This is a genomic window from Arthrobacter sp. 260, assembly GCF_013116745.1.
Classification (GTDB): domain Bacteria; phylum Actinomycetota; class Actinomycetes; order Actinomycetales; family Micrococcaceae; genus Arthrobacter_D.
In genome coordinates, this window is sequence record NZ_JABFOE010000011.1 from 57,672 (window position 1) to 114,010 (window position 56,339).

Sequence of the window (56,339 nt, forward strand, 5' to 3'; positions counted from 1 at the left end):
ATTCGCGGCGAAGGGCCATCAGGCCGGGCATCTCATGCTCGGCCAGGCGGATCTGGTGGCGTCCCGCCTCGGCGAGGGAGAGGTCGGCAACTTTGAAATCGAAGGTCATGGTTTAGCGCATTCCTGTTCGTTGGTGCTGCTGAAGGGACTAGTGTGCTGGGGGCCCATCGTGCTCGTCGGAGCCAGCCGCGGTCGCGGCCACAAGTAGTTCGGGGCGGAGGAGCACAGGGATGCCTTCGTCGATGCTGTATCGCACCGGGCTTCCTGTGCTGTCGGGCTCCGAGGAGACAAGGAACTCCCCCTCGTGGACCAGGGTTGAGCCGGTGACGGGGCAGCGGAGCACAGCGAGCAGATCAGGGGATATGGAGCTCATGGCTCAAGACTATCGCGGGCGCGGGTTGCGCGGATAACGTGGACCCTCGAACCCGCGCGGGGACAGCGGGAGGCACAGGTCTGGCCGAACCGCTGGGCTACTGCTCCCGGAGGATCCGCAGGTGACCGCGCCGGACGCCGGAGACATTGGCGGGTGGTTCCAGCGTGCCCTTGTTGCCCCGTACGGCTGGACCCGCCTCGGGACTCCGATCGGTGGCAGCTTCCCGTACAGCGTCGACGAGTGCCAGCAGGTCATCGGGGTGGGGCTCGGCGCGGGCCGAGGGCAGCGCCAGCCTGACGACTTCCCAGCCACGTGGCACGGTGAGGGTTTCGGCGTGGGTGGCGCACAAATCGTAACAATGCGGTTCCGCGTAGGTGGCCAGCGGGCCTAACACTGCGGTGGAATCGGCATACACGAAGGTCAGCGTTGCGACTGCGGCATGCTGGCAGGCTGAGCGTGAACAAGTTCGAAGGGATCCCACGACTGTTGAGCCTACCGGCTAACCCCATCCGCGGCGGGGATCTGGGGCGGTCCCGCGCGCCGTCCGGGCACCGGCCCTTGCATTGGGGGCCAATGGGTTTACAGTCATTACATGCGGGACAGTTCTACATTCTCGGTACGGCTGAACGACCCTGACGACGCCGCGCGGCCGGGCCCGTCAGGTCCGGGTTTCAGCCGTCGTCGCCGTAACCGGCATGGCCGTGGCCTGCGCGGGCAGCTGATTCCGCCGCATCTCCCCGGCGCCCGCAGCAGGGCTGAACGGTTCGATGAATGGGTGATGGAATCGGCCCAGCGGCTGGAACGGCTCTGGGGTGAGCGGATCCTCGACTTGCAGATGGTAGTGCAGGACATTCCAGCCAATCTTGAGTCGATGACCGCCCAGTCGCTTCGCGGGCTACTCGGTACGTCGATTCCCGGAGCCGCGAACCGGCCCCCCACCATCATCGTGTACCGTCACCCGGTTGAACTCGCCGCCGGCGGCTTCATCGCGCCGAATGAACTGGTCCACGACGTGGTGGTTGAACAGACCGCCGAACTGTTGGGGATGACACCCGAAGCCGTCGACCCCGCCTACGGGCGGTCCAAGGCCTGACCGGCGCGACAGGTTTGCCAGTCAGTACCCCAGGTTGACCGCCACGTTTGGCTGACCGCCGCTGCCGGGTGGAAGCGACGTCACCGAGATGCCCGGTTCACTGTCGATCTGGTGCACCTGCGCCCCGTACACCGGGTCACCTGAGGCCGCGATCAGGACGGCCACCACATCATCACCGAGATCGGCTGCCGTCACCGTAACTGTGGTCCCGCCGGCGACGCTAACTGTCTGTTCCTCCAGCAGGGTGCCGTCCTCGGCGACGGGAGTGAGCTGCACTTCCGACCGGCCCGTGGGTGCACCGAAGGTCAGGGCGGCACGGGAGCCCGCGGGGAACACCGCTACCTGGGTGCTACCGAGCCGTGCTCCCGACGGCGCGAACCCAAAGTCGACCGGCTCCTCAGCCCCGGTGCCACGGCTGACGCGCGCTGCCGCTGAAATGAGCACATCCGCTGTGACCTCGACCGTGTAGTCACCTGCCGGGATATTGTCCAGGGCCACGCTGGTCACGGCGCCCGCCGTTGCGGTGATGACGCCGCCGTCGGGAAGTTCCACTTCGCCGCCAGCACCGTACACCCTGACGTTCACCACGGCGTCGGTGCTGCCGGGCACCACTACCTGCAGGCCAGGTGCGGCAGTTTCGTAGCCGTCCTGGTCAGTAATCTCATTGGCAATGTCCTCGTCCTGGATTCGTACCCCCGAAATCACCTGGGTGCCGGCAGCTGGCGCGGCAGCCTGCAGCAGCTCTACACCACCGGGAGTCAGCTCACGCAGCAGGCTCTGCTGGATGTGTCCAACCACCCGGCCGCCGTCGCTGAGGACGCGGACCGCCAGTTGGTCCTGGCCCGCGGCCAGGCCTGCTAGCACGATTGACTCGGTGGCTCCGGGCGCTATCAGCAACCCTCTACTGCCACCGGCCTCGATCGGCCCAGCTGACCCGTAGAGCTCAAGGTCGACGGTTGCCGGGGTTCCGGACGGGTTCGACAGATTCAGGACGGCGGTGGCGCCCACAGTGGTAGACGCGCCGACTATCCAGAAATCGCTGCGGGGTGCGGTGCAGTGGGACAGCGCGAGCCCACCCAGGTCGCCGTCCGTGGCGCGGTAGCTCAGGACCGCGCCGGCGGTGGCCGGAAGGTCACCCACGGGTTGGACTGAAAGGACGCTCACCCCGTCGACCGCCTGGTCCGCGAGCACCCCGGCCGTCCGGTTGGTCAGCCCGTTCTCATCGGTGACCGCTTCCGGGACCGGGTCCTCGCCTGACTCGCCTGACTCTCCGCTGGCGATGGTCGCGAGCGGTTCCTGCTCTCCGAGTGCTGTGAGGTCGCTGCCGGGAAGGACCGACCCGAGGCTGCTGAGCACCAGGGCGCTCACCGCGCTGCGGGCCGTCTCGGACTCCGGGCTGAACTCCGGGTCGGCAAGGGCGGCGTCGCTGGCGATCAGGCGCGGCGGTCCCGGGCAGACCCCGGTGTACTCCCCCGCGGGCACCTCGGCGACCGGGATGGGGAACTGGGCTGCGGCGCCGGTGGGCTCCAGCCCGGAGATTCCGATCACCAGGGCGCCACAGGCTCCGACCAGGATCAGTGAGGCACCGATCCCCGCTCCACGGCGCAACGCACCCGGGTGTCGCCGCCCGGATCGAGAGCGCCCGGATCGGGAGCCCCCGGATCGAGAGCGGCCAGATCGAGGGCGAATGGCTGGCTCTGAACCGGCCACAGGGTCGGCGGCGTCAGCCGTCACAGGACGGTTCACTGCAGTGTCAGGGTCATGGTGGGCACCCGGTTCGGTCATGACCGCCCCCGGGCGGTGAGGATTGATGTGTCGTTGGCTGGCCGCTCCCCGGCGGACCCGGTGGATGAAGCAGCGACAGTGGACCGGGCCGGCTCGGCTGGTGAATCAGCGGGCTGGTCGTCGGGTGCGGTGGCATCGGCCCCGGCTGGCTGCGGCACCACGGTGGCTGGCGTTCCGCGCCGGCCCGGATACGTCCTGACGAAGCGGGGGCGTGACGGCATCGGGATGGCCAGCAGCACGGTGAGGCCGATGATGACGGCAGTCCCGATGCCTGCCCAGGGTTCCCACGCCGTGACATAGGTGACTTCCAGCCGGCCGCCGTCGGCGGGCAACTCGAACTCCTGGGACCATTCAGTGGTCCGCGGCGTGAGGGCGACGCCGTCGAGGGTGGCCCGCCAGCCAGCGTCGGAGCGTTCGGCCAGCACGAGCGACCGCTGGTCATCGCCCGCGGGGATGATGGTTGAGACGGAGGTAGGTCCGGAGTCAACCACCTCGACAGTGGTTCCCTCGGCATCAATGATGCGCACCCGCGCCCCGGCAGTGTTCTCCAGGCTGGTGGTGTCAGCTGTGGTGACAGCACCGTCCGAACCGGTGCCGGGTACCACCCGCCACAACCATCCCGAGTTGGTGTTACCGACCGCGACGAGGCCCGGCACTGCGTCAATCTGTCCGGCGAGGACTTCAGCAGCCGTATCCGACTGCTGCAGCACAATGAATCCGACACCCAACTGGCTCAGCTCCTGGCGGGGATCGTAACCGGTGCCGGCCACGATCACGGCGACGGTGCTCCGGATCGCAGCAGTTGCTTCATCGTCAGCACGCAACTCAGCCGATCCCAGCGGACCATAGAGTCCACGGGCCGAGTAGATCTGTGAAAGCTGGTCAAGGGTGGTGCCGCCACTGCGCATCAGGGCGGCGCTGACGTTGTTGCTGCCGTCAACGTTCAGCACCAGGGACTTGGTGCGCTCGGCGCTGTTCCCGCGGTCGGCGGCCGTCGCGGGAAGGGTGCGCTCGGCGCTGGGCGCGAGGAGAAGGTCAGCACCGAACCGGGTGCCGGCGTTCGCCGACGGCTCGAGGTTGTCATTGGTCAGGCTATCGGTGGCCAGGCTATCGGTCGACGCGGTGTCGCCCGACAGGGCGACGGCGGTGGTCTCGACGGGCGTCGGGATAGCCCAGAGGCCAAGACTGACCGCCGGGCCGATTCCGAGTACGACGGCGGCAGCTACCAAGGCGGGACCGGTGCGTCGGCGCGGCGCGGAGGCGTCAGCACGTGCCTTGCGGGCGATCCCGGTCTGGTGCGCGGAGAGGGCCTTGTCCGCTCCGACGAGCGCCGCGCCCGCCATGGACAGCATCAGCACCGAGACCAGAGGTCCGGTAAACGGAGTGATCAGCGCCGAGGACCCCTCCGAGACGGCGACAAAGGACAGGGCGGTGGAGAGCAACAGGGCAGCCAGACCGAGGACCCAGAGCCCACGGGCCACAGCAGTGCCACGGCCGGGCAGGAACAGCGCCGCGGCAGCCAGCAGAAGGGTTGGACCGCCGACCAGAAGGGAAGCGGCCAGCGCCCACGGCCCCTCGGGCAGGAAGGGCAGGGCCGCGAGTGCGGCCGTCGGGTCGTAGGCCACCGGGTAGCCGAGCAGCTGCTGCCACAGCGCGGCAGCCTCAAACGGGACGGGGACGCCGGGATCGGCCAGGACGGCCCGCAGCTGGTCGGTGGTCGAGGCGATGAAGGGGACAAAGAGGGCCAGCGCGGGCAGCAGGGACCACCACAGGGTTTTGGCGCGGCGGCGGAGCAGGACGGCAGCGGTGAGGACTCCCACCACGGTCAGGGGGAGCAGCGATGGTGCGGCGGCAGTGATCGCTGCCAGCAGCAGGCCAGCTGTCGCAGCGGCAGTCCAGCTGGGTACCCCGCTGATACCCGGCTTCAGCAGTACTTCGACCGGGCGACGGCGGGCGTACGCGTCGTCGTCCTCAAACGCGATCGCATAGGGGCTCGACGCGGCCGGAGCCACTCCGGGCGCGTGGGGGTGGGATCCCGGCTGCGGTGCGCGCGCTCCGCCGACGGCGCGAATCAGTGCCAGTCCCGCCAGCGGCAGCAACAGGTGCACCAGCAGCGCACCCAGGCGACCACTGCCCACGGCCACCTGGAGCGCCGGCACGGCAGCCCAGAAGAAAGCTGCCCACACGCGCAGCCCCCGGCTCCAGGTCAGGGCTCCGGAAGCGAACCAGGCGGACAGTCCAGCCAGGGGAAGGGCCAACAGCACCAGGGTGACCAGGACGACGTTGCCGTTGCCGAATCCCAGGGCGGCGAGCAGCCACAGCACGTATCCGAACGGGTCGCCGTGACCGGCCATTCCGAAGCCCAACGGGATCCACCAGCTGGACGCGTTGTTCCAGATATCCACCATCGAAGCGGAGACCGGCAGCAGGGCTCCCCCGGCCAGCGCTGGTGCGCCGATGAGCCGGTGGAGGCCTACGAGGGACACGGCCGCTAGCACTACGGTGGCCGCTATGGCACCCACGCCAATCCAGGTGCGCGATGGTGCGGCAAGGGAGCTGAAGTCTTCGGCGGCGTCGCCGGAGGGAATATAGGCGCTCTGCTCGTCGCCAATGACGGCTTCGCTGAGGTGCCCTTCCGCCGAGAAGGCGTCGATCACCGACCGGCGGTGGGACCAGACTTCGCGGCGGGACGTGCGGAGTGCGCGGACGGTGTTGCGCGGCAGTTTCCTGGTCCGCGTGGCGCGGCGGCGGGATCGGAACAGGTCCACTGGTCGCAGGACCGCTGAAACGCTGGCGAAGAGTTGGCTGAACCCATAGCCGGGGTCCTTGGCCAGTAGTCCCAGGACCAGCCGGCCGAATCCGCCGATGACCGCCCCGACCGCCAGGAAGGGGACCTTCCACAGGGTTGAGTGCTTCAGCCGCAGGTAGACCTCGGCCTTGCGGGCTGCACGATGGGCGACCGTGGGATGGGTGCGGGAGCTGGCATGACGGATGACTGCGCTGGGGACCACCACGACGCGGTGTCCGGCGAGCCGGTTCCGCCAGCAGAAGTCGACGTCGTCGCCGGTGCCGGGCAGTGCGGGATCGAATCCCTCCAGGAGCTCCCAGACATCCCGCCGGATCAGCATGCCAGCGGAGTTGACGGCGAACACGTCGCTTCGCGAGTCGTATTGGCCCTGGTCGAGTTCATCGACGTCGATCAGCGTCAGCCGTTCGGCCCACCGGCTGATGGACAGGCCGACGTCTACCAGTTTCCGCCGGTTGCCCCACTCCACCTGCTTTGAGCCGGCGACGGTGACCGAAGGGGCGCGTTCGACGGCCAGGAGCAATTCCTCCAGGGCCTGGGGCTCGGGGGCAGAATCATCGTGAAGGAGCCAGAGCCATTCATGGGCGGCCTCCGATCCTTCAACCGGCGGACGACGTTCCGGCAGTTCAGCGAGACCCACCCGCACTGCCGCTCCAAAGCCAGCACGGGACGGCGCCCCCACCACCGGAGATCCGACCGGCAGTTCCAGCTGCAAAATGGACGCCGAGTCATCAGTTGACCCGGCGTCGACGCCAATCACAAAGTCGGCCGGGTGTTCCTGCGCTCCGAGAGCGGCGAGGGTGGCCGAAAGAAATGCCGAACCGTTGTGGGCGACCACAACGGCCGTGACGCGGGGGTGCTGCAGAATTAGACCGCTCGCTTTCGTAACCGACGGCGCTCGCGCTCGGAAAGCCCACCCCAGATACCGAAGCGCTCATCATTCGCCAGCGCGTATTCGAGGCACTGCGAGCGCACGTTGCAGGCACCGCAGACCTTCTTGGCGTCGCGGGTCGACCCGCCCTTCTCGGGGAAGAACGCCTCGGGGTCGGTCTGTGCGCACAGCGAATCAGCCTGCCAGCCCAACTCCCCCTCGTCGTCGAAATCCTGCCCGATGCCCGGCAGACCGATCCAGACGGCCTGGTCGCTGCGCTCGGCTGCCTGTCGGCTCGGTGCGGGGGCCTCGGCGGGGGTGAGCCGCTGCGGCGCCAGGAGGGCCGAGGGTGATTCGTCATCGAGGTCAGTCAGGTCCTCATGAGCGGTGAGGAAGGCGGTCGCCTGGTCCTCGAGTGAACTGGCGGTGCTCTGCCGGTACCGCTCGGCTGCCTCGGGGTCTGCCGGATCGACAAACCAGTCGCTGGGGACGCCACGTGAGCCGTAGCGCGCCGAAGCCTGTGCCTCAATGGTCGTACGGTCGTGGACCTTCTCTGCCTGTCCCATGTCAGCCCTCCCGGTGTTGCCGTTCCAGCAGCTACTGTGGTGGATTCAGGCACGACTACTGAGCAAAAGGTGTTTGCGAGAGACTGTGCGGCCCAAGTATCCGATGTGCTGGAACTTTCCGATACCTAATTACACGCGTGTAATACGTGTTCAGTCAAGCGCCGGGAGGAATCTTATAGAGTTATTTCCCAGGAACTCGTTCACGCCACGCTGAGAGTTTGTCACTTCCCCTGCGGCGTGTCCCCTGTGACACTGGCAAATCCGCAGCCGGCGGATTCCCGGCCAGAAAAAGAATTCGTACCAGGCACCAGGAAGGCGTCAACCGGTCATGGCAGCATCAACGGCAGTCCCCCACCTCATGCACCAGCTCCGCACGGTCAATCCCTCGGCTCCCCGGCTGATCTGGTACGGCCCCAACAGTGAGCGGATCGAGCTCTCCGGGCGGGTGCTGGACAACTGGGTGGCCAAGACCTCCAACCTGCTGGTCGAGGAACTGGACGCCGTACCCGGGACGCGGGTTAACCTCTTGCTGCCCGGCCACTGGAAGACGCTGGTCTGGGCCCTGGCCTGCTGGCAGGTAGGGGCGGTCCCCGTCGCCAGCGCGGTGACAGCCGACACCGCCGCGGACATCGTGGTCAGCTCTGACGACACGGCGGCGGTGAACTCTCCCTCCCAGCTGCTGGTGCTGGTGGCGCTGGGCGCCCTCGACCTGAAATATCCCGGAACCATCCCTGCCGGTGCCGTTGACTATGCGGCGGAGGTGCGGGGCTACGGCGACGAGTTCCTCGACCTTCCCCCAGCGATCGAGGGTCAGACCGCCATGGAGCTGGCAGATGGCGGGTTGAGCATGCCGGTGCTGTTCGACCGGGCTGCGGCCTGCGGCTGGACGCCGGGCGGGGTGCTCCTGGTCCCTGCCGACCTGCCCCTTGAGACAACCCTCGCTGCGGCGGTGCACTGCTGGACCACCGGCGGCACCCTGATCGTGGCACACGCCAGTGTGGAGCTTTCCGCTGACCTAGTGGCCAGCGAACGGGTCACTGATCGCGTGGGAGCGTAGGTTCGCGCGGCCCAGCATCCAGGTTGTCGACAATTCCCGGTCCCGGTGCGGCGCCGGCCGGTGCATTCACCGGGCCTTCCTCTGCCCTGTCGTCGGGGTGCCCGAACAGCTCCCGGTCGTGGCTGAACGCCGGATCCTCGTCGAGTTCCACGTTGAACACCCAGAAGCGGTAGGCGACGAACCGGAGGACAGTGGCGAGGACCGTTCCCACGATGCCGGCGAAGAACAGGGTCGGGCGATCGGTGATGTCCATCGGGTACTTGGCGATCCACACGCACCCGGCAGCGATCCCCATGCCGATCAGGTTGATGAACACGAACATGGTCAGTTCGCGCGCCGGGTTCGGTTGCCGGCGGTGCCGGAAAGTCCAGTAGCGGTTGGCGATCCAGGCAAACACTGTGGCCACCGACGCTGACACGAAGCGGGCCTTGACCTCGCTATCGGACATCGGGCCGTGGATGAGGTACCAGAAGAGGCCGTTGTCGATGATGAAGGCGACTCCGCCGACTGCGCCAAACTTGGCAACCTCTCGCCAAAACAGGGATGCGAGGCCCCTGATGCGCTCTGCCACTGTGGAAAACATGACCCTCCGCGGTCCGGTTGCATGCTGGTTACCCCATGATCGCGGACGTGCAATCGTGGGGGGTGCTACCACCATGCTGCATGCACAACGGCCAATGAATCATTTTAGCTGCCAAGGTTGGGAGTTTCCTAGAAACCCACCCCACCTGGGCCCTGCATGCCAGTACCGCGCCCGGCAGTGGGTACCCTGAGTACGTGACTTTTCCTGTAATCGGCGTGGTTGGCGGCGGCCAACTAGCGCGCATGATGGCCCCTGCCGCAGTCCAGCTCGGCTTCACCCTGCGCGTCCTGGCCGAAGGCCCCGACGTGTCGGCGGTGGCTGCCGTCGCCTCCTCCACGGTGGGCGACTACCGCAACCTCGAGCAGCTGCGTGCGTTCGCAGCCGGGGTGGATGTGCTGACCTTCGACCACGAGCACGTCCCCGGGGACCTGCTCCGCGCGCTGGAGGCCGACGGCGTGAACGTGCAGCCGCCGTCGTCAGCCCTCGCCCATGCGCAGGACAAGATCGTGATGCGCCGCGCCATCGACCGCCTGGGGCTGCCCAACCCGGAGTGGGACGAGGTGTCTTCGGTGACGGAGCTGTGCGCGTTCGGCGACCGGATCGGCTGGCCGGTGGTCCTGAAGACCCCGCGCGGCGGCTACGACGGCAAGGGAGTCATGATCCTTGACTCTCCTTCCGACACCTCCCGTGCAGCCTCCTGGTTCACGGGAGGCGCCCTGCTCGCCGAAGCGAAGGTGGACTTCAGCCGCGAACTCTCAGCCCTGGTGGCGCGGACCCCGTCGGGTTCATCCCTGGCCTGGCCGGTGGTGCACTCGATCCAGGTGGACGGCGTCTGCGACGAGGTCATCGCGCCCGCAGCCGATCTTCCCGCTGACCTTGCGACGGCGATCGGTGCCGCAGCACTGCGCATTGCCGATGAGCTGGCGGTGACCGGAGTGATGGCCGTCGAACTGTTCCAGACCCCCGGGACCGAGGCAGGGTTCATGGTGAATGAACTGGCCATGCGGCCCCACAACTCGGGCCACTGGACGATGGACGGTGCGGTCACCGGCCAGTTCGAGCAGCACCTTCGGGCAGTCCTGGACCTGCCACTGGGAAGCACCGCGACGCTCGGCGAGGTGACAGTGATGAAGAACTTTCTGGGCGGCAGCAACGTTGACCTCTTTAGTGCCTATCCTGTGGCACTGGCGGCCGAACCCGCCGTGAAGATCCACACCTACGGCAAGGACGTCCGGCCGGGTCGCAAGATTGGCCACGTCAATGCCGTGGCACTGGCCGGCGAAAGCCTCTCCACCGTCCGGGACCGGGCGGAGCGGACCGCAGCTATCCTCAGGGACGGGCTGGACGGTCCAGACATCCGGAAGGAAAACACGTGAACAACCCTCTAGTGGGCCTGGTAATGGGCTCCGATTCGGACTGGCCCGTCATGGAGGCCGCCGCGCAGGCCCTGACCGAATTCTCGGTGCCCTATGAGGTGGACGTGGTGTCCGCGCACCGGATGCCCACCGAAATGATCGCGTACGGGCAGGACGCCCATGACCGTGGCATCCGGGTCATCATCGCTGGTGCCGGCGGCGCCGCCCACCTGCCGGGGATGCTGGCGTCGGTCACCCCCCTGCCAGTGATCGGCGTCCCGGTGCCATTGAAGTTTCTTGACGGAATGGATTCGCTGCTCTCGATCGTCCAGATGCCCGCCGGGGTTCCGGTAGCTACGGTGTCGATCGGCGGCGCCCGCAACGCCGGCCTCCTCGCCGTGCGGATCCTCGCCGCAGGCGAAGGGACCCTGGCCGATCGCCTCCGCGGCGAGCTCATCACTTTCGCTGCCGATCTGCGGCAGACCGCCGTCGACAAAGGCACCGCGCTCCGCGCCCGGGCAGCCGCCCCGGAAGGCAGCGGCGTATGAGCCAGCACCCCGGCACCGAGGGCCACTGGCAGTTGACCGACCCGGTCCGCTACCCCCAGTCCGCCCCGCCCAGGGTCCGCACCAAACGCGCCTTCGTCCTGCTCCTGTTGACCCTGGTGTTGCCTGGCTCCGCGCAGATCGTCGCCGGGAACCGCGCCCTGGGCCGGCGGGCACTGGTGGTGACCTTCTTTGTCTGGCTGGCCGTGGCGGCAGCGATCATCGTCGCCGCAACCAACCGCACCGCTCTGGTGAGCGTGGTGACCCACCAGTGGTGGTCGCTCGTGTTGATCATCGTGCTGCTCGCACTGGCCGTGTCCTGGGCGATTCTGTTCCTGAACACGCTGCGGATCATCAGGCCTCCCCTGCTGGAGCGGTCAATGCGCCCGCTGGTGGCCGGATCGCTGGTGGCCCTGATGGTGGTCACCAGCGGCTCCCTCGCCTACGGTGCCTACCTGCTCAACGTCAGCCGCGGTACCTTCGGCTCGATCTTCCAGGCTGGTCCCGCGTTCGACCCGGTGGATGGCCGCTACAACTTCCTGCTGATGGGCGGCGACGCCGGTGAGGACCGCACCGGCCGCCGGCCGGACAGCATCTCGGTGATCAGCGTGGACACGTCCACCGGTGCCGCCGTCACCTTCAGCATTCCCCGCAACCTGCAGAACGCCCCGTTCACCGAGGATTCCCCGCTCTGGGAGATCTATCCGGACGGGTACAACTGCGGGGATGAGTGCATCATCAACAGCCTTTACCCGGTGGTCGCCCAGGACTACCCCGACCTGTATCCCGATTCCGCCGACCCCGGCGCGGAAGCCATGATGGACGCGGCAGGTGGGGTTCTCGGCATCGAGGTCCAGGCCTACATTCTGGTGGACATGGAGGGCTTCTCCCAGGTGATCGACGCCATGGGCGGCATCACCATCGACGCTGGCGGCTGGGTTCCTATTACGTCCGCCGAGATTCCTGGCACCGACCCGATCCGGCACTACCCTCCCTCAGGGTGGATCGCCCCGGGGGTTCAGACCCTCGACGGGTACCAGGCTCTCTGGTACGCCAGGTCACGGGAGTTCGTCACCGACTATCACCGGATCGCCCGACAGCAGTGCGTACAGCAGGCGATGATCGCCCAACTGGATCCAGCAACAGTGCTGACCCGGTTTGAGGACCTGGCCAGTGCCGGGGCCGAGATCGTCGAAACGGACATCGCCCTGGACCAGTTGGGAAGCTTTGTGGACCTGGCACTGAAAGCCAAGGACCACGAAACCCGGCGCCTCACCATCGGCCCACCCGACTTCGGTACAGCTGCCGACAACTTCGTCACCTACCCTGTCTTCGAGGAGATTCACTCCCGGGTCCAGGAGACCCTCGCCGAAGACGTTTCGGCCTCCGCCGCCGACCTGCCGGTGCCAGGCACGTCCGACGCGCCGGACGTGGCAGCCGTCTTCCAGTCCACCCAGCTGCCGGGCACGGTTCCCGCACAGCTCACGGAGCCCGAGATCACCGAGGAATACCTGCAGCAACTGGCCATCAACGGTGACATTCCCACCCTCAGCACCCTGCTGGACAACAATGGGGAATGCAGCCCCGCCTAACGAAACGAGACCCATGTACCTGCTGGAGAACACCCTGCGGCCCTACGCCTGGGGATCCGAAACGGCAATCGCCGAGCTGCTCGGACGGGTTCCGACAGGTGGACCGGAAGCGGAGCTGTGGATCGGCGCCCACCCGGATTCACCGTCGCGCGTATTGCTCGAGGATGGCACGCAGGAGGATCTTGACCACCTGATCGCCGCAGACCCGGAGCGCGCCCTGGGTGCAGCAACCCGTGAGCACTTCGGCGACCGGCTCCCGTTCCTGCTGAAGGTGCTCGCCGCTGCGGCGCCGCTCTCGCTCCAGGTCCACCCCAGCAGTGAGCAGGCTACAGCAGGGTTTGAGGCAGAAAACGCAGCAGGCGTTCCGGCCGACGCCCCCCACCGCAGCTACCGGGACGGGTTCCACAAACCCGAAATGCTTCTCGCCCTCACCCCCTTCGAGGCGCTGTGCGGGTTCCGCCCGGCTTCGGAGGCGGCCGGCGTGTTTGAGCACCTGGTCAGCGTGATCGAGGACACCGGGGCGAACGTCCCCGCGCTGCTGGCCGACGTCGTCAGCGACCTCCGCCACCCGGATCAGGGTGAGGCACTGCGCGGCGCCTTCACCCGCCTCCTCACCGACGACGGCACACCGCAGGCGGTCGAGGCCGTCACCGCAGCCCTCGCCGAGGCGCCCGGGAAGGACGCCGCGACGGTCAGGGACCTCGCCGCTCACTACCCCAACGACCCCGGGGTGCTGGTCTCCCTGCTCCTGAACCGGGTGTCCCTGAAACCCGGCCAGGCCATTTACCTGCCTGCCGGGAACGTCCACGCCTACCTGAGCGGCCTCGGGATTGAAGTGATGGCTGCATCGGACAATGTCCTGCGCGGCGGTCTCACCCCCAAGCACATCGACGTCCCCGAACTGCTGCGCACCGTCCGGTTCGAAACGGTTAAAGTACCCGCCGTCGAGGTCCGCCACACCCCGCTCGGCCAGGAGGTGTACTGCCCGCCCTTCGAAGAGTTCGCCCTGCAACGCCTCGACCTGCGCACCGGATCCGATTCGATGGCCTCCTCCGACGTGCCGCTGGCCCAGAACGGGCCCGTGCTGGTCCTCGCCGTCTCCGGGAGCATCGTCCTGGACTCACCCCGGGGCGATCTCCTTCTCCCCCGCGGATCAAGCGCCTTCGTCCCGGCCAACGAGGCCCCCGTCATGGTGAAGCTCGCCTCCGGGACCGGCCCGGACACCGACAACGACGACGACGGCGCCCTAGCCTTCGCCGTCACCCTCCCCGGCTGACCCTGCCCCTGCTGCCGCCCCACAGAAGTGCCGGGAAGGCAGGCCCATGACCACCAATGGTCGGGGGTGTCGGCCGGGTTTCCCTAAGATAGACGGGTGACTGCTTCCCTCGTGGCGAAGGACCTCTCCGGAGGCCACGCCCACCGCACCCTCTTCTCCGGCCTCAATCTAACGGTCGCGCCCGGCGACGTCATTGGCGTGGTCGGGGCGAACGGCGCCGGCAAATCCACGCTGCTCAGTCTCCTCGCCGGAGTGGACACCCCACTGGGCGGCACGGTCACCACCACCCCCACCGACGCTTTCGTGGGGTGGCTGCCCCAGGAACAGGACCGACTCCCCGGCGAAACCATCGAGGGTTACCTGGGACGCCGCACCGGAACGACGGCAGCGACCGCGGCCATGGAGGAGGCCGCCGACGCGTTGGCCTCCGGCACCACCGCAGCGAACGACGCCTACGGAACCGCCCTGGACCGCTGGATGGCGTGCGGCGCGGCCGACCTCACCGAACGCATCCCACCCGTCCTCGCCGAGCTGGGCCTGACCCTGGCCCTGGACACCCCGATGACCGGCCTCTCCGGCGGACAGGCCGCCCGCGTGGCGCTGGCAGCACTACTGCTCAGTCGGTTCGACATCGTCCTCCTGGATGAACCCACCAACGATCTCGACCTGGCGGGCCTGGCCCGTCTGGAGGAGTTTGTGAGGGGCCTGCGGGGCGGCGTCGTCCTGGTCTCCCACGACCGCGAGTTCCTGGCACGCTGCATCACCACAGTGGTGGAACTGGACCTCGCGCAGCGCAGCGTCGCCGTGTACGACGGCGGCTACGACGCGTTCCTCGAGGAACGGGCTGTGGCGAAGCGCCACGCGCGGGAAGCATACGAGGAGTTCGCCGACAAGAAGGCCGATCTGGTCTCCCGCGCCCGCACCCAGCGGGAATGGAGCTCCCAGGGCGTCCGGAACGCGATGAAGAAGAGTCCTGACAATGACAAGATCCGGCGCCGGGCGTCCATGGAGTCCTCGGAGAAGCAGGCCCAGAAGGTCAGGCAGATGGAGTCGCGGATTTCCCGCCTCGATGAGGTAGCGGAACCGCGCAAGGAGTGGCAGTTGCAGTTCAGCATCGGTGAGGCCCCCCGCTCCAGCTCCGTGGTGGCGACCCTGAACGCCGCGGTGGTCCGCCGCGGCGGGTTCACCCTCGGACCGGTATCCCTGCAGGTCAACGCCGGCGACCGGATTGGCATCACCGGCCCCAACGGCGCCGGGAAATCAACCCTCCTCGGGTTGCTGCTGGGCCAGCTGGCGCCCGACGACGGCGGGGCGGCGCTGGGAGCGAGTGTCGCCGTCGGCGAGATCGACCAGGCGCGCGGCGTGTTTGCGGAGACCGAGAAACTCGGCGATGCCTTCGAGGCACTGGTTCCCAGCCTGAACCGGGCCGAGGTCAGGACCCTGCTCGCGAAGTTTGGGCTCAAGGCCGACCAGGTCGGCGGCACGGTAGGCAGCCTGTCCCCCGGTGAACGCACCCGGGCGGCGCTGGCACTGCTCCAGTCCCGCGGGGTGAACCTGCTGGTGCTGGACGAACCGACCAACCACCTGGACCTACCGGCCATCGAACAGCTGGAGGAGGCGCTGGAACACTACGACGGCGCGCTGCTCCTGGTTTCCCACGATCGCCGGCTGCTGGAGAACGTGCGGTTGGATAGCCGGTGGACGGTCGCCAGTGGACAGGTCAGCGCCAGCTGACCGTTAGATCAACCCGTCTGGGACCGGCCCCGGATTGTGGATTTTAGCCGAGGGATTGCTGACTTCAGCGCTGGCTTGACCCTGGCCGCGGTGGACTGGGCGAAGCGTATCCCGTCGCGGGCAAGCGGCATCGCCCGGGAGTACACCGGGTAGAGCGGTGAGAGGGGTTTGTCCCACGTTCCGGCGAGCTGGTTCTCGTGCTTGGCCCAACCCATCTTGAACTTGGAGACACCGTCGTTCAGGAGCCCGTTGAAGTCGTAGCGCACCGCGCCGCGCTCCTTCATCGACTGGATGGCCAGCCACTTCAACGCGTAGTTGGCGCGGAGGTGCTCACCCGCTGCGGTCATCCCGCCGTACAGTTCGAACACCGTGTTCTCGCTCACCGACAGCCAGAGGAAGGCCACGACCTCGTCACCCTGGAACGCCGCATAGACGGGCGACGCGCTGCCCAGGTTGTCGAAGATGTCCAGGTAGTAGCGGTCCTCGTGGATGCCGAACCCGGCACGGTCAGCGGTCTCCCGGTACACCCCAAGACACTTCGGCAGCTCCGCGCGGGTCACTTCCTGGTACTGCAGGTCCTCCCGCCCGGACTTCCTGATGTACTGCCGGTGCTTCTTGCTCATCGCGGCCAGCAGCTCATCCTCGCTGAGGGTGAGGTCGAGAATCAGGGTGCGCCCAATCAGGATGGTGCTCTCGGTGCTGCGCCAGCCTGCTGCGGCGAGGGCACGGGCCGGGGCGGCGTCGGCCTCCCAGTCGGGCTCGATGCACAGGGCCACCGGCCGGTGGGCGCGGCGGGTGTACACCTCAAGTGCTGCCAGCACCTCGGCTTCCCGTCCAGGGAGGGTCTGCGGTCCGCGCGGGCAGTAGGCGAGCGCCCGGAACGGCAGCGGCAGCTTCCGGAGCAGCAGCTGGGCTGATCCCACGAGTTCGCCGCCGTCCTGCACCAGGACACGGTCAACACTCCAGCCGTGGCTGGCCTTTGTCTGGCCCCAGCCCCAGAGCTGCTGGGGGTGCCCAAACAAGGCGTTGACTGAGGCGTCCCACCGGGACTCGTCGGTGCACTGCACAACAGAAAGGGTCATGCCCTCAACCCTAGCGCCGATCACGGGGCAGTCCCGCAGGTGGCTTCGTCGCAGTCCCCTTCAGACGGCCACCCGATGGCCCTCCTTGAACAGTCCTACTTCAGGCGTGCGTAGCTTTCCCACTTGTGCGCCTGGTGCTCGCCGTCGACCACGCGGATCGTTCCGGACTTGGACCGCATCACGATGGACTGGGTAAGGACCTTGCCCTTGTTGTAGCGCACGCCGCGCACCAGGTCACCGTCGGTGATGCCGGTCGCCGCGAAGTAGCAGTTGTCGCTGGTCACGAGGTCGGAGGTGGACATCACGCGGTCGAGGTCGTGGCCGGCGTCGAGGGCCTTCTGCTTCTCCTCGTCGCTGGTGGGCCAGAGGCGGCCCTGGATGACGCCGCCGAGCGACTTGATGGCGCAGGCGGCCACGATCCCCTCGGGGGTGCCACCGATTCCCATCAGGGCGTCGACATCGGTGCCTTCACGGGCTGCGGCGATGGCCCCGGCCACGTCACCGTCCATGATGAACTTGGTGCGTGCGCCAGCGGCGCGGATCTCGTCGACCAGCGGGCGGTGCCGGTCGCGGTCCAGGATCATGACGGTGACCTGGTTGACCGACTTGCCCTTCGCTTTAGCGATCAGGTGCAGGTTCTGCTTGACGGGCAGGCGCAGGTCCACCATGTCGGCGGCCTCGGGCCCGGTGACCAGCTTTTCCATGTAAAACACCGCTGAGGGGTCGAACATGGTGCCGCGCTCGGCGACGGCCAGCACGGCGATCGCGTTGTTGATGCCGAGGGCCGTCAGCCGGGTTCCGTCGATTGGGTCGACGGCGACGTCGCACTCGGGTCCGCTGCCGTCGCCGACCCGCTCGCCGTTGAACAGCATCGGGGCTTCGTCCTTCTCGCCCTCACCAATGACCACCACACCGTTGAAGTGGACGGTGGAGAGCAGGGAGCGCATGGCGTCCACCGCCGCGCCGTCGGCCTTGAGCTTGTCCCCGTAGCCGACCCAGTGGCCGCCGGCAATGGCTGCTGCTTCGGTCACGCGCACCAGTTCCAGCGCAAGGTTGCGGTCCGGCTCATCGTCGCCGACGGCGAGGGCGCGCGAAAGCGTTGAATACTGGGCTGATTTGGCGGTGTTAGACACGTCAATCCTCATCGTCGAAGCGGTGCTGTGCCATCGCTGGCGAAAGCTGCGGGACTTATCCCCTGCGCCCAATCATAGTAGGACCGGTCCAGCCGCACTATGCGTGACGGCGGACGTCCCGCAGTCCGGGAGGGCCATCGTTTAGGCAGGCACCCCGGGTGTGGTGGAAAATAGAACCGTGAGCACCCCCCAGCCCGGACCATCAAACACTTCCGCCGACAGCGCCCCCCGTCCCGACGCTGACCAACAGTTCACTCCTGTCCTGACCCCGAAGCAGGCGAAGCGGGCCAACTCCACGGTGATCGGCATGCTGATCGCGGTTGCCGCGACCTTCGGCCTGGTGCTGCCGGTGCTGCTGCTCAACCCGACCCATACCGCCGAAACCTACGCGCGGGACATCGACGTTCCGAACGTCTCCGCGGAGGCCGCTGACATTGCCGGGTATGTGCCCCTGGCCCCCGACCTGCCGGAGGGCTGGACCTCCAACTTTGCCCGCTGGAATCCGGGCGGCAGCGACGGCGTCCCCTTCTGGGAGGTCGGCTACCTCACCCCCGAACGGCAGTTCATTCAGCTCACCCAGACCAACAGCGCCAACCCCACCTGGACTGCGCAACGGCTCGACGGCGCCCAGCTCTCCGGCCAGCGCACCATCGGCACCCTCGACTGGGAGCTGTTCGACTCCTCCTCGGGGGATTCCTTCCTGACCACCGAGACCGACGAGTTTACCCTGATCCTCAACGGCACCGCCGATCTCGCCGAATTCGATGTGCTCGGCGACGCAATCCTGAACGATCTCGCTGCCCCCTAGGCTGCTTGTCCGGGTCACCGGCCCGAAATCGAAGGGTCACAGTCTCAGGAAACCTGGGCCATGCGGCGTAAGGTAGGCCCCGTGAACAACCAATTGACTCCTGCCGATGCCTGGCAGCGACTGCGTGATGGAAACCAGCGGTTCGTCACGGGGACGTCCTCGCATCCCAACCAGGATGCCCTGCACCGGGCGTCACTGGTCGAAACCCAGCACCCGTTCGCCGTCATCTTCGGATGCTCGGACTCCCGGCTGGCCGCTGAGATCATTTTCGACCTCGGCCTCGGCGACGTCTTCGTGGTGCGCACCGCCGGTCAGGTCATCGACGACGCCGTCCTGGGCTCCCTTGAGTTCAGTGTCAGTGTGCTGAACGTCCCGCTCATCGTGGTGCTAGGCCACGACCGCTGCGGCGCCGTATCTGCCACCATGGATTCCCTCGATTCCGGCGTAATGCCGGTGGGCTTCCTCCGTGAACTCGTGGAGCGGATCACCCCCTCGGTCCTGACCTCCCGCCGCAACGGGGTCACCGACCTCAACGCGACAGTTGTCGAGCACATCAAACAGACCTCGAAGCGCATGGTGGACTCCTCCCGGGTCATCGCCGACGCCGTCGAGCAGGGCTCGACAGCCGTGATGGGTGTGACCTACCGGCTGGAGGACGGCAAGGCGGAGATCGTCTCAGGAATCGGCGACCTCTAGACGGCAGCGCCCGGCGGTGTTCAGCCACCGCAGGGGATTCCCGCTGCATTTCGATGTGGCGCCGAGCAGGATTTGGTTCGCTGCAGCCCCAGCGGAGAGAATTGGCGCATGACTCAATCGCCTGGATCCGACGCCGAATTCCGTATTGAACACGACACGATGGGCGAGGTCCGGGTTCCGGTCAACGCCCTGTACCGTGCACAGACCCAACGCGCCGTGGAGAACTTCCCCATCTCCGGCACCCGCCTGGAGCGCGCCCACATCGAAGCGCTGGCCCGCATCAAGAAGGCCGCAGCCACCGCCAACGCCGAACTGGGAGTGCTCGACGACGAGCGTGCCCGCGCCATCGAGGCCGCCGCCGAAGAGGTGGCGCAGGGCAAGTACGACGGCGACTTCCCGATCGACATCTACCAGACCGGCTCCGGCACGTCATCGAACATGAACATCAACGAGGTCGTCGCCACCCTGGCGACCCGAGCCCTCGCCGCCGCGGGCAGCGAAACCACTGTTCACCCGAACGACCACGTCAACGCCTCCCAGTCCTCCAACGATGTGTTCCCCACCTCGGTGCACGTGGCTGCAGCGTCAGCACTGACCAAGGATCTGGTCCCCGCACTGGAATACCTGGCCGCCTCACTGGAGCGCAAGGCCGACGAGTTCAAGACCGTCGTCAAGTCCGGCCGCACCCACCTGATGGACGCCACACCGGTCACCCTCGGCCAGGAATTCGGCGGGTACGCCGCGCAGATGCGCTACGGCGTCGAGCGTATCCACGCCTCACTCCCCCGGGTCGCCGAAGTACCGCTGGGCGGCACAGCAGTCGGCACGGGGATCAACACCCCCGCCGGATTCTCGGCTCGGGTCATCGAACTTCTCGCCAGCGACACCGGACTTCCCCTCACCGAGGCCCGCGACCACTTCGAGGCACAGGCCAACCGCGACGGACTGGTCGAGGTGTCGGGCATGCTCCGCACCATCGCCGTATCGCTGACCAAGATCAACAACGATTTGCGCTGGCTGGGCTCCGGCCCCAACACGGGCCTCGGCGAGATCGCGCTACCCGACCTGCAGCCCGGCTCGTCCATCATGCCCGGCAAGGTCAACCCGGTCATCTGCGAAGCGGTCATCATGGTGTGCGCCCAGGTGATGGGCAACGACGCCACGGTGGCCATCTCCGGAACCAACGGCGCGTTCGAGCTCAACGTCGGCATCCCCGTCATCGCCCGCAACGTCCTGGAATCGGTGAGGCTCCTGAGCACCTCCACCCGGGTGATGGCCGACAAGATGATCGACGGCATCACCGCCAACGAGGAGCGCGCCCGGTTCCTGGCCGAGGCGTCCCCCTCGATCGTGACCCCGCTGAACAAGTACATCGGCTACGAAAACGCCGCGAAGATCGCCAAGAAGGCGGTGGCCGAGGGGCTGACGGTCCGGGAGGCAGTCGTCGCGCTCGGGTTTGTGGAGCGCGGGGAGCTCACCGAGCAGCAGCTGGACGACTCACTCGACGTCCTGTCCATGACCCGACCGCCGCAGTAACTAGCGCTTCCCGCACAGACACGGCCCTGAGGATCAGGTCCGCCGGTTCCTCCCGGCGGGCCTTTCCCTTGGGGCCGTTTCTGTGCCCAGACTTATTATTTTGCACTCTTAGCTCTATCGTGCAAATATGTACTCCGTGGAAAATAGTGCAAAAAATGAAGACGGCGGCCTGCGCGAACGCAAACGGCTGATTACCCGGTCAGCCATCTGCGACACCGCCCGCCGGCTGACCATCGACAAGGGGCTCAGCGGCTTTACCGTCGAGGAGCTCTGCGAGCAGGTCGGCATTTCCCGGCGCACCTTCTTCAACTACTTCCCCACCAAAGAAGACGCGGTGCTCGGCCACAGCGAGGACCATCAGCCGAAAGACCTGACTGACGCCTTCCTTGCCAGCGCCGGGTCCGTCCCCCTACTGACCGCGCTGGCCGAGCTGGCCGCCTCCACCGGCGAGCGCCTCGCCATCACGCGGGAGGAGTTCGCGCAGATGCATGCCCTCATGCAGCGTGAACCCCAACTGCTCGTGAAGCTGTTCGGCGACTCAGCGGTCCGGCACAAGGAGTTCGCAGCCCTGATCGCCCGCCGTGAGGGCATGACTGCTGACGACCCCCGCGCCGCCATGGCCGCCGAGCTCATCGGCCGCATCGCCTGGCTCTCCACTCACGCGTTCTTCCGCGACGAGGAAAGCCAAAGCTACCGCGACATTCTTGAATCCAACATCGACGCCGCAGGCTATCTCTTTAACACCGGCGCCCCACACCACACCCCCGAAGGAACACCATGAGCTCGACCGCCCAGAAGGAAAAGGGGCCGCTGCTGCTAACCCAGAAGCGCATCTGGATCATCTTCTCAGCACTCATCGCCGGCATGCTGCTGGCCAGCCTCGACCAGACCATCGTCTCGACGGCGATGCCCACCATCGTGGGGCAACTCGGCGGCGTCGAACACCAGACCTGGATCACCACCGCCTACCTGCTCGCCACAACCATCGTGATGCCGATCTACGGCAAACTCGGCGATGTGTTCGGCCGGCGCAACCTGTTCCTGTTCGCGATCGCCCTGTTCACGATCGCATCGATCGGCTGCGCCTTCGCCACCGACTTCTGGGCCTTTGTGATCTTCCGGGCCATTCAGGGTCTCGGCGGCGGCGGGCTGATGATCCTCTCGCAGGCGATCATCGCGGACATCGTCCCCGCCAGCGAGCGCGGCAAGTACATGGGCCCCCTGGGCGGTATCTTCGGCCTCTCGGCGGTCGCCGGTCCCCTGCTCGGCGGGTTCTTCGTCGACAACCTGACCTGGAACTGGGCCTTCTACATCAACATCCCCATCGGCGTCGCGGCCTTCGCCGTCGCCTGGTTCACCCTCACTCTCCCGTCCAAGCAGGCCACCAAACGGATTGACTACTTCGGGATTGGGCTGCTGTCCATTGCCACCACCTGCCTGATCTTCTTCACCGACTTCGGTGCCGACCCTGCAGAGGGCTGGACCTCACCCCTCACCTGGGCCTTCGGCGTCGGGCTGGTTCTTGCCGTGACCGCGTTCATCATGGCAGAGCGCCGTGCCGAGGATCCGATCATCCCCCTCAGCCTCTTCCGCAACAGGGTCTTCATCAACGCGACGGCCATCGGCTTCACCCTCGGGCTGGGCATGTTCGCCGCCCTCGCGTTCGTTCCCACCTTCCTGCAGATGTCTTCGGGTACCTCGGCAGCGGTCTCCGGCCTGCTGATGTTGCCCATGATGGTGGGCCTGATGGGCATGTCGATCTACTCCGGTCTGGCCATTTCACGGACCGGGAAGTACAAGCCCTACCCCATTGTCGGAACCAGCTTCACGATCGTGGCGCTGCTGTGGATGACCACGCTGACCGCTGACACCCCCATCTGGGTGATCTGCGCCCAGCTGTTCCTCTTCGGCGCTGGGCTCGGCCTGATCATGCAGGTGATCGTCCTCGTGGTGCAGAACGCAGTCTCCGCCGACATGATCGGCACCGCGACCAGCACTAACAACTACTTCCGCGAAGTGGGAGCTTCCCTGGGTGTCGCAGTGTTCGGTGCCATCTTCACCAGCCGCCTCACCGAATCGCTCACCACCACCTTCACGGGGTTCGGTTCGACGCCGGCGCAGGCCGGTGAGGCGTCAGCAACTATCGATCCGCAGACCCTGGCACAGTTGCCCGACCCACTCAGGGACGCGATCGTGGCCGACTACGCGAACTCCCTCGCGCCGGTGTTCTGGTACCTCGTACCGTTCCTGGTCATCGCCCTGATCCTTGCCGTCACCCTCAAGCACATCCCCCTGTCGGAAACCTCGGGCATGGTGGCCAGGGGTGAGGCGATTGGCGGCGAGGACGCTGAACGCCTCGAACGCGAGCGCGCCTCGGTGCCCGCCGGGGGGACCACCGCGACCGCCGGGGGGACCACCGCGGCCGGCACGGCCGGAAGTGAGGCACCCGCCGACCACGACTCCGAACCGGAGGCCCGTCCGGCTCCGGGACCGGATTCCCGCTAGCGCACGAAGTGGGGGACGCCGTCAGCCGTGCGGGCCGATTCGATGAGCTGGCGGTGCCGGGTGTTCAGGTCGGGCAGGTCGTCGAGGGGGAACCACTGCACGTCGGTGGACTCGTCGTCGTTCACGCGGGCGTCCCCCGAAACGTACCGGCAGCTGAAGTCGGAGGTGAGGAAGGTGCACACGTCCCCGTTGGGGAAGGTTACCGGCCCCACTACCTCCACCCGGATCAGGTGCTCCACCCGGGCCACCACCCCTGTCTCCTCAAGGATTTCCCGCACGATGCCCGGTGCCGGTTCCTCGCCGGGCTCAAGCATTCCGGTGATCACCGTCCATTGCCCGTTATCGGTACGTTTTCCGAGCAGCACCCTGCCGTCGTCGTCGAACACCACGCCGCCGACGCCGGGCAGCCAAAGCGGCGCGTGCCCGATCTTCTCGCGGAGGGACAGGACATAGTCAGGGGTCGGCATCCCTTCAGCCTAGCGACGGGATCGCCAGGACCAGTACCGCGCCGCCGATCATGAACGGGCCGAACGGAATCGCCGACCTCAGGGTGCCACGACGGCTGGCGATCAGGGCCAGCCCCCACAGCCCAGCAAGGCAGAATGCCGCAAAGGTCCCCCACAGCAGGTATCCCCACCCGGCGAACCCGAGATACAGTCCCAGCAGGCCGGCGAGCTTCACGTCTCCGAAGCCCATCCCCGCCGGGTAGACGATCCTCAACATGAAGTACACCAGCCAGAGCAGCGCAGCACCGATGAGCATGGCGAGCACCCGGGAGGGCTCTCCGGCGATCAGGGCGCCCGCCGCCAGCAGCACCGCTGCCACCGGGTAGGCGGGGAAGATGATCCGGTCCGGCAACCGGTGGGTGCGGGAGTCGACGACGGCGAGCCGGACACCCACCACCAGCAGGACACCCATCGCCAGGGCGAGAGGCAGGACCGCCGGCGGGCTCCCGGCGGCGTACCGGATGAGGATCTCGGTCATGGATCCCAAGCTACTGCCTCCGCTCTGGTGCAGTGAATGGCGGCGGTTACACTGTGGATATGTCGGCAACCCACAGCGCCACCCCCGCAGCCACGTTCCGGTCGCTGTGTCGGTCGTCCCCGTGGAGATGGGAGACGTTGCGCTTCACTGTGGCCTGGCGGAGTGCCGAATCGGACACCCGCCCGCTGAAGGCATGGCTACGTCGGCCGGCCGCGCTGCGGGTCGAGGACGACGACGGCGTGCTGCTGCACAGTACCACCGGCACTGCTGGCTCCCGCGATGCGTTGTATGTCAGTGCCACCCGCAAGTCCTGGCTACTGGCACCCCGGCTCATCACCCCCGTCTATAACGACGCCGGCTTTGTGCTGAGGCGCCCGGAAGCCGCCTACGGTGAACCGGCGTTCGGCGACCCACGGTGGGCCGCCATGCTGGACCCGGTTGAGTTCGCCGGTGATTCGCCAGTCGCCTTCGAATCCCCCTTCGCCAACCGGGTGGAACTGGAGAATATTGTGGAGGAGGAATTCGAGGGCCGGCCGGTGCTCAGCGCCATCGCCACCCCGAACCTCACGTACAAACCCTTCACTCCGGGCTACCCCCTCATCGGCCGCGGCCGGACCGAGGTGAAGGTGGACGTGGGCACCGGAATTTGCGTGTCCACGCGGGCACTGGACGGGGAGTTCGCAGGGGGCGGGCACTGGCTCCGCATCCTGGGCGTCGATGAATACATGATCGATGACCACTTCGTGGACTCGGGGATGGGCCTCACGGACGTCAGTTCCCACATTCCGTGGAATGTCAGCTGACCGTTCCCCGCATCAGCTGACATCCATCGGCACTGCTGGTTTCCAGCTCTACATCTTTCCCGCTCCTCGATGTTTCCCTTCCCTAGATCTCGGCACCCTCCAGGAGTTCGGTGACGAGCGCGGCAATAGGCGACCGCTCCGACCGGGTCAGGGTGATGTGTCCGAACAGCGGATGCCCCTTGAGGGTTTCCACCACCGCGGCGATCCCGTCGTGGCGACCCACCCGCAGGTTGTCCCGCTGGGCCACATCGTGGGTCAGGACAATTTTGGAATTCTGCCCGATCCTGCTCATCACGGTGAGGAGGACATTCTTCTCCAGTGACTGGGCCTCGTCGACGATGACGAACGAATCGTGCAGGCTCCGGCCCCTGATATGGGTGAGCGGGAGCACCTCGAGCATGCCGCGGTCCATCACCTCCTCCACCACCTCCTGCGACACCAGGGCACCCAGCGTGTCGAAGACGGCCTGCGCCCAGGGATTCATCTTCTCGCTCTCGCTGCCGGGCAGGTACCCCAGCTCCTGGCCACCGACGGCGTACAGCGGCCTGAAGACCACCACTTTCCGGTGTTCACGGCGTTCCAGGACTGCCTCCAGGCCGGCGCAGAGGGCCAGCGCCGATTTTCCGGTTCCGGCGCGCCCGCCCATCGAGACGATCCCCACTTCCGGATCCATCAAGAGATCGATGGCGAGCCGCTGCTCGGCTGACCGGCCGTGGAGGCCAAAGACATCCCGGTCGCCCCGGACCAGGCGCACCTGCTTGTCGGCACCGACCCGGCCGAGGGCTGACCCCCTCGGCGAGTGCATCACCAGCCCGGTGTTGGCGGGCATCTCGGCGGCCTCGGGAAGGAACACCGGCTGGTGCTCGTAGAGGGTGTTGACGTCGGCCTCGGCCACATCCAGTTCGGCGACCCCTGTCCACCCGGAATCGGTGACCAGCTCACTGCGGTACTCGTCGGCCTTCAGGCCCATCGCCGAAGCCTTGACGCGCATCGGCAGGTCCTTCGACACGACCGTGACGTTCCTGCCCTCGTCCGAGAGGTTCTTGGCCACGGCAAGGATCCGTGAATCGTTGTCTGAACTTCTGAAACCTGCCGGCAGCACCTCGGTGGAAATATGGTTCAGCTCAACCCGCAGCGTTCCGCCCTCTTCCCCGAGAGGGATCGCCTGGTTGAGCCCGTTGTGCTGCACCCGCAAATCGTCGAGCAACCGGAGCGCCTTGCGTGCAAAGTAGCCCAGCTCGGGATCGTTGCGTTTGGCTTCCAGCTCACTGATCACCACGATCGGCAGGATCACCTCGTGCTCTGCGAACCTCAGGATGGCCCGCGGATCTGAGAGCAGTACCGAGGTGTCCACCACGTAGCTCCGGCTGCCGAGGCTTTCGACAGACGAAAGGCCCGCCTCGGCAAGGATGACTTCGTCATCAGTGCTGGTGCGGGCCTTCGTGGTGGCAGTGGGCGGGAGGCTGTGGCCTGAGTCAAATGAACGCTGTTGGGTGTCAGTTCTAGTCATGTGGACTCCACGGGCGGGGCGTGCAATCCCCGACTTGTGATGAATGGGTGGGGCAGTGCGACCATGAGGCCTGGCACGGCCTCCCCAGACGTGGCGAGGTGCTGGTGTGCCCTGTTCGCTGCATCGGTGGCCTCCCGACCAGGCGGCTGGTTGCCCCCTGATGGAGTCGAGAATACGCCGCACAGCAGGGCCCCGAAAATATGGCGCGGCGTGTCGAAAATAATTCCCGATTAACTTTCGGTTGGGGCGCTAGCCACCGAACCGTCGCTGCCGACGTCCGTAGTCGCGCAGCGCACGGAGGAAGTCGACCCGGCGGAAATCAGGCCAGAGGGCTTCACAGAAGTAGAACTCGCTGTACGCGCTCTGCCACATCAGGAATCCGGAGAGCCGCTGCTCCCCGGAGGTCCTGATCACCAGGTCCGGGTCCGGCTGCCCCCTCGTGTACAGGAAGGAGGAGATCTGCTGGTCGGTGAGACCTTCCGCGACCTCCGGGAGGGTTTCGCCGTTCGCTGCCGCGGCGAGAAGCAGTTCCTTCACCGCATCGACGATCTCCCGGCGTCCGCCATAGCCCACCGCAACGTTCACGTGCAGACCGTCGATGTCACGGGTGTGGGTGGCGAGGGAGCACAGCTTGTCCGACAGATCAGCCGGCAGCAGTTCGAGTGCACCAACGGGTTGCACGCGCACCCGATTGCTCTCCCCCAGCCGGTCGAGGGTATTGGCAATGATGTCCAGGAGCTGCTCGATCTCCTCCGGAGAGCGGCTCATGTTGTCGGTGGAGAGCATGTAGAGGGTCACTACTTCGACGCCAAGTTCCTCACACCACCCGAGAAACTCGTGGATCTTGTCGGCGCCCGCCTGATGCCCGTCACGGGTCGGTGCACCCGCCAGTTTGGCCCACCGCCGGTTACCGTCGACCATCACGCCAATGTGGTGCGGAATCCGGTCGGGGCTCAGTGACCGCTGCAGCCGGCGTTCATAGAAGTTGTAGGCGAATCCTGGAAACTTCGTGGGGTGGTTCACCTGTCCTACTTCCTGAGGTGCTGCGGCTGCACCGATGCGTCGCTCGATTGATCTACTCCTAAGGTACCGTCATGGAACCGATGCGCCGCCGTCGATACTGTGGCGTTCACCAGAACTCCAGACAATCAACACATTACCGGGCAGTAACATAGCTGCCCGCCGGATAGAATTACCGCATGACCCTCAGCTCCCCCGGCGACCTCAAACCAAAGCTGCGCGGCTGGTTGCATGCGGGAGCCACACCGTTGGCGCTGGCCGCCGGAATTGTCCTGGTTGCGATCGCCCCGACGGCCGCCGGGAAGATCACCTCTGCCATCTACGCGTTCACCGGGGTGCTCCTGTTCGGCATCAGCGCGGTGTATCACACCGGTACCTGGACAGACCGGACCCGTGTGGTCCTCAAACGCCTGGATCACACGAACATCATGTTGGTGATCGCTGGGAGCTACACTCCGCTCGCCTGGGCGCTCCTTGAACCGTCAAAGGCAACCGTATTGCTGTGGGTGATCTGGTCCGGTGCCATCGCGGGAGTCCTCTTCAGGGTCCTGTGGGTGAACGCTCCCCGCTGGCTCTACGTACCTGTCTATGTGGCACTGGGGTTGGGCGCGCTGTTCTATTTGCCGGAGTTCTTCGCCGCGAGCCCCGCGGCTGCAATCCTGATTATTGTCGGAGGCGCCCTGTATATCGCCGGCGCTATGTTCTACGCGCTCAAGCGACCCAATTTCAGTGCAAAGTGGTTTGGCTTCCACGAACTGTTCCACGCATTCACGGTGGCAGCATTCACTGTCCACTTCATCGCCATTGTCATCGCCGTCCTGAATCCCGTCTGAAAACTCCTTGACCGCCACCGACCGCAGGAGTAACTTCTTAATCAACCAGTTAGTTGATCAAGAGTTAGGTTGATTAGTGTGGATGATCCGGGTGACGAGCTACTTGACCGGGCGTTCCTGGCCCTGGCCGACCCGGCCCGGCGACGCATCATCGCGCGACTCAGCCGTGGACCCGCCACGGTCAACGAACTGGCAGAGCCCTTCGAGATCAGCAAGCAGGCGGTCTCGAAGCATATCCAGGTCCTCGAGCAGGCACAGTTGGTCACCCGCACACGGGATGCCCAGCGCCGGCCCGTCCATCTGGACCCCGCACGGCTGGAGGCACTCACCGCCTGGATTGACCAATACCGTCTGGTGCGTGAAGGGCAGTTCCGGAGCCTCGACGCCGTGCTGAAGTCCCTTGCCGCCGACAGCGGCAAACAGTCACACGAGAGCGCAAAGGATCCATCATGAGCAACTCACTGAAACTCACTGTTCCCGACGGAGTCCCCTTCATCGACTTCGAGCGCGAGTTCGACTTCCCGGTGGAACTCGTATTCCAGGCCCACGCGAAGCCCGACCTAATCGGGCAATGGCTGGGACCACGGCGGAACACCATCGAGGTTGACCACTACGATTTCCGATCCGGAGGAACCTACCTGTACCGGCACACCGGTCCCACGGGTGAGACGTATACCTTCAGCGGCGTATTCCACACCGTGCGGGAGAACGAGTTCGCCATCCAGACCTTCGAGTTTGGCGGGTATCCGGACGTCGTCAGCATCGAGTTCCTCACCTTCGAGGACCTCGGCAGCGGGCGCTGCCGTCTCATGGGCCATGCCGTCTACCCCACCCAGGAGGCGCGTGACGGGATGGCTGCTTCAGGCATGGAGGGTGGGATGTCCGAGGGCTACGACCGGTTGGAAGAGCTCCTCGCATCGGCGAACGTCTGAGCGGCGGCCGCAAGAGATCGACCGGGGTTACGCCTCCGGCGGCATCGGACCCGGCAGGTTTGGGCTCGGCTGGTTTGGGCCCGGCAGGTTTGGGCCCGGCAGGTTTGAGCCCGGAAAACCCGCCGGTGCCCGCCTAGCGGTCGCGCGGCGTGAACCCCGGACGATCGTCTGAGGAAGCCGGTGCACCGGAGGGGCCCTGGGCGTCGGACCTGCCGTTCGTCCCATCCGGCTTCGTGCCGTCCGGCTTGACGCCGTCCGACATTAAGCCGTCCGACGTCGCGTCGTCCGCCATCGACTGGTAGCGCACGCGCCGGATCCGGCGGGACATGTCCCTGACCAGAAAGATGACAGCTACTACCAGCACCAGGGTGGCAAGGAACCCCAGCAGTCCGGGAGTCACCTGGGAAGGATCAAGTCCCGGCCTCAGCCCGTCCTCTTGATCGGGAGTGGGGCTCACGGCAGACGCCAGGTTGAGCAGGTAATTCACAATGCACCACTTTCAGGGGAAGGACGGGCCACAGGGCCAGACCTACCTATTCTATGCCCGCGAAGAAGTCAGCTTCGGGCAGTGTAGCTTCCACACGGGAGTCGATCAGTGAGTAGTCTTCCCAGGGCCAGACCTCCCGCTGCAGGTCTGAAGAGACGGCGAAGAAGAAGCCCTCCGGGTCAACCTGGGTGCGGTGGGCGCGCAGCGCACGCTCGCGATGTTCGAAGAATTTGCCGCACTCGATCTGGGTGGTGGTCTCGTGGGTTGGTGCCGGGGCCTGATGGCCCTCGGAGTCGGCTTCCAGCCAGGCCGCGATCCGCTCCGCATAGGGCGACTTTAGGCCAGCCCGTTCCAGTGCTTCGTGCAGAGCACGGAACCGTTCGGGGTTGAAGGCGCGGTCGTAGTACAGCTTGGAGGGCGTCCAGGCCTCCCCGGTGCCCGGATACCGGTCAGGGTCACCCGCTGCATGGTAGGCCTCGACGGCGACCTTGTGGGCCATGATGTGATCCGGGTGAGGGTAGCCACCGTTCTCGTCGTAGCTCAGGATGACGTGCGGGCGGAACTCGCGGATCAGCTTCACCAGCGGTGCCGACGCGCGCTCCAGGGGCTGCAGCGCGAAGCAGCCGAAGGGCAGCGGCGGGAGGGGGTCGCCCTCGGGCAGGCCCGAGTCGGTGAAACCCAGCCAGCGCTGGCTGATGCCCAGCTCGCTGGCGGCCTGCGCCATTTCCAGCCGTCGTAGCCCGGCCAGGTCACGCAGGGCGTGGGCTTCGCCTGCCATCTTTTCGTTGAGGATGTCACCGCGTTCCCCACCGGTGCAGGTGGCTACCATGACCTCGACGCCCTCGGCCGCGTACCGCGCCATGGTTGCCGCACCCTTGCTTGACTCATCGTCGGGGTGGGCGTGGACTGCCAGCAGGCGATATCCCTGGCCCGGTGCGGACGCGCTGGATGATGGGGTGTTTTCCGGGGTGGGCAACGACTGCTCCTGTGGTTTGGTTAATCGCTTTAGGCAATAAATTCCGGCGGGGATAAAATGGTGTGCGATGGATACCAACCAACCGCCAGTATCAAGAGTAGCCAATCGCTACGGCACCCCCAAGCCGGGATTGTCGCGTCGGGCCTGGAAGCGGTTGATCTGGATTACCCTCGGCGTCGCGGTGCTGGCCACAGCCGTGTTCAGCGTGCAGACCTCCATTCCCGAGGTCTCGAGCAAGGACGTGGGCTTCAACATCCAGGACGCCGGGCGCGCAAGCGTCGACTACGAGGTCACCAAGGCCCCCGAAACCACTGTGCAGTGCGCCATTCAGGTGCTCAGCGAGACCTATGCAGTGGTGGGCTGGCAGGTGGTCGAGATCGGCCCGAACAGCATTGATGAAGGCACCGACGGCGGCCGGACCACCGCGCACCGCACCTCTCTGAGGACCGAGACCATCGGCGTATCGGGCGGGGTCAACGCCTGCTGGATACTGGAAGACACGACCTCTCCGTAGGCTGTCCGCAACGGCCGCTACGTCTCATTTTCACTACGTTTCCGGCATGGCCCCCCAGAACTACCTTGGGTTAACCCCACGAAGCCGACTACACTTGAGGCAATACGTTCGGCTCTCCCCAACCGGTGATCAACGGTGTATGTGGTCATCCAAGGGTGGGGCCTTTATTTGTTGCTAAGCCTGCTTACATCTCGTTGTGCAGGCTGTCACCATGCCGGAGCCTCCTGTATGTCGGGTTCCGGACATAGCTAAGGAGATGCCCGTGTCCACCAACAGTGCACCTGTCGCATGGCTTACCCAGGAGTCCTACGATCGCCTCAAGGCTGAGCTGGAGCATCTCTCCGGCCCGGGCCGGACCGAGGTTGTTGCCCGCATTGAACAGGCCCGCTCCGAGGGGGATCTGAAGGAGAACGGTGGCTACCACGCCGCCAAGGAGGAGCAGGGCAAGTCCGAGGCCCGCATCCGCCAGCTCACCGCCCTGCTGGAGAACGCCCACGTCGGCGAGGCTCCCGAGGACAACGGCATCGTGGAGCCCGGCATGCTGGTCCACGCCAAGATCGCCGGCGACGACTCCACCTTCCTGCTGGGCAGCCGCGAGGTCGCCGGGGATACCGACATCGACGTGTACAGCGAGAAGTCACCGCTGGGCGCTGCCATCCAGGGCAAGAAGTCAGGCGACAAAGTCACCTACACGGCCCCGAACGGCAAGTCCATCGAGGTTGAGGTCCTGTCGGCCAAGCCCTACGTCGGCTGAGCCAGCCCCTAGCGCCTGTTTGACTGCCGACGGCGGTCCGTCCCCTCGGGGGCGGGCCGCCGTTTCAGTACCAGCGCAGCGAGTAGTCCGCCGAGCGCTCCGAACAGGTGGGCCTGCCACGACACGTTGGATCCCGGCGAGGGCAGGACGCCCCACAGGATGGAGCCGTACATCAGGAACAGCACCCCGGCGAGCAGGATCTGGCGCACGCTGCGGTTGTAGAAGCCACGGACGATCAGGTAGGCGAACAGGCCGAACACCACCCCGGACGCACCGATGGTGAGGCCTCCACCAAAGATCCAGACGCCGATCCCCGAACCGAGCCAGCTGGCGGCGACCGCGACGGAGAAGCGCCTCGCACCTTCGAGGAAGGTCAGGAACCCCAGCACCAGGAGCGGGAAGGTGTTGCTGACCAGGTGTCCGACGCCCGCGTGGAGCAGCGGGGCGAACAGGATGCCGTCCAGGCCCTCGAGCTCCCGGGGGTCGATGCCGAGCCAGCCGACCAGACGCGTTCCGGTCAGGACATTGACCAGGTGGATGGCCCACAGCAGCGCCGTGAAGAGCCCCACCGTCAACAGCCCCGTGCGTGCGCGTTCGGCGAGCATGCTCAGCCCTCGATGACCATGGGCTGGAATCCTTCGGCCCGCAGGTTCCTGAGGATGAGTTCGCAGTGCTCCTCGCCCTTGGTTTCCATGTTGATGGTAATTGCCACGTCCCCCATGCTGATCGAACCCCCTACGCGGGTGTGGTCGACGCCGGTCACATTCGCGTCCGATTCGGCGATGATGCGGGAGATGGTCGCCAACGAGCCGGGCCGGTCATCCAGGAGCATCCGCACCACCAGGTACCTGCCTGCCGCGGCGAGGCCGCGCTGGATGACCTTCAGCATCAGCATCGGGTCGATGTTGCCGCCAGACAGGATCACCGCCGTGTTCCCAGGTGAGGCACCGTTCTCGGTCAGTTTGCCGTCGAGCAGCGCAGCCACTCCCACGGCGCCTGCAGGCTCCACCACCATCTTCGAGCGCTCCAGCAGGAAGATCAGTGCCCGCGCCAGCGAATCCTCGGTGACAGTGACAACATCGTCGACCAGTTCCTTGATGATGGAGAACGGCAACTGGCCGGGCCGGCCCACCGCAATGCCATCGGCGATGGTCGATACCTTGGTCAACGGCACCAGCGCGTCGGCTGCCAGCGACGGCGGGTAGGCTGCCGCGTTCTCCGCCTGCACCCCGATGATCCGGATCTCCCGGCCCAGTTCCCGCGCCCTGGCCTTGACGGCGACGGCGACGCCGGCCAGCAGCCCACCGCCGCCCACCCCCATGAGGATGGTGTCGACGTCGGGCACCTGTTCAAGGATTTCCAGGCCGATGGTTCCCTGCCCGGCCACCACGTCGACGTTGTCGAACGGGTGCACGAACACGGTGCCGGTCTCCTCCGCGTACCGCTTCGCTTCAGCGAGAGCCTCATCAACGTTGTGCCCGTGCAGGATCACCTCGGCGCCGTGGCCACGGGTGGCTGCCAGCTTGGGCAGCGCGACCCCCAACGGCATGTAGATCCGGGCGGTGATGCCGAGCCGTGCGGCCGCCACGGCCACGCCCTGGGCGTGGTTGCCGGCGGACGCGGCGACGACCCCGCGGGCCTTCTCTGCGTCGGACAGGCGGGCCATCCTGACGTAGGCTCCGCGGATCTTGAACGATCCTGCGCGCTGCAGATTCTCGCATTTCAATGACACGTTGGCGCCGATCAGCCGTCCCAGCGCCCGCGACTCCTCGATGGGGGTGCGGGCGATGACGCCGTCGAGCAGTTTCTGCGCCGCCTGCACATCGTCGAGCGTCACCGCGAGGTCCAATAACTCAGTCACTGGTCGGCCTTTCGTGTCTCATGGGGGATTGAATCTTCAGGGGTGTCGTTGTGGGGTGGTGCTTCGGGCGGTTCCGGGAGCCCGTCCGGCGGAGGCGGCACCCCGCCCACCGCGGGGTCGGTCTCCCAGGAGCGCCCGGCGATGTAGCGGACCACAGTATTCACCACGGCCAGCAACGGCACCGAGAAGAGTGCGCCGGGAATCCCCGCGATCAAGGTGCCACCGGCCACCGCCAGCACTACCGCCAGCGGGTGCAGCGACACGGCCGGCCCCATGATGAGGGGTTGCAGGACGTGCCCCTCGAGTTGCTGCACCACCAGGACAATGGCCAGCATGATCAGAGCGTTGACCCAGCCGTGGGCCACCAGGGCCAGCAGGACGGCCACCAGCCCGGTGAACAGGGCTCCGACAATGGGGATGAAGGACCCCAGGAAGACAAGGACGCTCAGGGGCAGGGCGAGGGGCACCCCGATCAGCGCCGCACCGACCCCGATGCCCACCGCGTCGACAAACGCGACGAGCATCTGCACCCGCACATAGTTGGCCATCGATGACCAGCCGCGCCGCCCGGCACCGTCGACCGGGATCCGCGCCACGCGGGGCATCAGGCCTACAACAAACCGCCAGATCCGCTCGCCCTCCAGCAGGAAGAAGATGAGCGCGAAGATGGTCAGCAGTGCCCCAGCTCCGAAATGGCCTGCGCTGCTTCCCAGCGAGATGACCCCGGTGACGATGGTTCCACTGTTGTTCTGGACGGCTCCCGTCACCTCTTCGATGAACTGGTCGATCTGGAGGGTGGTCAGTCCCAGCGGCCCGTCCGATAGCCAGGACTGGATCTGGCGGATCCCTTCCAGCGCCTCATCCCACAGGTCCGCAAGACCCAACGCCAACTGTCGTCCGGCGAGTGTTGCCATGCCGCCCACCAGGCCCAGGAACGAGACGACGGTGACGGCGACGGCGAGACCGTTGGGAAGCTTCGCTTTCCGTAGCAGACCCATCACCGGCAGGAGCAGGCTTGCCAGCAAAGCTGCCAGCAGCAGGGGGATGATCAGCAGCGACACATGGCCGAGGAGCCAGACCAGCATCCCACCCACCAGCACAATCAGCCCCACCCGCCAGGCCCAGGCCGCTGACAGGCTGAGCGCATAGGGGACGTCCCCAGACCGGTCACGTCCGGCCACCTGCGCCGGGGCACCCTGGAGGTCCGCCGGGACCTTCCGCTGAGAGGGGCGATTCATGCTGTCATCCTTCCACACGTTGCCGACCATCAGGCATTGGGACGGCGGGCCCTCGGCCCTTGTTACGCGGCAGCCGGCTGAGGGTTTTCCGCCACCGTCGGTTATCGGATATGTTTGACTTTGTTCGAAAAAGTTACCTTCAGGAGATATGGATGCTTGCCGCCGAACGACGGGACGCGATTGTTGCCGAACTGGTGACCAGTCCTGCCGTCCGCGTGACCCGGCTTGCCGAGCAGTTCGACGTGTCCGAGATGACCATCCGCCGTGACATTGACGCACTGGAGGCGGCGGGCGCGCTGACCCGCGTCCACGGCGGTGCCACCCGACCGCAGACGCTGAGCGCCGCCGAACCAGGGTTCTCGGCCAACACCGGCCGGCAGCGCGAGGCGAAGCAGCAGATAGCGTTGGCAGCGAGCCGACTGATTACCCCCGGCATGACCATCTCCCTCACCGGGGGCACCACCGTCTATGAGCTTGCTGCCCTCCTGCCGGACCTCGGCCCCCTCACGGTGCTCACCAACTCGCTACCGGTCGCCGACCTGCTCAACGGTCTGGCCGCCCAGGACCGTGGCCGCAACCTCAGCGTGTTCCTCACCGGCGGGGAACGATCGCCGTCGGAGGCCCTGGTGGGTCCGCTCGCCACCGCCACTGTCGGTCTACTCAACGTCGATCTCTGCTTCATGGGGGTCCACGGAGTGGATGCCACCGCCGGCATCACGACGCCGAACCTCGCGGAGGCCGAAACCAACCGCGCTTTCGCCCGCCAGAGCGCGCGGCTGGTGGTCCTCGCTGACTCCACCAAGATCGGCGTCGTAGCCCTGGCCCAGATCGTCGACCTGGCCGAGCTCGAATGTCTCGTCACCGCGGGCGACGCCGTCGGCCCGGACCAGCTCGCCGACCTTGTTCTCCACACCACCGTGCTCACTCCCGACACCCCCACCTCCAAGGAAACCCACCCATGACCCTGGTCACCCCCACCCGGCTGTCTGACGGCCGCGAGCTGATCTACTTCGACGCCACCGGCGAGTCTGCGGCCCTCCACCGTGATCGCTCGGCCGTCGCTGACACTAGGGACCTTCCCGCCCGGGGTGCCACCGGTGATGCACGCTTTGACGCCCTGACCGGGGAATGGGTGGCGGTCGCAGCGCACCGGCAGTCCCGAACACACCTGCCGCCGGCCGACCAGTGTCCCCTGTGCCCCACCACTGCCGGCAACCTGTCGGAGATTCCTGCCCCGGACTACGAGGTGGTGGTGTTTGAGAACCGCTTCTCCTCCTTCGGTCCTTCCCTTGGCGCACTTCCGGCCGATGCCGGCTGGGGAACCACAGCTCCGGCGCATGGGCGCTGCGAGGTAGTGGCCTTCGACTCGGCCCACGAGGGTTCTTTCGGGTCGTTGGCTCCCGAGCGTGCCAGGACAGTGATTGACGCGTGGGCGCACCGGACGGAAGCCCTGTCCGCCCTGGACGGGATCCGACAGGTCTTCTGCTTCGAGAACCGCGGCGCCGATATCGGGGTCACCCTGTTGCACCCCCACGGCCAGATCTACGCCTACCCCTTCATTCCGCCCCGCTCGACGGTGATGGCCCGCGCGGCGCGGGAGTATTACGACGCCGCCGACGGCCGGGAGACCCTGCTGGCGGGAATGCTGAAAGCCGAACGTGATTCGGGCGCGCGAATGATCATCGAGGGCAAGCACTTCAGCGCCTACGTCCCGTTCGCTGCGCGCTGGCCCCTCGAGGTCCATCTGGTGCCGCACCGGCAGGTCGCGGACCTGGCAGCATTGACCGACCCGGAACGCGACGAGCTGACCACCATCTACCTGGACCTGCTGGGACGCGTGGACCGCCTCTACTCCACCCCCACCCCGTACATCGCGGCCTGGCATCAGGCACCCCTTGACCCGCTGCTGCGACCTGCCAGCCGCCTCCACCTGCAGCTCACCTCGCCCCGCCGGGCCGAAGACAAACTGAAATTCCTGGCCGGCTCCGAGGCCGCCATGGGCGCATTCATCAATGACACCACCCCTGAACTGGTCGCGGACAACCTTCGCAACGCCGTCGGGACAACTGCAAAGGACCAGTCATGACCGGGCCATCCCACGATCTCGCCACCGCATTCACCCACCGGTTCGGGTACGAACCGGCGGGGGTATGGTCCGCTCCTGGCCGGGTCAACCTGATCGGCGAACACACCGACTACAACTCGGGCTTTGTGCTGCCTTTCGCCATCAACCACTCCACACTGGTCGCTGCGGCGACACGCCAGGACCGGACTGTGAGGGTGGCTTCCACTCTTGGCGAGGGCGACGAGGTCCAGGTGGACCTCGACGGGCTACATCCGGGCAGCGTCGATGGGTGGGCTGCCTACCCTGTAGGTGTGCTGTGGGCCCTGGAGCAGGCGGGGCACCGGCTCCCCGGGTTTGACCTGTTGATCGACTCGAGTGTGCCGGTCGGTGCTGGGCTCTCCTCGTCGGCGGCGATTGAATGCGCCGTCGCGGTAGCGGCCAACGACCTGGTCGACGCAGGGCTCTCGGCGTCCGAACTGGCCCTTGTGGGCCAACGGGCGGAGAACGAAATGGTCGGTGCCCCCACTGGCGTCATGGACCAGACGGCGTCGCTGCGGGGCCGCGCTGGCCACGCCGTATTCCTGGATTGCCGCAGCCTGGAGTCCGAGCTGGTGCCGTTCCCGCTGCAGGAGGAAGGGCTGACGCTGCTGGTCATCGATACCCACGTGAGCCATTCGCATTCGACCGGCGGGTACGCGGACCGGCGGAAGTCCTGTGAGCGGGGAGCAGAGCTGATGGGGGTGGCATCCCTGCGCGACCTGTCGATCGCGGATCTTGCGGCGGCCGCCGGAATCCTCGATGAGGAGACCCTGCGGCGGGTCAGGCACATCGTGACCGAGAACGAGCGGGTGCAGGACACAGTCAAGGTCCTCGCCGACAAGGGTCCGGCGGCGATCGGCCAGCTGCTCGATGTGAGCCACTCGTCGATGCGCGACGACTTTGAAATCTCCTGCGACGAGCTGGATCTCGCCGTCGACACCGCGCGGGCCAACGGGTCGCTCGGTGCCAGAATGACCGGCGGCGGGTTTGGTGGCTCGGCCATCGCGCTCACACCCACCGACGACGTCGACCGCGTCACCACAGCGGTCACCGACGCGTTCGCGACGGCGGGCTATGTGGCACCGTCGATTTTCGCGGTGCTTCCCGACGACGGTGCGCGTCGCCTCGCCTGACCCCGTACCTGGCACCTAGCAAAAGGGACCCACAGCCTTCGCTGTGGGTCCCTTTTCGTTAGAAGTTTGGTCGTGTCAGACCGGTGAGGCTACTCGTTGCCCCGCATGATCGCGATGACGCGGATGAACTCCACGTACAGCCAGATCAGGGTCACTGTGAGACCGAACGCTGCCGTCCAGGAGTACTTCTGGGGCGCTCCGTTGCGGACGCCGTCGCTGATCGAAGTGAAGTCGATGACCAGAGAGAAGGCGGCAAGACCGATCGCGAAGATGCCGATGACCAGCCCGAACGGGATGTCGGTGCCTGGGATGCTCGCTCCGCGCAGGCCCCATGGATCTTCGCTAACCCCGAACAGCATCAGGCCGAGGTTGATCAGGCTGAACGCAGCGTAGCCGATGATGGCGATCATGAAGATCTTCATCGCCTTGGGGGTCGCCCGGACCTTGCCGCTGCGGAACAGCACCAGGGTGACGGCGAAGACTGTCAGTGTGCCGAGGAGGGCTTGCAGCGCAATGTTGGGGAACTGTGCCTCCAGGATCATCGTCAGACCGCCGACAAACAGACCCTGCAGGAACGCGTAAGCGAGGATCAGCGCAGGGACCGGTTCGCGCTTGAAGGCGTTGACCAGGCCAAGGACCAGGCCGCCGATCATGCCGACAATCATCAGGGGCATGACCAGGCCGGGGAGCAGGAAGGCTGGGACCGCTGCGCCCACCAGGACGACGCCGATCGAGAGGACCGTCTTGACGATCACATCGTCGAAGGTCATCCGCCCCATCTGGGATGGACCAGCTGACGGCTGGTTGTAGAGGTCTTCCATCTGGGTGGTGCTCATTGCGCTCTGGCCTGCGAGCGCCGTCGAACCGTACCCTGCTGGTGCCCCTGCCGGGTTGTTGCCGCGAGCAGCGGTACGGAAGTTCTTTCCGTTGAATACCGGGTTACCGCCAAGTGCCATGTGAACTAGTCCTCCATCGGGGGATGATATACGTGTGTTTAACCTTACCAATGTCAACGGTTTACGGGTCATTTTGTTCCCCGGGCAGCACTGCTCGGGGCAGAGTTGTTACCTAATCGCTACCCGCCGGTAGCCGTTTGGGTATCAGGTGAAACATGGCGCGGGTAACATGAACTCACACTCGGTGACATGTGTCACAAGACACGTGCCCGCAAGCCGTCCTACCCCGCTGAACCCTCAGGCGGGGCAGCCCCATAGCGAGGTTCATAACTTGATAACCCGACCGACGCCTGCGTGGATCAGGAGGCTGCTGGTTTTTGCGACCGGGCTCATAGCCGTCCTGCTACTCAGTGCCCCTGCTGCCCAGGGTTACCACCCGGGCACCCCCGCCGCACCCAGCGCGGTGGCATCGTCGTCCCTTCCCGCCGGCCAGATCGTGGCCCAGGAGTTTTCCGACCGGATCAGTGGTGTTCTCCGCAACGCCGATGGACCCCTCCCTGATGTGACCATCTCCGTTTCGGGCAACGGGTTCGACGGCGAAACCACCTCGGCAGCCAACGGATCCTGGTCGATCGGCGTGCCGGAACAGGGCGCCTACGAGGTGACCCTTGAGGTGGACACCCTCCCCGAGGGGACAGCCCTCGCCGAGGGCCAGGCCAACCCCCGGACGGTCACCTTCGCGGGAACCTCAAACGTCACCACCCTCTTCCTGTTCGGCGACGGGATCGTCGCCAACACCACCAGCTTCTGGGACACGCTCGCTGAGCGGACCCTGGCGGGTCTCAGCTTCGGCCTGTTGCTCGCCCTGAGCGCCGTCGGACTGTCACTGATCTTCGGCACCACAGGCCTCACCAACTTCGCGCACGGCGAGATGGTCACCTTTGGAGCAGTCGTCGCGTTCGGCTTCGCAGCCATCGGGCTGCCCATCTTCGTCGCCATACCGCTGGCGGTGGTTGCTGGCGCGCTCCTTGGCTGGGTGCAGGATGCCGGTCTGTGGAAGCCCCTGCGCCGGCGTGGCACTGGTCTTGTCCCCATGATGATTGTCAGCATCGGCTTGGCGCTGGCCCTGAGGTACATCATCCAGTTCAACTTCGGTGGTGCCACCCAGCAGCTGCCCGGCGCGCAGAGCGCGCGCCTGGACTTCGGTCCGGTGTCCATCTCGCAGAACAACCTGAACTCGCTGCTGATCTCCCTGGTGATCATCCTGCTGGTCGGGTTCCTCCTGCTGCGCACCCGGATTGGCAAGGCCACCCGAGCCGTGTCGGATAACCCGGCGCTGGCGGCAGCCTCGGGGATCGACGTCGACCGGGTCATCCGGATCGTGTGGATGGTCGGCGGAGCGCTGGCTGCCCTCGGAGGCATCCTGTGGGCGTACTACCGCCCGGGCGTCTCCTTCAACATGGGCCAGCAGATCCTGCTGCTGATCTTCGCCGGCGTCGTGCTCGGCGGACTCGGCACCGTGTTCGGTGCCCTCATCGGCTCGATCATCGTGGGACTGTTCGTCGAAATCTCAACCATCTGGCTGGAGGCGGACCTGAAGTACGTGGGAGCGCTCCTGATCATGATCCTGGTTCTTCTGTTCCGGCCGCAGGGTATCCTCGGCCGCAAAGAGCGCGTCGGTTAGGGGCTCACATCATGGATTTCGGAAATATTCTTGCACTCGCCTTCGGCGAAATGATCAGCCCAACCACCGCTGCCTACGCTCTTGCGGCACTCGGTCTGGCCGTCCACTTCGGCTACTCCGGCCTCCTGAACTTCGGCCAGGCCGGCTTCATGGCGGTGGGTGCCTACGGGTACGCCATCTCCACCCTCACGTTCAACGCTCCCCTGCCGGTGGCCGTCCTCGTCGCACTGACCGCTTCGGTGCTGTTCGCGCTCATCCTGGGTATCCCCACGCTGCGCCTGCGCGCCGACTATCTGGCGATCGTCACGATCGCCGCGGCGGAGATCGTCAGGTACATCGTCACCACCAACGGCCTCACCGACGTCACCGGTTCGGCCAACGGGCTCGCCAACTTCGAAAACGGCTTCTTCGCCCTGAACCCGCTCGCGCCGGGGTCCTACAACGTGGGTCCCATCTCCATGAATGAGCGGGACCTGTGGATCAGGATCGTCGGCTGGACCATCGTTGCACTGGCCTGCCTGACCGTATGGTTGCTGATGCGCAGCCCGTGGGGCCGGGTCCTGAAGGGAATCAGGGAGGACGAGAACGCTGTCCGCGCCCTGGGCAAAAACGTGTACGCCTACAAGATGCAGGCACTCGTTATCGGTGGTCTCCTCGGCTCCCTGGCCGGCATGATCTTCACCCTCCCCCGTGGAGCGGTGCAGCCAGCCAACTACGCCACCGAGCTCACGTTCTTCCTGTACACCTGTCTGTTGCTGGGAGGGATGGCGACGGTTCTCGGACCGGTGATCGGCGCCATGATCTTCTGGGTGGTGCTGTCCCTGACCCAGGGGCTGCTGTACGGCGCCATTGAGATCGGCGCCATCACGTTCCTGTCCAACGTCCAGGCAGGGCAACTGCGGTACATCCTGGTCGGCGTCGCGCTGATGCTGCTCATGGTGTTTAGACCCCAGGGCGTCCTGGGTAACAAGAAGGAGCTGGCGTTCGCATGACCGAACCACGAGAGACGCAGGCGGTCGACTACATGACCGATTCCCGCGACATCACCACCGGCGAGACCGGGCCGGGGTGCCGTAAGAGGGATCCGATCCTGGTTGCGGAAAAGGTGACCCGGCACTTCGGTGGGATGAACGCCGTCGACGTCGAGTACCTCGAGGTCCCCCGCAACAAGATCACTGCCCTCATTGGACCGAATGGTGCCGGAAAGACCACCCTGTTCAACCTGTTGACGGGGTTCGACACCCCCAACAGCGGACAGTGGAAGTTCGACGACAAAAGCATTGCTGGCGTGCCGTCCTACAAGGTGGCCCGGATGGGAATGGTCCGCACCTTCCAGCTGACCAAGGTGATGGGCAAGCTGACGGTGATGGAGAACATGCGCCTCGGGGCGACCGCCCAGCCGGGCGAGAGCCTCGCCCGGGCGCTGTTCAAAGGGCTCTGGGGCAAGCGGGAGAAGGAGATCACCGAGCAGGCGGATGTCCTTCTTGCGAAGTTCAAACTCGACGCGAAGAAGGACGATTACGCTGCGTCGTTGTCCGGTGGGCAGCGCAAGCTGCTCGAAATGGCCCGCGCCCTGATGGTCAAGCCAGTTCTGGTGATGCTCGATGAGCCGATGGCTGGCGTCAACCCGGCACTCACCCAGTCCCTGCTGGATCACATCAAAAACCTGAAGGCCGAAGGTATGACCGTGCTGTTTGTCGAGCACGACATGCACATGGTCAGGCACATTGCCGACTGGGTGGTGGTGATGGCTGAGGGCAAGATCGTCGCTGAAGGTCCTCCGGAAGTGGTGATGAAGGACAAGGCAGTGATTGACGCCTACCTCGGCGCCCATCACGACGTCGACCTGGGCGATTCCAAGGGCGTCGAGATGCTCGAAGTGGAACTCGCTCAGGACGAGGAGTCGGTGGTTGGCACAGCCGACGCTGGCATCCTCGCCCATCCCGGTGGGGTCCATGCAGACGGTGCTCCTGCGGACAGCCCTGCGGGCGGTGCCCACGCGGCTGGTCCTGCGGACAGTGCTCACTCGGCTGGCCCTGCGGATGAACTGACAGACCCGACAGGTCCTTCCACCCGAGGCGCGCACGCAGCGAGTCCAGACACAGCACCGGATGACAAGGAGACCCGACCATGAGCGAGGACAACAGCACATCGGTAGTGAAGGTCACCGACCTGGTGGCCGGGTACCTGCCAGGGGTCAACATCCTCAACGGCTGCAGCATCGAGGCCCGCTCCGGCGAGCTGATCGGCATCATTGGACCCAATGGTGCCGGTAAGTCGACGCTGCTCAAGGCCATGTTCGGACTGGTGAAGGTCCATTCAGGCACAGTAGTGGTCCGGGACAAGGACATTACCGGTCTCAAGGCGAACAAGCTGGTCAGCCAGGGGGTGGGCTTCGTACCCCAGAACAACAACGTGTTCGCGTCGTTGACCATCGAGGAGAACCTTGAGATGGGCATGTACCAGCGCCCCAAGGACTTCAAGAAGCGGTTCGAGTTTGTGGCCGACCTCTTTCCCGAGTTGGGAAAGCGGCGTGCTCAGCGGGCTGGATCGCTCTCCGGTGGTGAGCGGCAGATGGTGGCGATGGGCCGCGCGCTCATGATGGATCCGGCGGTGCTCCTGCTGGATGAGCCCTCTGCGGGCCTGTCCCCCGTCAAACAGGACGAGACGTTCCTGCGGGTGCACGAGATCAACCGCGCCGGGGTGTCGGTGATCATGGTCGAGCAGAACGCACGTCGGTGCCTCCAGATCTGTGACAGGGCGTATGTCCTCGATCAGGGCAAGGACGCGTACACGGGAACCGGGCGCGAGCTGATGAAGGATCCGAAGGTAATCCAGTTGTACCTGGGGACGCTCGCGGACACAGCGTAACCAGGCTTCGTCGATGCCCGGTCGGGATCTCACTGGAGATCCCGACCGGGCATTTTCGTTGTCATCTGCCAGCCAGCCCCCAGTCGACGCTCTCTCCTCCATTCCTCCCCGCGCCGTCTGGTGGGGAGTTTAGCTGCGTCATCAGCGGAGTTCGTGGGTCTTCCCTGGGGTAGCCGGCGCGTTGCTGTGGGAGGGGTGTCTCACGAGGCTTCGGGACCCAAGAGATTGTCTGAAAAAGTTTCATCCAGATGCCCGATTCACCCCTAAAAATGTCGGTGCTCGATGATGGACTAAGGGTATGAAAAGCAGCAATTCTTCTGCTTCGAGGACCGGATTTCCGCCCGCTCCTGACACCGGTCCAGCGCCCGACGGCGGCCGCCCCCACGGTTCTCCCTCCGGGGCGAGGACTGCAGACTACGGCCCGGCCGGACCACTGGGTGAGGGCGCTGTGTGGTCCGCACCCGGCCCATCCCCTGCGGCTGACTCTCCCAAGGCATCCGACGTGGCCGACATGGCAGATACGGTGGCCGAGCCCTACCCAACCACTGCAACAGCACCCGCAACCACAGCTCCATGCGGCCCCACCACCGCAACCAAGAAGGCTCTTCCTTCTGGCGAATCAGCTCCTCTTGGTGACTCGGTGTTGACGGGTTGGGTGTCTTTGGCCGCGATGGTGGACTCAGATGCGTCGCAGACGCTTGAGGTGATGAAGGCTCTGGATGGGTTGCGGTCATGGGTTGATGCGCAGGAAGCCAAAGCGGTCACCCATCTGTGGGATTTGATCCGGACGGAATGCCCGGGAGTGGAAGAGGCAGCGCAGGACCTCGGCCGAACGCTGACGGCTTCCGAGATTGGCGCGGCTCTGCGCCTGCCGGATCGGACCGCGGGGGCACTGATCGAGAACAGTGAGTTCCTGGTCCGGGACTACCAGTCGACCCTACGGGCCCTTGAAGACGGCAAGATCACCAGGCGTCATGCCGTAGCCGTGGTCGGCGAGGCGATCAGCATCCCCGACACGGTGCCCGGGGTGTGTGCCGGGTTCGAGGCCCAACTGATCGATCTGGCCTGTGAGCTGACGGTCGCGAAGTTCAGCTATCAGGCGGTCCGGTTACGCGAAACCCTGCACCCTGAATCGATCACAGTGCGGCGGCGCAAGGCTATCCAGGACCGGCGGGTATACGTCGCCCCGGACTACGACGGAATGGCCTGGCTTCATGCTTTCCTTCCCACTGAGCAGGTGGCCGGAATCTTCCACCGCGTCGACACCGCAGCCCGCCACCTCCAGAGCGCCGAGGAGTCACGGACGCTCACCCAATTGCGGGCTGACGTCCTGGTCGATGTGCTTACCAGCGCCGGAGCCACCGGGCACATCGCTGACGGCGACAGTAACCCCACTGGCCCGAAGGACAGCGGCGCCTTTTGGGGTGTGCAGGCGAAGGTGTTCGTCACCGTCCCGGTCTCCACACTCCTGGGCGGGGATGTGCCAGGTGAGCTGGAAGGCTACGGGCCGATTGACCCTGAGACGGCAAGGAGACTCGCCGGGCATGCCCCATCGTTCACCCGGATTCTTACCCACCCGTTCACGGGGGCGAGGCTTGGGGCCGATGCCACCACCTACCGGGTCCCCAAGGACCTGCAGGACGCGGTCCGGGTCAGGGATCGGACGTGTCGGCATCCGGGATGTAACCGGTTGGCGGTGTTCTGCGAACTCGACCACACCACACCCTGGGCCAGCGGCGGGAAAACCAGCTATTCGAATCTGGCCGCGCTGTGTAAACGCCACCACAAACTCAAATCCGAAGGCTACTGGCACTACCGTCAACCCGAACCCGGAATGATCATCGCCATCTCACCCGCCGGTCACACTTATGTCACCCGACCAGACCCACCACCAGCGCCACCCCCAGAAGAACCACCACCCTTTTAGGCAGAGCCCCCTCCTTTAGGCAGAGTCCGCCCCTCCACGCCGCGCATTCTTCCTCGTCGGTCCGGCTCCGGGAAGTCGCGGATCGAGGCGGTGCCCGTGACCAGAGTGCCTGTGACCAGACAGCCACATCGCCCCAAAGGAACGTGTCCCCACCAAAGACAACGCTGGGTTCCACGCAGGCCTGTCCCGACGAAGCGCCCAGCGCCAAACAACCTCGTCCTACACGGCGCTCGTCACCAGAGCACCCGTGACCAGAGTGCCCGTGACCAGACAACCGCGTCCCCTTCCGCAACAACTCCTCATCCACGCACCCGGGCTCCACGTAGCGGGGCCCTCAGACCACCCTTGCGCCCGGCGAGCCGCCTAACAGGGCAAGGTAACCCTGATATCCCCGGGGCTCCTCAAGGGGCCTGTAGCCACTCCAGATGCCCAGTAAGAGGCCCCAGTCCTCAAGTCCGCCCCTAGATAGCACACCGGGGCCCTCCAGACATAGCAAAACGGTCGTTGCTACCCCTGGATCAGGGGTAGCAACGACCGTTTGTGGTGCGAGTGTCGAGCTAGTTGTCAGCCGGGCTGGAGTTCAGCACGAGCTGACCCGTCCCTCTAGAGCTGTCCGGTTTCGGAGCGGCTCGGCTGTGGGATGTTGTCGCCGTCGAACGCGTAGATACCGATGAACGCTTCGGTAGGATCACCGTTCTCGTCGAACGTGATCGGACCGGAGATACCGTCGTAGTCGATGTCTTCGCCGTCGCGCAGCAGGGTGACGCAGGCAGCGAAGTCGTAGCACTTCTCGCCTTCGCCGGTAACGCCCTGCAGTTCGGCAGCGATGGCCTCGCCATCGGTGGATCCTGCAGCCTCAGCTGCCAACGCAACAACATTCGCCGCGTCGTAGCTTTCACCTGCGTAGCTCCAGCTGGTGAGAGCTGGATCGATCTCGAGCAGCGCTTCCTGGAACGCGTCACCGGTGAAGGGGCCAGGAATGGTGCCCTGTGCACCCTCCATGGTTCCTGGATCCAGATCAGCACTGTAGTCGGCAGTGTTGCCGTCGACGAGGAAGAGGGTGCTTGGGTCAACACCCTGAGCGGTCAGAAGCGGCACAATGCTGGTTGCCTGGTCGAAGCTGATGACGACGATGGCGTCAGGCTCTGCAGCGACGACTGCGTCGACCTGGCTGCTGAACTGTGAGTCACCCTCGTTGAACATCTCGTTCGCGACGACCTGGCCACCTGCGCCTTCAACAGCCTCGCTGATGAAGCCCTGGAGTCCGGTGCCGTAGGCATCGTTCAGGGTGACCATACCGACGGTCTGGGCGCCACACTCCATGATGTAGTTGCCGAGCACGCGGCCCTGCAGCACGTCGGAAGGTGCGGTGCGCCAGTACAGGCCGTTGTCATCCCAGTCGGTGAAGTCGGGAGCCGTGTTGGCCGGCGAGATCTGGATGACTCCGGCACCGGTGATCTGGTTGATCACAGTGCGGGAAACACCCGAAGATGCGGCACCGATGATGGCGCTGACGTCCTGGGACAGCAGGTCAGTGACTGACTGGGTGGCGATGTCGGTGGTGGTATCGCCCGAGTCACGGTGGATGATTTCGACGTCCTGGCCGAGTACACCGCCTGCCTCGTTGATTTCCTGGACTGCCAGGTTTGTGCCGGCGATCTCGGGTGGGCCGAGGAACGCGAGTGCACCGGTGGTTGGCAGAAGCGTGCCCAGAGTCAGTGGGGTATCAGAAGTGGTGGTTGCCTCGGGGACAGCTGCGGGGTCACCCTTCGGGTTGGCCTCGGGGGCTTCCCCGCCCTGGCTCTCCGGGCAGCTCAGCCCGGTGGCGGCGGGTGCGGCTGAGGTTTCTCCGCCGTCTCCTTCAGGAGTCGATCCGCCGCAGGCAGATGCGAAGAGCGCGATGCCCAGCCCCAGGGCAGCGACCTTCGCTACGCGCGGTGCATTGTCTCCAATGCCAAACCGCACGGAGTTGCGTGTTGCAGTCATGTATTTTTTCTCCTCGACCGAAAGGCTTTGTGCGCCTTTGATGCGATCACCAGGTGTTCCTGGTATGTAGAAAAGCTAATGCAAAAATGTGTCGAAACTAAGCAATTCCGGTCACATCCTTGTAACGCTCGCCACAAAAGGATCGAAACCCCTGCCGAATCAACAGCTTCGGGAGGGTCAGTGGTGCCCCAGGTCAGACTCGAACTGACACTGAACAGATTTTAAGTCTGGTGCCTCTGCCATTGGGCTACTGGGGCGGTAACGGGCTGATCGTCCCCTCCAGAATACGTGATCCTCCAGTACCCCGGGGGAGCCACCGCGTGCTCACAGCCGTGAGAACGGATCGGCGTAGACAAACTCGCCGACAGGAATCGTGACGCCACCGATTGCCCGAACCATGAAGTAGTCGCCCCAGGCCGGGTCGGGGGCCGCAACCCCGAGCCCCGTCGCAGGCTGGAACCCAAACCGGTGATAGAACCCCGGATCGCCGAGCAACGCGATCGATGTCTCTCCGAGCGCCTCCGCCCGACGGAGTGACTCGACCATCAGCGCCGATCCCACTCCGTGCCCCTGGGATGCGGGCAGCACCCCGATGGGTCCCAACCCCAGGGAGGGTACCGCCCCGATCCGTGCCCTCGTCGTGATGACGTAGCCGACCACCACGTCGCACACCGTGGCAACCACCGAAAGATCCGGTACATAGTCTGCACCGGCCAGCAACTCACGGGTAAGACCCACTTCAACCGGCTCGGCGGAAGGGTCCGACGGAACCCGGAACGCAATGGCCAGCAGGCCGAAAATCTGTTGACGGTCGGCCGGGGTCTCCGAACGGATGGTGAGGCTCATACAACCAAAGCTAGCGGGTCGGGCTGCTGACCGTCAGTTCGAGTCCGCACCTCCCTCGCGCAGCGCACTGCGGCGAAGGAGTGGTTGCTCAGCGGAATCGGCTGGGTACACAACACCGGCGGGCCCAACGACAACGGCGGCACCTGCCCGGAAGGACACGTACCGCCGTCAACGCCACTCAGGGTGGGCTAGCTCTTCGCTGGTGCGCCGTAGGAGTCGGCTTTCGCCGCACCAGCACTGGCTGGTGCTTCAGCCTTCTTCGGCGGCGGGGTGGCCGCTTCACGGAACTGCCGCTTGGGCGTCTGCAGGTCCATCAGCTGGGTCGTGTCGCGCCCGAAGACGAAGCTCAGGATCCAGTTCGAAACCACCCGGAACTTCCGCTCGAACATCGGCATCGCCATGCCGTGGTAGCCACGGTGTGCCAACCAGGCCGGGAGTCCGCGCATCCCGAAGCCCATAATGTTGGCCACACCCTTGTACTGGCCGAATCCGGCCACTGCACCGAGGTTCTTGTGCTTGTATTCCTTGACCCGGCCGACGCCGTTGTTCTGCGCGTAGATGTTCTTCGCGAGCAACTTGGCCTGCCGGACTGCGTGCTGTGCGTTGGGAACGCAGAACCCGCCAACGCCTCCACCGGTGAGGTCGGGTACTGCTGCGACGTCGCCAGCGGTCCAGGCGCCGTCGATGGGCCCATCGTCGCCGGTGATCCGGAGTTCAGCGTTGGCACGCAGGCGGCCACGCTCGTCGATTGGGAAGTCCGAGGACCTGACCATCGGGTTGGCCTGTACGCCAGCCGTCCAGATCAGGGTGTCGGTCTCAAACTCGTCCGCTGGGGTCTTGTCAGGCATGTTGATCAGCTTCAGGCGCCCGTCGACGGCGCTGGCCAGCGAGGTGTTCAGCTTGACCTGGATCCCGCGGGACCGCAGGTGCGCGACCACCCAGACAGCCTGAGGTTCGGTGACCTCGGGCATGATCCTGCCCATGGCTTCCACCATGACGAACCGCAGGTCGGCGTGCTCCAGGCGGTCGTTCTTCTTCACGGCCGCCCGGGCCATGTCCTCGATCTCGGTGATGGTTTCGATTCCCGCGAACCCACCGCCGACGACGACGAACGTCAACGCGCGGTCACGCTCGGGACCTGCGTCCATCAGCGAACCGGTTTCGATCCGCTCGAGGACCTGGTTGCGCAGGGCTACCGCTTCCTCAATGGTCTTCAGGCCGATGCCCTGGTCCTTCAGACCGTCGATCGGGAAGGTCCTGGTGATGGAGCCGGCGGCCATGACGACGTCGCGGTAGGTGAGCTCGAAAGGCTCACCCCCATCGGCAGGCGCAATCATCGCCGTGCGGCGCGAGTGGTCGATGCCGGTGACCTTGCCGGTAATCAGCTCGGTCTGCTTCAGGTGCGTGCGGTGGGACACCACCGCGTGGCGGGCCTCAATGTTGCCGCCAGCCACCTCGGGGAGGAACGGCTGGTAGGTCATGTAGGGCAGCGGGTCCACCAGGGTGACGATGCCACCGTGGGATTTGACCTTCTTCTGTAGCTTGTGGGCGACGTAGAGACCTACGTAGCCGCCACCGACTACAAGAATGCGCGGACGATCGGAGAACTGTTGATTCAGTGCCATGCTTCGATGGTACCGGACTTTGTGAAAATCTTCACTAACTCTTGGTCGGACTAGATTCCTCGCCCCAGAAAGGCACAATCAGGGTCCGTCGTCGCTGGCGATCCCCTGAGACTTAGCCTCGGACTCTCCCTTCGCGCTGTCCAAGGCAGCACGCCGAGCCCGCAGGACGGCGACGGTGCCCCCGGTCAGGACGACGAGGATCAGGGCGCCGAAACCGAGCACGATTGCTGCGGGCAGACCGCCCGAGGTCCCAGTCACCTCTTCGGCGACTGGCACCGCGGGTTCGGGGATGTCGACGGGCGTGGGTTCGGTGGTGGGCTCCGCCGGTTCGGGAGGTGGCGCGGGTTCTCCCCTGCGGTAGATCTGGATGAACTCGGCCATACTCCCGAGAAGGTTCTCCTCGGGCACCGCGATGTCGGCGTTCACTGCCGCGGCGACGTCGAGGATCCCGTAGCCGTAGATGGTGTCGCGCTCCCCGCCGTCGTCGCCGGCGTCCCGTGCCGTCAGGAGAATCCTGTTGACCACCTGGGCGGCAGAGAGGTCAGGGTATTGGGACCGGATCAGTGCGGCAGTGCCTGCAACGAGAGGCGCTGCCCCCGAGCTGCCCGACCAGTCCGCGTAGACCCCTCCGGGCAGGGCACCCACGAGGTTCTCGGCGGGAGCGGCGACGCCGATGCTGATGCCTTCGGAGGACGATTCGCGGCTCGCTTCGCCGTCGCGGTCCAGACCGGCGACCGCGAGGACCCCCGGCATGGTCGCCGGAGCGCCGACCTGCATTGAGCCGCCAGCGCGGTTTCCGGCGGCAGCAACGATCACCACATCGTTTTCCTCGGCATAGAGGAAGGCGTCATCCCAGCTTTCCGGCCAGGTGGGCGAGGTGCTTCCCAGAGACATGTTGATCACCTGGGCGCCGTTGTCCACTGCCCACCGGACGGCGTCGGGAATCTGTTGGTCAATACTGATTCCAGCGGGGTTGGGGCCCTTGGTCGGACCCTCGATCCAGACCGAGACGGCTAGCAGGTCCGCCTGCGGCGCCACGCCGACGATCCCGTCGGAGCCGCGCCCATAGGTGTCTGGCCCGGTGGTCTCCACCGGTTCGGGTGACGGCGACTGGTCGCCCGGGGATTCGTCGTCGGCGGCGGATGGCGACGGGCTGGGAGGGGGATCGGGCAGGTGCCCGCGCCCGGCGAGCAGACTGGCGACCAGGGTGCCGTGCTCCGACACCTCGCCAATACCCAGCTGGCCATCCAGCTGTCCAGCACCCGAAACATCAGTTCCGCCCACCACAACGCCGTCGAGGTCGGGGTGCGATCCGTCGACGCCGCTGTCGATCACCGCAACGCGGACCCCCTCCCCCTGGGTGGTCTCCCACGCCTCGGTGATGCCGTAATCCTCCAGCCAGTACTCGCGCTCCCGCAGTTCATCGGCGTGAGCAGGGAACGCAGGCAGCAGCGCGGCTGCCAGTACCGCCCCGAGCAAACAGGCCGTTGACCGCAGCCGGACACTCAGTGGACCGCGAGAGGGAGTCACCAAGTTAGTTTCCTGAACTCTGGCTGAGGGCTATTCCGTCAAGGATGTCGTGTTCGCTGGCAATGGACGTCACCACCCTGCCTCCGGTCGCAACACCCAGATGCGCGGTGATGGTCCGCCAGATCAACGCTCCGGCACCGATCACGTCCACCCTGCCCGGGTGCATGTAGGGCAGCGCGGCCCGTTGGTCGCGGGTCATCTCCAGCAGCTCGGTGGCAGCCCGCGCCACGAGGGCCTGGTCCAGTTCGGCGCCGTGGATGTCGGCCGGAGAGTACTCGGGCAGGCGCAGGGCGTGCGCGGTGACCGTGGTGATGCTCCCCGCCACACCGATCAGACGGGTGACCCGATCGAACGGTACCCGGAGCGCTGCATCAGCGATGAGCCGCTGTACCTCGTTCTCCATGGTGGTGATTTCAGTGGTTGTCGGCGGATCCGAGGCAAGGTAACGCTCAGTGAACCGGACACACCCCATGTCCATGCTGATGGACGCTGCGACTCCGGCGGCAGTGCCAGCAACGAACTCGGTGCTGCCCCCGCCGAGGTCGACGACGAGCACCAGGGAATCCTCACCGGCCGAGGCCTCGGCGGGAAGAACGCTCAGCGCACCGTCGAAGGACAGCGCTGCCTCCTCCTCCCCGCTCACCACCTCGGGGTGTACTCCCAGCAGGTCATGGATCCCCGCCGCAAACTCGTCCCGGTTCGCTGCGTCCCGGGTTGCCGAGGTCGCCACGAAGCGGATCCGGTCAGCGCCGTGTAAGTCGATGAGTCCCGCGTACTCACGGGCGGCGGTGAAGGTCCGCTCCAGCGCGGCGTCGGAGAGCCTGCCGGTGGTGTCGACGCCTTCGCCCAGCCGGACCACCCGCATGACACGGACGACGTCGGTGAGGGTCCGGCCGTCGGCCACGTCGGCGATCAGGAGGCGGATCGAATTGGTTCCGCAGTCGATGGCGGCTGTCCGCATTATGGCTCCTCCGTGGTGGCGGTGGTTTCCGTCGCAGCGTCGGCAGCTGACCGGCGGTTCGCCCGCTTGATCTCCAGCTCCTCGGGGGTGAGCCCCTGGGTGCGGGTGTGCCGGCTGAGTTCGCGGTCGGGGGCCGACCCTGCCGTGTCCCAGGCGCCGGCGCAGTAGCACCGATCGCGGGTCCACCACTGGGCGATCCCGTCGAGCGCCTCATCACCGAGCGGATTGACCCCGGGACCGGCGGCCAGGGAGTGGCCGACCAGGACGTGAAGGCATTTCACCCGGGTGGGCATTCCGCCGGCTGAGACCCCGTCGATTTCGGGTACCGGTCCCGTCCCGGACCGCTCCCCGATGGCGTTCCTTACGCTCAGATAGTGTTCGTGGGCCTGCGCGTACTGCGCCGCCAGGACCGGATCCTGCTCCAACCGCTCGGTCATCTCAGCCATCAGACCCGACGCTTCAAGGCGCGAGACCGCAGCGGTGATCACCGGGTGGGTGAGGTAGTAGGTGGTGGGGAAAGGAATGCCGTTGGAGAGCCGCGGGGCGGTGGTCGCGACGAGCGGGTTTCCGCAGACGCAGCGTGCCCCGATCTCGACGACGTCCCGCACCGGACGGCCCAGCTGACGGCTGAGGGTGTCGAGGTCTGAGCTGGTCAGTTCAGTGCTGGGTGCGGAATCCATGACGGCCTACCTTTCGTGCGTGGAAGCAGTAAACGTGCGGTGAAGTGGGGACTCGGCGGCGGAATCGCCGGTGCTAGGAGTCGGTTGCCGACCGCTCAATTGAGTCCCAAAGGGCGTCGACCCAGGGCAGGTCCTGCGGGGCCTCGCCCGAGGAGCCGACGGCTTCCTCGCCGAGGATGCTGTCCCCCACCACGACGTAGCGGGTCTCGCCGGGCATCACCAGGAAGATCCGTTCGCGGGCCTGGGCCTTGATGTAGGCGGGGTCTTCCCAGCGGGCGAGCTGCCGTTCGGACTCAAGCTGGGATTGTTCAAGCGCTGCGATTTCGTCGCGCAGCGTATTGAGCTCACCCTGCTGGAGGAGGTAGGTCCGCACCGAGGGTGCAAGCAGCACGGTGATGGTGACCAGGACTACCGCCAGGGCGAGGAGCCTGCCGGAGAAGGATTTCGCGGGGATGGGTTTGGCGTCTTCGGCCGGCACGATCGCTGGCGCGTCACGCCGGAAGGGCTGCCGCGCCCGCCGGATGGCACCGGCGAGCTGCAACCGCTGCTGCGCCCTCGCCTCGGAGGGACTCAGCGGAGCGGATTCGGCGGTGTCTTGTTGAGCGAACCCTGGTTTAGCGGTGTCTGATTTAGCGGAGCTTGAGTTAGCGGTGCGTGATGCCGCGGAGCCAGGTTTAGGAGTGCGTGACTCGGCGGTATGTGATTCGGCGGAGCGGGGCCCAGCGGCGCCGCCAGCTCCCGCGTGGGGTACCGGTCCGCGCCCTGCGGGTCCCGCCGATTTACCGGCTGGACCCGCTGGGCGCGGGGCTGGTCGCATCGACCCGGAGGAGGCCGCCGCCGAGCCGGATCGCACGCCTGGACGGGCGCGCGGCCCACCCTCGTGGCTTTCCGGAGCTGGTGTCGCTGGCGCCTGAGGACCTGCACTGCGCGGCACCTTGGGGCGGCGGGTAGACATCAATACTCCTCTGGGTCCTCAATACACGTCACGGGCAGCCCGTGGGCAACCCTCTCTAATGAGGGTAGCCGCCGGGGCTGTGAACTAGGCCGTGAAACGCGGGAAGGCGGCCCGCCCTGCGTAACGTGCGGCGTCGTCGAGCTCCTCTTCGATCCGCAGGAGCTGATTGTACTTGGCCACCCGTTCGGACCGCGCGGGTGCACCGGTCTTGATCTGGCCGGCGTTGGTGGCGACACAAATGTCAGCGATCGTGGTGTCCTCGGTCTCGCCGGAGCGGTGCGAGGTGATGGTGGTGTAGCCGGAGCGCTGCGCCAGGGAGATCGCATCGAGGGTCTCGGTGAGCGTACCGATCTGGTTCACCTTGACCAGCAGCGAATTAGCCGTGTCGGCTTCGATGCCGCGGGCCAGGCGGACCGGGTTGGTGACGAAGAGGTCGTCACCGACGAGCTGGACCTTGGAGCCCACCTGCTCGGTCAGGGCCTTCCAGCCGTCCCAGTCCTCCTCGTCCAGGGGATCCTCGATGGACACCAGCGGGTAGTCGCGGACCAGTTCACCGTAGTAGGCGTTCATCTCCGTGGAGGACAGGGTCTTCCCCTCGAAGTGGTAGGCACCGTCGGTGTAGAACTCCGACGCGGCGACGTCGAGCGCCAGCGCAATATCCTTGCCAGGGGTGTAGCCGGCCCGCTGGATGGCGGTGGTGATCAGGTCCAGTGCGTCGCGGTTGGACGGCAGGTTAGGAGCGAAGCCGCCCTCGTCGCCGAGCCCGGTGGCCAGGCCCTTTTCCTTGAGCACCGACTTCAGCTCGTGGTAGACCTCGACGCCCCAGCGCAGACCCTCGGAGAAGGACTCGGCGCCGAGGGGCACGATCATGAATTCCTGGATGTCGACGTCGGAGTCGGCGTGGGAGCCACCGTTGAGAATGTTCATCAGCGGCACGGGAAGCACGTGCGCGTTGGGGCCACCGAGGTAGCGGTAGAGGGGCAGCGCCGAGGATTCGGAGGCGGCCCGGGCGACGGCGAGCGAGACGCCGAGCATGGCGTTGGCGCCAAGGCTGGACTTGTTCTCGGTGCCGTCGAGGTCGATCATGGCCTGGTCGATAGCCCGCTGGTCGGTGGCGTCGAAGCCGAGGAGAGCCGGCTGGATCTGCTCGATTACCGCTTCGACGGCCTGCAGGACACCCTTCCCGAGGTAGCGGTTCTTCTCGCCGTCGCGGCGTTCGTTCGCTTCGAAGGCACCGGTGGACGCGCCGGAGGGTACGGCTGCCCGGCCGAAGGTGTCGTCGTCGAGCAGGACCTCCACCTCGATGGTGGGGTTGCCGCGGGAATCAAGGATTTCACGTGCGTGGATGGCATCGATGATGGCCATGGGAATGCTCCTTTGGTCCTAGGGAAAAATTGCAGTCGGCCGGTCAGGGGTTGATCTGTCCGGGGGGTGGGGTCAGTGATGGGGTCGGTTCCAGCCTAGTGGAAACGTCGGCGGAAGCGCCGATCATGTCCTCGGCCTGCAGACTCCGTGACCGTGCCTGCAGCCGCAGCACAGCTGACCGCAGCGCGAGCTCAGGATCCAGTCCCGCAGCGGTGGACTGCTGCACCAGGGTCAGCAGCAAATCTCCCAGTTCGGCTTCGGTTTGCGGTGCGGGACCCGGCAAGGGTGTGGCGGGTTGGGGCAGACTCGCCGGCGCCCGGCGGAGGGTCTTCGCTGCGAGCGCCAGGGCAGGCAGCTGCCGCGGGATTCCATGGAAGGGATCTTCACGAAGCGGTTCCTCGGCCCGTTTGACCCGGTGCCAGGTCTCCACGATCGAGTCGGTGGTGGCGTCGAAGCTGTCCCGCAAGG

54 protein-coding genes and 1 tRNA gene (2 of these 55 cut by a window edge) are annotated in these 56,339 nt (G+C 65.9%); 26 read left to right on the forward strand and 29 right to left on the reverse strand.

The window, feature by feature from the left end:
• The 3 genes from ahcY to HMI57_RS13010 form a co-directional block, all read right to left on the reverse strand.
• Positions 1–109, reverse strand: partial view of an adenosylhomocysteinase gene (gene ahcY, locus HMI57_RS13000; RefSeq protein WP_171586439.1) — the 5' end (the start) only. It extends 1,388 nt beyond the left edge of the window; only the first 109 of its 1,497 coding nucleotides appear in the window; it begins with the start codon at positions 107–109; its stop codon lies beyond the left edge, outside the window.
• Between the two features lie 39 nt (positions 110–148).
• A complete protein-coding gene (locus tag HMI57_RS13005) occupies positions 149–373 on the reverse strand; it encodes a hypothetical protein (RefSeq protein WP_171586440.1) in 225 nt (74 codons plus the stop codon).
• Between the two features lie 97 nt (positions 374–470).
• Positions 471–854, reverse strand: coding sequence for a DUF3499 domain-containing protein (locus HMI57_RS13010; RefSeq protein ID WP_171586441.1), 384 nt, complete (start codon positions 852–854; stop codon positions 471–473).
• A 111-nt stretch (positions 855–965) separates the two neighbouring features.
• On the opposite strand from HMI57_RS13010, the gene HMI57_RS13015 reads away from it, so the two are divergent.
• Positions 966–1,466, forward strand: a complete 501-nt coding sequence (locus tag HMI57_RS13015) for a metallopeptidase family protein (RefSeq protein ID WP_171586442.1) — start codon at positions 966–968, stop codon at positions 1,464–1,466.
• 21 nt (positions 1,467–1,487) lie between these two features.
• Here the strand turns inward: HMI57_RS13015 and HMI57_RS13020 are convergent, their stop codons facing one another.
• The 3 genes from HMI57_RS13020 to HMI57_RS19400 all read right to left on the reverse strand — a co-directional run bounded on the left by HMI57_RS13020 (position 1,488) and on the right by HMI57_RS19400 (position 7,494).
• On the reverse strand, positions 1,488–3,074 hold the full coding sequence (locus HMI57_RS13020) for a DUF5719 family protein (protein WP_216607456.1): 1,587 nt from the start codon (positions 3,072–3,074) through the stop codon (positions 1,488–1,490).
• Between the two features lie 173 nt (positions 3,075–3,247).
• Entirely contained in the window at positions 3,248–6,979 is a 3,732-nt protein-coding gene (locus tag HMI57_RS13025; protein WP_346655210.1) for a glycosyltransferase family 2 protein, read from the reverse strand.
• Positions 6,925–7,494: a WhiB family transcriptional regulator gene (locus tag HMI57_RS19400; RefSeq protein ID WP_171586443.1), complete on the reverse strand. Its 570-nt coding sequence runs from the start codon at positions 7,492–7,494 to the stop codon at positions 6,925–6,927. The genes HMI57_RS13025 and HMI57_RS19400 overlap by 55 nt, the downstream gene beginning before the upstream one ends.
• A 328-nt stretch (positions 7,495–7,822) precedes the next feature.
• Here HMI57_RS19400 and HMI57_RS13035 point away from each other — a divergent pair, with 328 nt between their 5' ends.
• Positions 7,823–8,551: a TIGR03089 family protein gene (locus tag HMI57_RS13035; RefSeq protein WP_171586444.1), complete on the forward strand. Its 729-nt coding sequence runs from the start codon at positions 7,823–7,825 to the stop codon at positions 8,549–8,551.
• Here HMI57_RS13035 and HMI57_RS13040 read toward each other — a convergent pair.
• Positions 8,529–9,134: a GtrA family protein gene (locus HMI57_RS13040; protein WP_171586445.1), complete on the reverse strand. Its 606-nt coding sequence runs from the start codon at positions 9,132–9,134 to the stop codon at positions 8,529–8,531. The genes HMI57_RS13035 and HMI57_RS13040 overlap by 23 nt on opposite strands.
• A gap of 194 nt (positions 9,135–9,328) precedes the next feature.
• On the opposite strand from HMI57_RS13040, the gene HMI57_RS13045 reads away from it, so the two are divergent.
• The 5 genes from HMI57_RS13045 (at position 9,329) to HMI57_RS13065 (ending at position 15,636) form a co-directional block, all read left to right on the forward strand.
• Complete coding sequence (locus tag HMI57_RS13045; RefSeq protein ID WP_171586446.1) at positions 9,329–10,510, forward strand: 5-(carboxyamino)imidazole ribonucleotide synthase; 1,182 nt, start codon at positions 9,329–9,331, stop codon at positions 10,508–10,510.
• A 23-nt stretch (positions 10,511–10,533) separates the two neighbouring features.
• Complete coding sequence (purE, locus tag HMI57_RS13050) at positions 10,534–11,037, forward strand: 5-(carboxyamino)imidazole ribonucleotide mutase (RefSeq protein ID WP_171586521.1); 504 nt, start codon at positions 10,534–10,536, stop codon at positions 11,035–11,037.
• Positions 11,034–12,626, forward strand: coding sequence for an LCP family protein (locus HMI57_RS13055; protein ID WP_171586447.1), 1,593 nt, complete (start codon positions 11,034–11,036; stop codon positions 12,624–12,626). The genes purE and HMI57_RS13055 overlap by 4 nt, the downstream gene beginning before the upstream one ends.
• A 13-nt stretch (positions 12,627–12,639) precedes the next feature.
• Complete coding sequence (gene manA / locus HMI57_RS13060) at positions 12,640–13,902, forward strand: mannose-6-phosphate isomerase, class I (RefSeq protein ID WP_171586448.1); 1,263 nt, start codon at positions 12,640–12,642, stop codon at positions 13,900–13,902.
• Positions 13,903–13,998: 96 nt separating this feature from the next.
• Positions 13,999–15,636: an ATP-binding cassette domain-containing protein gene (locus HMI57_RS13065; protein ID WP_171586449.1), complete on the forward strand. Its 1,638-nt coding sequence runs from the start codon at positions 13,999–14,001 to the stop codon at positions 15,634–15,636.
• Between the two features lie 8 nt (positions 15,637–15,644).
• Here the strand turns inward: HMI57_RS13065 and HMI57_RS13070 are convergent, their stop codons facing one another.
• Together HMI57_RS13070 and glpX are read right to left on the reverse strand one after the other, a co-directional pair.
• Positions 15,645–16,718 carry a peptidoglycan bridge formation glycyltransferase FemA/FemB family protein gene (locus tag HMI57_RS13070; protein WP_171586450.1) on the reverse strand — a complete coding sequence of 358 codons (1,074 nt, stop codon included), beginning with the start codon at positions 16,716–16,718 and terminating at the stop codon, positions 15,645–15,647.
• Between the two features lie 95 nt (positions 16,719–16,813).
• The gene (glpX, locus tag HMI57_RS13075; RefSeq protein ID WP_171586451.1) at positions 16,814–17,863 is read right to left on the reverse strand and encodes a class II fructose-bisphosphatase; all 1,050 of its coding nucleotides are present in this window, start codon (positions 17,861–17,863) and stop codon (positions 16,814–16,816) included.
• Between the two features lie 166 nt (positions 17,864–18,029).
• On the opposite strand from glpX, the gene HMI57_RS13080 reads away from it, so the two are divergent.
• The 5 genes from HMI57_RS13080 (at position 18,030) to HMI57_RS13100 (ending at position 23,396) form a co-directional block, all read left to right on the forward strand.
• Complete coding sequence (locus tag HMI57_RS13080; protein WP_346655208.1) at positions 18,030–18,659, forward strand: DUF4245 domain-containing protein; 630 nt, start codon at positions 18,030–18,032, stop codon at positions 18,657–18,659.
• An 81-nt stretch (positions 18,660–18,740) separates the two neighbouring features.
• Complete coding sequence (locus HMI57_RS13085; protein ID WP_318779129.1) at positions 18,741–19,355, forward strand: carbonic anhydrase; 615 nt, start codon at positions 18,741–18,743, stop codon at positions 19,353–19,355.
• Positions 19,356–19,463: 108 nt separating this feature from the next.
• Positions 19,464–20,891 carry a class II fumarate hydratase gene (locus HMI57_RS13090; protein ID WP_171586453.1) on the forward strand — a complete coding sequence of 476 codons (1,428 nt, stop codon included), beginning with the start codon at positions 19,464–19,466 and terminating at the stop codon, positions 20,889–20,891.
• Positions 20,892–21,027: 136 nt separating this feature from the next.
• On the forward strand, positions 21,028–21,672 hold the full coding sequence (locus HMI57_RS13095; RefSeq protein ID WP_171586454.1) for a TetR/AcrR family transcriptional regulator: 645 nt from the start codon (positions 21,028–21,030) through the stop codon (positions 21,670–21,672).
• The gene (locus HMI57_RS13100; RefSeq protein WP_171586455.1) at positions 21,669–23,396 is read left to right on the forward strand and encodes an MDR family MFS transporter; all 1,728 of its coding nucleotides are present in this window, start codon (positions 21,669–21,671) and stop codon (positions 23,394–23,396) included. Before HMI57_RS13095 ends, HMI57_RS13100 begins: the two co-directional genes overlap by 4 nt.
• On the opposite strand, the gene HMI57_RS13105 is transcribed toward HMI57_RS13100, so the two are convergent.
• Together HMI57_RS13105 and HMI57_RS13110 are read right to left on the reverse strand one after the other, a co-directional pair.
• Positions 23,393–23,863, reverse strand: a complete 471-nt coding sequence (locus tag HMI57_RS13105; protein ID WP_171586456.1) for an NUDIX domain-containing protein — start codon at positions 23,861–23,863, stop codon at positions 23,393–23,395. The two genes, HMI57_RS13100 and HMI57_RS13105, sit on opposite strands and share 4 nt — an antisense overlap.
• Positions 23,864–23,867: 4 nt before the next feature.
• On the reverse strand, positions 23,868–24,314 hold the full coding sequence (locus HMI57_RS13110) for an A24 family peptidase (RefSeq protein WP_225667903.1): 447 nt from the start codon (positions 24,312–24,314) through the stop codon (positions 23,868–23,870).
• Positions 24,315–24,439: 125 nt separating this feature from the next.
• Here HMI57_RS13110 and HMI57_RS13115 point away from each other — a divergent pair, with 125 nt between their 5' ends.
• Positions 24,440–25,183, forward strand: a complete 744-nt coding sequence (locus HMI57_RS13115; protein ID WP_171586458.1) for a hypothetical protein — start codon at positions 24,440–24,442, stop codon at positions 25,181–25,183.
• An 82-nt stretch (positions 25,184–25,265) separates the two neighbouring features.
• Here the strand turns inward: HMI57_RS13115 and HMI57_RS13120 are convergent, their stop codons facing one another.
• Both HMI57_RS13120 and HMI57_RS13125 read right to left on the reverse strand, forming a co-directional pair.
• Positions 25,266–26,693 carry a PhoH family protein gene (locus HMI57_RS13120; protein ID WP_205207910.1) on the reverse strand — a complete coding sequence of 476 codons (1,428 nt, stop codon included), beginning with the start codon at positions 26,691–26,693 and terminating at the stop codon, positions 25,266–25,268.
• A gap of 249 nt (positions 26,694–26,942) precedes the next feature.
• The gene (locus HMI57_RS13125; RefSeq protein WP_171586459.1) at positions 26,943–27,716 is read right to left on the reverse strand and encodes an isoprenyl transferase; all 774 of its coding nucleotides are present in this window, start codon (positions 27,714–27,716) and stop codon (positions 26,943–26,945) included.
• Positions 27,717–27,892: 176 nt separating this feature from the next.
• Between HMI57_RS13125 and HMI57_RS13130 the strand changes: the two genes are divergently transcribed.
• The 3 genes from HMI57_RS13130 to HMI57_RS13140 all read left to right on the forward strand — a co-directional run bounded on the left by HMI57_RS13130 (position 27,893) and on the right by HMI57_RS13140 (position 29,478).
• A complete protein-coding gene (locus tag HMI57_RS13130) occupies positions 27,893–28,546 on the forward strand; it encodes a hemolysin III family protein (RefSeq protein ID WP_171586460.1) in 654 nt (217 codons plus the stop codon).
• Positions 28,547–28,624: 78 nt separating this feature from the next.
• Entirely contained in the window at positions 28,625–28,999 is a 375-nt protein-coding gene (locus HMI57_RS13135; protein WP_171586461.1) for a metalloregulator ArsR/SmtB family transcription factor, read from the forward strand.
• Entirely contained in the window at positions 28,996–29,478 is a 483-nt protein-coding gene (locus HMI57_RS13140) for an SRPBCC family protein (RefSeq protein ID WP_171586462.1), read from the forward strand. The genes HMI57_RS13135 and HMI57_RS13140 overlap by 4 nt, the downstream gene beginning before the upstream one ends.
• 133 nt (positions 29,479–29,611) lie before the next feature.
• Here HMI57_RS13140 and HMI57_RS13145 read toward each other — a convergent pair whose 3' ends face one another.
• On the reverse strand, positions 29,612–29,878 hold the full coding sequence (locus HMI57_RS13145) for a hypothetical protein (protein WP_171586463.1): 267 nt from the start codon (positions 29,876–29,878) through the stop codon (positions 29,612–29,614).
• A 133-nt stretch (positions 29,879–30,011) separates the two neighbouring features.
• The gene (gene mca / locus HMI57_RS13150; RefSeq protein WP_171586464.1) at positions 30,012–30,941 is read right to left on the reverse strand and encodes a mycothiol conjugate amidase Mca; all 930 of its coding nucleotides are present in this window, start codon (positions 30,939–30,941) and stop codon (positions 30,012–30,014) included.
• Between the two features lie 67 nt (positions 30,942–31,008).
• Here mca and HMI57_RS13155 point away from each other — a divergent pair, with 67 nt between their 5' ends.
• Positions 31,009–31,455, forward strand: coding sequence for a DUF4307 domain-containing protein (locus HMI57_RS13155; RefSeq protein WP_171586465.1), 447 nt, complete (start codon positions 31,009–31,011; stop codon positions 31,453–31,455).
• A gap of 256 nt (positions 31,456–31,711) precedes the next feature.
• Complete coding sequence (greA, locus tag HMI57_RS13160; RefSeq protein ID WP_171586466.1) at positions 31,712–32,209, forward strand: transcription elongation factor GreA; 498 nt, start codon at positions 31,712–31,714, stop codon at positions 32,207–32,209.
• Between the two features lie 8 nt (positions 32,210–32,217).
• On the opposite strand, the gene HMI57_RS13165 is transcribed toward greA, so the two are convergent.
• From HMI57_RS13165 to HMI57_RS13175, 3 genes are read right to left on the reverse strand one after another with little or no spacing between them, the layout of a single operon-like run.
• On the reverse strand, positions 32,218–32,814 hold the full coding sequence (locus HMI57_RS13165) for a rhomboid family intramembrane serine protease (RefSeq protein WP_171586467.1): 597 nt from the start codon (positions 32,812–32,814) through the stop codon (positions 32,218–32,220).
• A gap of 2 nt (positions 32,815–32,816) precedes the next feature.
• A complete protein-coding gene (gene ilvA, locus HMI57_RS13170; RefSeq protein WP_171586468.1) occupies positions 32,817–34,070 on the reverse strand; it encodes a threonine ammonia-lyase in 1,254 nt (417 codons plus the stop codon).
• Positions 34,067–35,308 (reverse strand): AI-2E family transporter, encoded by a 1,242-nt coding sequence (locus tag HMI57_RS13175; protein ID WP_171586469.1) that lies wholly within the window; start codon positions 35,306–35,308, stop codon positions 34,067–34,069. Before HMI57_RS13175 ends, ilvA begins: the two co-directional genes overlap by 4 nt.
• 152 nt (positions 35,309–35,460) lie before the next feature.
• On the opposite strand from HMI57_RS13175, the gene HMI57_RS13180 reads away from it, so the two are divergent.
• The 3 genes from HMI57_RS13180 to galK are packed head-to-tail and all read left to right on the forward strand — an operon-like array spanning position 35,461 to position 38,545.
• On the forward strand, positions 35,461–36,270 hold the full coding sequence (locus HMI57_RS13180) for a DeoR/GlpR family DNA-binding transcription regulator (RefSeq protein ID WP_171586470.1): 810 nt from the start codon (positions 35,461–35,463) through the stop codon (positions 36,268–36,270).
• Positions 36,267–37,394 carry a galactose-1-phosphate uridylyltransferase gene (galT, locus tag HMI57_RS13185; RefSeq protein WP_171586471.1) on the forward strand — a complete coding sequence of 376 codons (1,128 nt, stop codon included), beginning with the start codon at positions 36,267–36,269 and terminating at the stop codon, positions 37,392–37,394. The genes HMI57_RS13180 and galT overlap by 4 nt, the downstream gene beginning before the upstream one ends.
• Complete coding sequence (gene galK / locus HMI57_RS13190) at positions 37,391–38,545, forward strand: galactokinase (RefSeq protein ID WP_171586472.1); 1,155 nt, start codon at positions 37,391–37,393, stop codon at positions 38,543–38,545. Before galT ends, galK begins: the two co-directional genes overlap by 4 nt.
• A gap of 89 nt (positions 38,546–38,634) precedes the next feature.
• Here the strand turns inward: galK and HMI57_RS13195 are convergent, their stop codons facing one another.
• On the reverse strand, positions 38,635–39,501 hold the full coding sequence (locus tag HMI57_RS13195; protein WP_171586473.1) for a Bax inhibitor-1/YccA family protein: 867 nt from the start codon (positions 39,499–39,501) through the stop codon (positions 38,635–38,637).
• Between the two features lie 271 nt (positions 39,502–39,772).
• On the opposite strand from HMI57_RS13195, the gene HMI57_RS13200 reads away from it, so the two are divergent.
• From HMI57_RS13200 to HMI57_RS13220, 5 genes are all read left to right on the forward strand, one after another.
• Complete coding sequence (locus HMI57_RS13200) at positions 39,773–41,125, forward strand: branched-chain amino acid ABC transporter permease (RefSeq protein WP_171586474.1); 1,353 nt, start codon at positions 39,773–39,775, stop codon at positions 41,123–41,125.
• Between the two features lie 11 nt (positions 41,126–41,136).
• Entirely contained in the window at positions 41,137–42,117 is a 981-nt protein-coding gene (locus tag HMI57_RS13205) for a branched-chain amino acid ABC transporter permease (RefSeq protein ID WP_171586475.1), read from the forward strand.
• On the forward strand, positions 42,114–43,259 hold the full coding sequence (locus HMI57_RS13210; protein ID WP_228721104.1) for an ABC transporter ATP-binding protein: 1,146 nt from the start codon (positions 42,114–42,116) through the stop codon (positions 43,257–43,259). The genes HMI57_RS13205 and HMI57_RS13210 overlap by 4 nt, the downstream gene beginning before the upstream one ends.
• Entirely contained in the window at positions 43,256–43,996 is a 741-nt protein-coding gene (locus tag HMI57_RS13215; protein WP_171586476.1) for an ABC transporter ATP-binding protein, read from the forward strand. The genes HMI57_RS13210 and HMI57_RS13215 overlap by 4 nt, the downstream gene beginning before the upstream one ends.
• A gap of 511 nt (positions 43,997–44,507) precedes the next feature.
• Positions 44,508–45,923, forward strand: coding sequence for an HNH endonuclease signature motif containing protein (locus tag HMI57_RS13220; RefSeq protein ID WP_228721115.1), 1,416 nt, complete (start codon positions 44,508–44,510; stop codon positions 45,921–45,923).
• Between the two features lie 603 nt (positions 45,924–46,526).
• Here the strand turns inward: HMI57_RS13220 and HMI57_RS13225 are convergent.
• The 10 genes from HMI57_RS13225 to HMI57_RS13270 all read right to left on the reverse strand — a co-directional run.
• Positions 46,527–47,909 carry an ABC transporter substrate-binding protein gene (locus HMI57_RS13225; RefSeq protein WP_171586477.1) on the reverse strand — a complete coding sequence of 461 codons (1,383 nt, stop codon included), beginning with the start codon at positions 47,907–47,909 and terminating at the stop codon, positions 46,527–46,529.
• Between the two features lie 181 nt (positions 47,910–48,090).
• Positions 48,091–48,166 (reverse strand) — tRNA-Leu (locus HMI57_RS13230).
• Positions 48,167–48,233: 67 nt separating this feature from the next.
• Positions 48,234–48,755, reverse strand: a complete 522-nt coding sequence (locus HMI57_RS13235; RefSeq protein WP_171586478.1) for an N-acetyltransferase — start codon at positions 48,753–48,755, stop codon at positions 48,234–48,236.
• Between the two features lie 188 nt (positions 48,756–48,943).
• On the reverse strand, positions 48,944–50,380 hold the full coding sequence (locus HMI57_RS13240; RefSeq protein ID WP_171586479.1) for an FAD-dependent oxidoreductase: 1,437 nt from the start codon (positions 50,378–50,380) through the stop codon (positions 48,944–48,946).
• A 78-nt stretch (positions 50,381–50,458) separates the two neighbouring features.
• On the reverse strand, positions 50,459–51,859 hold the full coding sequence (locus HMI57_RS13245) for a S8 family serine peptidase (protein WP_228721116.1): 1,401 nt from the start codon (positions 51,857–51,859) through the stop codon (positions 50,459–50,461).
• A gap of 55 nt (positions 51,860–51,914) precedes the next feature.
• A complete protein-coding gene (locus HMI57_RS13250) occupies positions 51,915–52,874 on the reverse strand; it encodes a Ppx/GppA phosphatase family protein (protein WP_346655211.1) in 960 nt (319 codons plus the stop codon).
• Positions 52,871–53,551: a DUF501 domain-containing protein gene (locus HMI57_RS13255; RefSeq protein WP_171586481.1), complete on the reverse strand. Its 681-nt coding sequence runs from the start codon at positions 53,549–53,551 to the stop codon at positions 52,871–52,873. Before HMI57_RS13255 ends, HMI57_RS13250 begins: the two co-directional genes overlap by 4 nt.
• Positions 53,552–53,624: 73 nt before the next feature.
• Positions 53,625–54,506, reverse strand: a complete 882-nt coding sequence (locus HMI57_RS19150) for a septum formation initiator family protein (protein WP_228721105.1) — start codon at positions 54,504–54,506, stop codon at positions 53,625–53,627.
• Between the two features lie 84 nt (positions 54,507–54,590).
• Positions 54,591–55,871: a phosphopyruvate hydratase gene (gene eno / locus HMI57_RS13265; RefSeq protein ID WP_171586482.1), complete on the reverse strand. Its 1,281-nt coding sequence runs from the start codon at positions 55,869–55,871 to the stop codon at positions 54,591–54,593.
• A gap of 43 nt (positions 55,872–55,914) precedes the next feature.
• Positions 55,915–56,339 carry the 3' portion of a MazG nucleotide pyrophosphohydrolase domain-containing protein gene (locus HMI57_RS13270; RefSeq protein WP_171586483.1) on the reverse strand. It continues 394 nt past the right edge of the window, so 425 of the gene's 819 nt are visible here — the last part of the coding sequence; its start codon lies off the right edge, out of view; it ends in the stop codon at positions 55,915–55,917.

Excerpts from the sequence above, each read along its gene's own strand:
- HMI57_RS13005 (WP_171586440.1), bottom strand. The coding sequence starts at position 373 with ATGAGCTCCATATCCCCTGATCTGCTCGCTGTGCTCCGCTGCCCCGTC.
- HMI57_RS13015 (WP_171586442.1), top strand. The coding sequence starts at position 966 with ATGCGGGACAGTTCTACATTCTCGGTACGGCTGAACGACCCTGACGAC.
- HMI57_RS19400 (WP_171586443.1), bottom strand. The coding sequence starts at position 7,494 with ATGGGACAGGCAGAGAAGGTCCACGACCGTACGACCATTGAGGCACAG.
- HMI57_RS13035 (WP_171586444.1), top strand. The coding sequence starts at position 7,823 with ATGGCAGCATCAACGGCAGTCCCCCACCTCATGCACCAGCTCCGCACG.
- HMI57_RS13040 (WP_171586445.1), bottom strand. The coding sequence starts at position 9,134 with ATGTTTTCCACAGTGGCAGAGCGCATCAGGGGCCTCGCATCCCTGTTT.
- purE (WP_171586521.1), top strand. The coding sequence starts at position 10,534 with ATGGGCTCCGATTCGGACTGGCCCGTCATGGAGGCCGCCGCGCAGGCC.
- HMI57_RS13055 (WP_171586447.1), top strand. The coding sequence starts at position 11,034 with ATGAGCCAGCACCCCGGCACCGAGGGCCACTGGCAGTTGACCGACCCG.
- manA (WP_171586448.1), top strand. The coding sequence starts at position 12,640 with ATGTACCTGCTGGAGAACACCCTGCGGCCCTACGCCTGGGGATCCGAA.
- HMI57_RS13070 (WP_171586450.1), bottom strand. The coding sequence starts at position 16,718 with ATGACCCTTTCTGTTGTGCAGTGCACCGACGAGTCCCGGTGGGACGCC.
- glpX (WP_171586451.1), bottom strand. The coding sequence starts at position 17,863 with ATGAGGATTGACGTGTCTAACACCGCCAAATCAGCCCAGTATTCAACG.
- HMI57_RS13090 (WP_171586453.1), top strand. The coding sequence starts at position 19,464 with ATGACTCAATCGCCTGGATCCGACGCCGAATTCCGTATTGAACACGAC.
- HMI57_RS13100 (WP_171586455.1), top strand. The coding sequence starts at position 21,669 with ATGAGCTCGACCGCCCAGAAGGAAAAGGGGCCGCTGCTGCTAACCCAG.
- HMI57_RS13105 (WP_171586456.1), bottom strand. The coding sequence starts at position 23,863 with ATGCCGACCCCTGACTATGTCCTGTCCCTCCGCGAGAAGATCGGGCAC.
- HMI57_RS13110 (WP_225667903.1), bottom strand. The coding sequence starts at position 24,314 with ATGGGTGTCCTGCTGGTGGTGGGTGTCCGGCTCGCCGTCGTCGACTCC.
- HMI57_RS13115 (WP_171586458.1), top strand. The coding sequence starts at position 24,440 with ATGTCGGCAACCCACAGCGCCACCCCCGCAGCCACGTTCCGGTCGCTG.
- HMI57_RS13120 (WP_205207910.1), bottom strand. The coding sequence starts at position 26,693 with ATGACTAGAACTGACACCCAACAGCGTTCATTTGACTCAGGCCACAGC.
- HMI57_RS13130 (WP_171586460.1), top strand. The coding sequence starts at position 27,893 with ATGACCCTCAGCTCCCCCGGCGACCTCAAACCAAAGCTGCGCGGCTGG.
- HMI57_RS13140 (WP_171586462.1), top strand. The coding sequence starts at position 28,996 with ATGAGCAACTCACTGAAACTCACTGTTCCCGACGGAGTCCCCTTCATC.
- HMI57_RS13155 (WP_171586465.1), top strand. The coding sequence starts at position 31,009 with ATGGATACCAACCAACCGCCAGTATCAAGAGTAGCCAATCGCTACGGC.
- greA (WP_171586466.1), top strand. The coding sequence starts at position 31,712 with ATGCCCGTGTCCACCAACAGTGCACCTGTCGCATGGCTTACCCAGGAG.
- HMI57_RS13165 (WP_171586467.1), bottom strand. The coding sequence starts at position 32,814 with ATGCTCGCCGAACGCGCACGCACGGGGCTGTTGACGGTGGGGCTCTTC.
- HMI57_RS13175 (WP_171586469.1), bottom strand. The coding sequence starts at position 35,308 with ATGAATCGCCCCTCTCAGCGGAAGGTCCCGGCGGACCTCCAGGGTGCC.
- HMI57_RS13180 (WP_171586470.1), top strand. The coding sequence starts at position 35,461 with ATGCTTGCCGCCGAACGACGGGACGCGATTGTTGCCGAACTGGTGACC.
- galT (WP_171586471.1), top strand. The coding sequence starts at position 36,267 with ATGACCCTGGTCACCCCCACCCGGCTGTCTGACGGCCGCGAGCTGATC.
- galK (WP_171586472.1), top strand. The coding sequence starts at position 37,391 with ATGACCGGGCCATCCCACGATCTCGCCACCGCATTCACCCACCGGTTC.
- HMI57_RS13195 (WP_171586473.1), bottom strand. The coding sequence starts at position 39,501 with ATGGCACTTGGCGGTAACCCGGTATTCAACGGAAAGAACTTCCGTACC.
- HMI57_RS13205 (WP_171586475.1), top strand. The coding sequence starts at position 41,137 with ATGGATTTCGGAAATATTCTTGCACTCGCCTTCGGCGAAATGATCAGC.
- HMI57_RS13210 (WP_228721104.1), top strand. The coding sequence starts at position 42,114 with ATGACCGAACCACGAGAGACGCAGGCGGTCGACTACATGACCGATTCC.
- HMI57_RS13215 (WP_171586476.1), top strand. The coding sequence starts at position 43,256 with ATGAGCGAGGACAACAGCACATCGGTAGTGAAGGTCACCGACCTGGTG.
- HMI57_RS13220 (WP_228721115.1), top strand. The coding sequence starts at position 44,508 with ATGGCAGATACGGTGGCCGAGCCCTACCCAACCACTGCAACAGCACCC.
- HMI57_RS13225 (WP_171586477.1), bottom strand. The coding sequence starts at position 47,909 with ATGACTGCAACACGCAACTCCGTGCGGTTTGGCATTGGAGACAATGCA.
- HMI57_RS13235 (WP_171586478.1), bottom strand. The coding sequence starts at position 48,755 with ATGAGCCTCACCATCCGTTCGGAGACCCCGGCCGACCGTCAACAGATT.
- HMI57_RS13240 (WP_171586479.1), bottom strand. The coding sequence starts at position 50,380 with ATGGCACTGAATCAACAGTTCTCCGATCGTCCGCGCATTCTTGTAGTC.
- HMI57_RS13255 (WP_171586481.1), bottom strand. The coding sequence starts at position 53,551 with ATGGATTCCGCACCCAGCACTGAACTGACCAGCTCAGACCTCGACACC.
- HMI57_RS19150 (WP_228721105.1), bottom strand. The coding sequence starts at position 54,506 with ATGTCTACCCGCCGCCCCAAGGTGCCGCGCAGTGCAGGTCCTCAGGCG.
- eno (WP_171586482.1), bottom strand. The coding sequence starts at position 55,871 with ATGGCCATCATCGATGCCATCCACGCACGTGAAATCCTTGATTCCCGC.